Raw genomic sequence first — 57,671 nt, forward strand, 5'->3', positions numbered from 1 at the left:
AGAGCCGCTTAAAGCATTTCCGAATCTCAGCCCCACAACCGTTACAATGGGAATTAGGGCATTCATTAACGCATGTCTGGTGATGACCTGAAATTCCGTGGTTCCCTTGGCTCTTGCGGTCATAATGTAATCTTTTTTCAAGGTGTCCAGCATACTTGCCCTTGTAATCCTTAAAATAGTGGACGCCATATGGATTCCGATGGTCACGGACGGTAAAATCCAGTATTTCCACCCGTAGGAGCCGCTGGCTGGAAGCCATCGAAGCTGAAGGGAAAATACAAGAATGAATAAAATCGCCTGCCAGAACTGGGGCATGGATACGCCTAACAGGGCAATCAGTCTGGACAGGTTATCAATCAGCTTATTCTGATAAATAGCAGATAAAATTCCCAGAGGAATGGCAATCAAAAGTGCCACCAGGGTACTTAACAGAGCCAGTTTAATGGTCGTTGGAAAACGGGAGAGAATATCTCCTGTAACCGGGCGCCCGGTTACATAGGAAACACCCAGATCTCCTTTTAAGACATTTGAGATAAACCGAAGATACTGTTTTCCATAAGGCTGGTTCAGTCCCAGTTCATCCTGCATTTTTGCAATCTGCTCTTCCGTTGCCTCATCTCCAAGAATCATTCTCGCAGGATCTCCAGGTGTAAAGTAAAGCAGTGTAAAAATCAGCACTGAAACCCCAAAGAATACCACGACCATGGACAGAAGCCGTTTTGAAATATATTTTAACATTGCTGTCATAGCCTCCCTTTTTGCTATTGATCATATCTTTTTGGTACCGGACGGTTGGCTGCTTTGCGGAAATCATCAATATCTCCCTCAAATGCCTGGAAATCCGCCGGAACGTCCCGTTTCTCGCTTAAATAGGTAAGTGCCAGGGAACAATAAAGTGCCGTTCCATAAGGCAATCCTTCCTCATCAATATCAAAATCTGACTGATGTGCCGATGCCGTGATTCCTTTTTCTTCATTGCCAACTCCTATCCGTAAAAAAGAGGAAGGATAAAATGCCGACAGGGTCGAAAAACTTTCTGATCCCATACCAACCGGCACTTCCACCACATGGTCCTGAGCTACAACGTTCTCTGCAGCCTCTTTGGCAATGGCACTGTTGACAGGTTCGTTATAAACCGGAAAGCTGGGTCCGGTAAACTCCACAAATTCAGCCGTACAATCATAAACCTGACTGATTCCTTCAATGGTCTGACTCATCTTTTCTTTAAAGATCAGACCGGATTCCCGTTCATGAAACCGGACTGTTCCAAGAAAGGTCAGGCTGTCGGGAACGATGTTACGTTTTTCCCCGCTATGTACGCTTCCAATGTTATAGGTAATTGGACTGTTGGGGGATATATACTTCATTCGAAGGTCTTTCAGCGCATTACCAATTGCGAGAAAACAGTCAATGGGATTATTGGCTTTATCTGGTCTGGAACCATGCCCCTTTTTGCCATGAAGTCTGATCTCAAAGTTTACATTACCCGAATTGACAGTTCCAGTTCGAAGTCCTATGGTTCCTACGGGAAATGACGTATCTACATGAATGCCATAGCAGGCATCAATTTGAATCTTTTCCTTTTGTATTTCCTTCATTACATAATAAATGCAGTTCCCGCCTTCTTCCCCTCGCTCAAAGAGGAAATAAATCCGCCCCGCAAACTGGCTGGTCTTGTCTTTTAAAATCTTTACTGCACTGAGAAGCATCGCCGTATGAGCATCATGACCGCAGGCATGGGCAACTCCTGGAACTTGACTGACACAGGTCTTTTGATACCTGGTGTTATTCTCTGATTCCTGTATAGGCAGCGCGTCGCAGTCCGCCCGTAACAAAACGCTTTGCCCTTCTTCTGCCCCATCTAACCAGGCAAGCACTCCCCCATCCGGGATATTTCTGTAAGAAACCGTTTCTGCCTCAAGTTCCTTTATGATATAAGCGATGGTCTGAAATTCTCTGGAAGTCAACTCCGGGTGTTCGTGTAAGTGCCTTCTGATTTTCAGACTGTAAGAATACAGCCTTTTTGCTTCCTCAAGCCATAATAAATCTGACATCCGATACAGCTCCTTCCTTTATGTGCATTTTAGTTTCTCTTGGTTTTTGTTGGGTTTGATTCTTGTGTTATCATTTGGTGGTTGTGTTTGTTGGTTTCTGTATTATTTGGTGGTTGTGTCAGTTGGTTTCTGTGTTACCTGGTTTCTGTGTTAATTAGTTTTTGTGCTGACTGGTTTTGGCATTAAGAGGTTTTCGCTTTATCTTATTTCAGATACAACTGTTTTTTCCTAATTACATACCACTATTGTATGTTAATATGCAGAATAATAACATAAATGTTTTCTATCGTCAATCACCTATTTTTACATATTAATCCATGATATGTCAGATAGTTTATATACTATTATCATTTATTTAAACATCTAATAAAAACAAGTTTTAAAATCTGTATTATGAATAAAATTCGTCTTAATTCGACAAATCTTATGTGCTGCACTTAGTTAGAAACTATACCTGGCTATAAAATAATTATTATGTTCTTTCTATAATACGCAAAACATTTTGCCAAATTAAAAGAGCCAAATTCTTCATAAAACATAAAAATTTTCGCTCTTTTAAACTAATATATTTTTATATTTTTACTTATTTGTATATCAATGTTTGTTTTGTAAATCTACTTTTGCTTTTTCAATCTGATCTTGGAACCAGGCTTTATATTCACTTTCTTTAAAATTCTTCTTCCAATATTTTTGTTTCAAGCTCGCCATTTTCCCACATTGGAGACACAAAAAAGGGAACCTGTCTATATAAACAGATTCCCTTTTCATTATGATACTGCCGACTTAACCGACTTTTAATTTAAATTTTTTTGCTTCCTTCTCGGAATCAACCTTTTCTATCATAGCACCAAGGCCCTGAAGCTTCTCTTCAAAGCATTCATACCCTCTCTGGATATAACCAATCTCATCCACGACTGTATATCCATCTGCCGCCAGTCCTGCAATCACCAACGCAGCACCTGCACGCAGATCAGGAGCATTGACAAATGCACCGGTAAACGCACCAACTCCATCAATCACTGCCACATTCCCCTCTACCTTTATACTGGCTCCCATACGGGAAAGCTCATCCACATAGCGGAAACGGTTTTCGAAAATACTCTCGGTTACCACACTGGTTCCATTAGCTAAAGCTAGTGTAACCGCCATCTGCGGCTGCATATCCGTAGGAAAACCCGGATATGGAAGAGTCTTTATATCTGTATGCTTCTGGCTCGTCTTTCCAACCACACGAACCGCATCATCAAACTCTACAACTTCACATCCCATCTCCAGAAGCTTCGCAGAAATTGCTTCTAAATGCTTGGGAATAACATTCTTTACCATGATATCGCCACGGGTAATGGCTGCAGCACACATGAAAGTTCCTGCCTCAATCTGATCCGGAATAATCGAATACTCGGTTCCATGAAGCTTTCTTACACCACGGATGCGGATGGTATCTGTACCGGCTCCCTTGATATTGGCTCCCATACTGTTCAGGAAATTGGCAACGTCAACCACATGAGGTTCCTTTGCCACGTTTTCCAAAATAGTCTGTCCTTCTGCAAGGGTTGCCGCCATCATGACGTTAATGGTTGCACCAACACTGACCACATCCAGATAGATGTGGCTTGCCACCAAATCAATGGCATGGGCAATCACTGCCCCTCTTTCAATCTTCACCTCAGCACCAAGTGCACGGAAACCTTTTAAATGCTGGTCAATGGGTCTGCTTCCAATGTTACAGCCTCCCGGAAGTGGAACCTGGGCACTTTTATACTTTCCAAGCATTGCTCCAATAAAATAGTATGACGCCCTGATCTTACGAATATAATCATCATCAACCGAAACTTCCCGAATGGTTCCTCCATTGATGCGAACCGTATGTCTGTCAATCCGTTCAACGCCTGCACCAATCTCTTCAATCGCTTCTAATAAAACATTAATGTCGCGGACATCGGGTAAATTATCAATAAGAACGTCTTCATCTGTCATGATTGCTGCTGCCAGAATTCCTAAAGCGGCATTCTTTGCCCCGCCAATGGTGACTTCACCAACCAGGGGATTCCCGCCCTTCATAATATACTGCTCCATTTCACACCTCTGATTATCATGTCATATATTAAAAATATCTTACTTTTTTTTGATTAGCCTTTAATGATTATAACATATCTTGGGGATTTGTAAAGAGAACGCGCTTTCTTATTCCACAAATAGCCCGCAGACAAAGTCATTTCCCTGTCCTGCAAAGAGAACAGAGGCATCATTAATACCCATCTTCTGGCTTTCACCATTTTCCGGATTAAACAACGTCACATTATACTGATCATAACCAGATATGAGCAGATAGCCTCCCTGCCCTGTGTAAACCACAGCCGGACAGCCCTTTCCCACAAAATAGAGGATCTGATTCAGGCTGCATCCTCTTGCATCAATCATAAGAACACGCCCTCTTTTGTTTCTGGTTCCGTCAAAGTCTCTCAGGTTGTTTAAGAATTCGGCTCCAGTCTTTAGAGGATCCTTCATGTTCCGAATCGGCGGACGATTCACGCGGTTCCACAAGATCTCCTGGTTCTGATCCGTTACCACTCCCATTTTATCATAGGCAAGGGACAGTGCATCAGAAAAGTCTCTGCGGCTTCCAAGGAAATGTCCACCTCCGTAAGCGTAATAAAGAGGTTCCCGACTTTTCTGGCTGCTTTTTAACTCCACCACTTCTGTGGATTCATAAGCTACTTTCTTCGGAACCGTAACCCGTACCTCCTTGCTTTCAACCTCATGACCAAGCTGTACAAAATACATTTTTTTTCGATCTGGAGAAGCATAGAATCCAACGCCTTCTGACTCCCCATCTGTTAATTCCTGATTGCAGACAATGGTATCACGCTTGGAAACAGAATAGGAAGACTCCCCGCTCTTTACCACCTGTGACAGATGAATACGGCTGTCATCGACAGAAACATCAGAAATCTTTGTGTTTTCCTGTTCGTATTCTTTTACAATCCTGCCTGCCTGATCCATGATCTCAATCCGGCGCATGGGGACATCCATGATTCTTCCATTCTGAATCCACATATCTCCTGCCTGTGCAATTCCATAGACAAAATCATCTCCCACAAAGCCCAGAGGACGGTATAAATCTTTTTCTCCGCCTTTGACTTCCCTTTTTGCTCCTGTATCTAAGTCCATCAGATGAATAACGTCTGCACCATAGATCTGATCGCCCTCCTGCCAGGCAAAATGACGTTCTGTACCGCTGACTGCATATCCACCTTCCATCAAGGAATCCACTAAAACCATATACTCATTGCTATTTAAATCAATTCCATAAACAGAACGGTCTGCCATAAGATAAAGCATGCCATTGGTTCCCACATGGGCAAGCTGTTCCACATCTTCTTTCAGCATTTCAAAAGACAAAGTAACGGGTGTAAAGAACCGCTCTTCAATCGCATTATCCTGACTGCTGTACTGGTACAGGGCTATGCCCACATTTCCTTCATGAATTCCCCGGTTCATATATCCATACACAAGAAAATTCACATCGCCATTATCACTGACGGACAATATCTTAATGTCATGTTGGTTATAACCGCTTCGCAGTCCATCATCCGCTCCGCTGCGGAAAGAAAAAACCTTTACTCCATGTTGCCCCTTCTCGTCAAATGTCCATAGATCCCGGTTAACCACATACGCCCTCTGATTGCCTGATGCACTTTTCGCTGTGCGGACCTCTTTGGGATCTACAATTCCCAATACAACTCTTTTTCCCGAGAAAAGTTCCTTACTGCCGGAAAAAATCTGATTGGTATTCCGTTCAAAATCCATGAGGTAAATTCTACGGCTATCCCATTTCATGGTGAAAGTATCTTCCACCTCATAATATTCCTTCTGGTCTCCTTCTTCATCCCGTGAGATAAGGTATTCCAGTTCCACATTACACATAATTCCATTTAAGTCTTTCAGGGTTACACGGATATCTCCTACCGGTTTAACGGCTAGCCCGCCCCAGGTCAACTGGGAAAAACTTGACCGTATGGAAACATGGCTTAAAGAACTGTTGTCTTCGGAATCACTGGTTTCCAGATAAGTGGTAAGATCCCTCGCCTGATCATAATTAAATGTTTTATTGGTAAAATCCACGGCAAAGTCAATCATATCTTTGGCATTGGTACTTTCAGTCCAGAGAATTCTGGTGTAGTAAAGAACCTGTCCGCGATCTGATGTATCCAGTGTAAGAATCAAAAGGTACTCTTTATCCTTTGTCAGAAGATTCTGAATCGGAAGAGTGGCTGTCACAGAACTTTCTCCCTGATTCCACTGTTCAACCGTCGTTCGTTCCACCAGCCGCTCCAGATCAAGACTGCGCACTTCATAGGTAATTCCCTTTATTGCACCCTTATAATCGGATATTTCAATGTTCATGCTGCGGTCAGCAGGAAGTACGGTCAGAGCCTGTCTGGACACAGTCTGCTTCATATCCTGGGTGTATCCATGAAGCAGGTTCATCTTCCGTCCATACATATCAGCAGAGACAACGGGCAGAGATGCTTCCTCCATGGAGGTATATACCATAGCATCCTTTTTTTCCGTACTTCTTAAATTCCAAATAAAATAAACTGCGACTGTCGCAATAAAAACCGCAGATAAAATGACGATCTTTTTCATTAATCCATTCATGGCAGACTTCCTTTGTTTTTCCATTTTCTTTCCTTATTGTATACAAAAACAGGGAAAACTACAATGAAAACTTTATTAAACATTCATGAATCTACAGGAATCTACAAATGCAGGGGTGAGTGCGGTTATTTTATTATCTACGCTATTGGTCCCATAAATCTGTCGCCATTTAAATGTATCATACAATTCGACATTTCAGAAATCCACACTTCTGTTTCCCAGGCCAAGCTAGCAGAAAACATTTTAAACATACTTAAATTCTGAAATGCTATGACAAAAATTTTTCTGATATTATTCTTTTTGTCATTATTCTTAAACAAATCCTTTTCTATAGTATCCCGCACATACAAGCATTCCGAACCAGGTGCAAATCTTGGGGCAAATTCCCCAACAATTGCTTTTTGCAATTCGTTGTGCTTCTCCACCGAAAATATAAATTAGCTTGTTCCACAATATTATTAATCATTATTTCAACTTCTTAATTTGAAAATGTGTCCGAAAAGTTAAATACATCTCACAGATATCTCTATAACTACTACTAATTATATAAAAAGTAGTCACAATTCTCAATGAGAGTTGTGACCAGCTTTGAAATGTTTGAAAGTTATAATACTGAAAATGCTTTTGTACGCACATAATGATGTCTATATATTGTCAGGTTAAGGAACCAACATTTTAATGTTTTTCCAGTCCAAAGATATGTTTCTTTTTTTGAATTAATACCCAAACCTATATATCCTTTCATCTGTTATGTATAAGCTATTTGGAATATTACCGAAACCGGTCACTTAAGTAATTGTGTCAACTTAACAATACCTCACTCATAAATATAATATTATGTATTGCTAGTTATAATATTAATTCTGAATAACTTCCATAACACTACTGAGTATTCCATTGAATTTATTTATAACCTCTTTATGCCCGTTTGAAATCTTTAGTATAACATTTTCATTATCAAAAACTGACTCATATCCTATCATTACATTATTAATACTATACTTTTTCTGCATCATAATTAGTACATCTGTAACTTTTTTTAATTTAAGTTTTAATTCTTCACTACCACAATTACAAATATCATCTTCTTTAAAATTTAATATGATATCACCAAAATCTTCATCAAAAGACATAACCACCATAACATTATATAACTTTTCTCCTAGTGTTATTTCTCTTATAAAAACATTTCCGGTGTTTGGTATTGAAAAATAATTAACTAAACTATTAATTTCTTCATATTCTTTATCTCTTTGTTCTAATCTATTAAAGAAGTGAGAAGAAATTACTGCATCATTTTTTATGTTTAGTTCTTGCCTTATAATTAGATCAACATCCTTTTTATTTACATCCTGTAACATGATCTCTATATATTCCATAGTTATTCTCCTTATCTAATTCGATCTATGAAACCTTTAAAGAAACTATCTAAGTTTAACCTCACCCCTCTTCCATCTGACAACATTTTTTCCCAAAATTGAATACCTTCATCAGTAGTGAAAATTTCAAATTTTCCAGATCCATTAATTATATCATTCATATGCTTCAGAGCCTGCTTATTTATTTGATCTGCATTCCCACTCACTTTCCCCCATATTCCAGGATTTCGACCAGCGTGTTTTTGCAATGCATGACCTACAATAGTTTCACCACCTTTGCGAAGTTGTTGTGCAGTTTCGAGTGCTCTATTTATATTTGGCTGTCCTTCCGCCCCCGCAACAACTCTCATCTGCTGTGCCTGCACCAATTGCCGTGCCTGTGCGAATCCAGCTGCATATGCAAGAGCTGCTCCTCCGGTTATACCAATTGTTCCGCCAATTGCCGCACCTTTAAAAACTGCATTCCACGAAAATTTACCACTAAGGGCTGATGATATTCCACCGAAAAGTGCTCCCGCTACACCCCCAATAATTCCCGTAACAACTAAAAACGGAACATGTCCGGTCGGATCATTATAAAGAGTTGGATTATTGTGACAGTATGTATATTTATTTAGGCTTAGAGAATCATCAATACCCTTTCCATCAGGCATTTTACGGACCGTCTTATCAACGCTGTCCTCGGTTAAGAATCGACCGGTTTCAGCTCTATAATGCCTTGCTCGTAAATAATAGGTAAGGAAGATCTGTTTTTACAGAGATATCCTCACACACTCCTTTTTCTTGATATTATTATAAAACTATTTTAAAATTTCAAATAATATTGTCTTTCATTATTTTAATTGCATTTTCAGGATAGTAAATTTCTCGTCTTATTTTACTCCAAAAATAGGGTTGACCCATGGGGGCTAAAATGATGCTGGTTAAAGAGCCGGGCAAACGCTTCCCCGGCTCGGCTAACATCAGCCTGCAATGCGAGCTGAGAGCACTTTATAATCAGAGTCGAATTCTTGCAATTGGGGGCGAATTTGCACCGAATGCCCATTTATGCAAAAGAGTTACAGAATTATGAATAACTCCATTTAAACTAATATTGAACCAACGAATAAACAATCACTAAATCCTTTGAATTTACTTGTACAACAAAAAAACTAATTTCAACTTCTTATATAAAGAAACAGAAATTGACACGTTTTTTCAATATTTTATTTATTCTTCATACATAGTAATTGATAAACCTAGTTCCCCCATAATTTCTTGATTAACTTCAATCCGAATATTCCTAGAAGGAAGTATTTCCTTTAATCTTCTTGTCCAATTATAAATTAAGACATCTCCAAATTGCTTAAGCAGTATATCATTATTCATTGATGGTGTATCTTTGCCAAAAAAGAAATCCCCTAAGCTTCTACTATTAACATATCGCTCTATATCTCTTTTACAATAGTTAAACTGTTTTTCTAATCTTCTAATTTCCTCAATTGCGTCTTCTCCTCTTTCCTCGAACAAATCTCCCAAGAATATGTAGTCCTCTACCACTATTATATCCGGACATAGTACATAAGCAATTGATAGAAAATCTTCAATTGATGGACTATTCGAAGCATGGTTAAATAAACTCACCCCATTTTGTTCATAAAAAGATTTAAAAATCTCATTTTTTACAATTCCCGTATATAAATTTACTTTTTCCATTTTATCGCCACCCAAATATATTTTTTATTGAATCCGGCACATCACCTTTTAATTTTACATCCTTATAGAACTCCTGGCCTGTATTGGGATTTATATGAAGCTCAAATCCTTTAACTCTACTACTACTAATGTCATATATTAACTTTCCTTTGGAATCATATGTAAAAATATGTTCCCCATTTGCGGTTTTATAATAACTGTTTGGAGTACTAGTTAAAGGTCTATTACTACCAGATGTATTAACTTTAATTGTGCCATTATCTGTTAGTCCATTAAAGGTATTAGGATCTAATTCTGAAGCAGTTTTAACATTACGATCAAATTTTGCAACGTTCCCCGCCCCCGCAACAACTCTCATCTGCTGTGCCTGCACCAATTGCCGTGCCTGTGCGAATCCAGCTGCCCCAGCAGGTCCCACTGTTGTTACACCATATCCAAGACTTGATGCAACTGAACCCGTTGATGCTAATACGCTGCCAGTAACTCCATATGCCAGTGCTCCTCCTCCAGTCAGACCAATGGTCGCACCAATTGCAGCTCCTTTAGCAACTGAAGTCCATGAAAATCCACCTTGCATAGATGATGACACTGCACCTGCAATTGCTCCGGCAACTAAACCAGCTATAGCTGTTAAAACTAAAAGTGGAATATGACCACTAGGGTCAGTATAAAGTAATGGATTATTATGACAATAGGTATACTTATTTAAACTTAGCGGATCTGTGATTTCCTGTTCATTGGGCATTTTCCTTGTAACGCTTCCAACACTGTCCTCAGTAAGAAAACGACCAGATTCTGACCTATAGCTTCTTGCCCGGAGATAGTAAGTATTGGTATCTGAATCCAGGAATTCCCCACAATATCGAAACGGATTCCCATCATCCTTATTCTGGTTTCTCTCAAATCCAAAAGCATCGTACTCATAGGAAGCTCTGCACGTTCCGCTTTGACTCAACAGCGTGGTCACATCACCATGTTCATTAAATATAAAATAGTATACCACGCGATCTGTTTCACTGGCAATTAAATTGATTCCTCTTAAATAGGTTGTAATCTTGTTATCACTCTTCTGTTCTGCTGTTATATTGCTTTCATCCCAGTAATAAAGACTTGTTTTCCCTTGGTCTTCGGTTAGTTTTCTCACTTCTGTAGAGTGACGCAGTCCATCTCCCCTGTATTGGTATATAATTTCTTTGTCATCCTGATTTACACGGTTAAGCTGGTCAAATCCGTTATAATGTCTCCATTCATAAACGGTAGGAGTCTCCCTTTGATAGCTCCCCGATAATTTCACATTTCCGGGATAGTCCGGTGTTGGTGCAGTCTTCTCCCAGATACGGAAAATTTCATTTCCGTTATCATCATATCGGTACCGATGCGTTTCAGTGATTTTTCCCTGCTTTTTTATTTCTTTTTCCAACCGGTTGTTTAAACCATACTCATAACTGGTAACATGAACCAACTCACCCTTTGTTTTTCCTTGCACCATCATTTTAATGCGGTTGGAGTAGGAATCATAGGTGTAAATGGAGCGCTTCCAGCCAGAATAATCTTCTTCGGTCAGGCGACCCAGCCGATCATACTGGTACAATATATTAACTGGGGAAATGTCATCTTTGCTCGTCTTACTTACAATATTTCCATCCACATCATAGACATACTCCCAAGAAGATATCACAATTCCATTTCTCTTATTTTCTAATGATGTTATTTTATTTCCATGATTGTATTTATAATTAACTTCTATAGCCGACTGCGGATAAAATAGGGTCTTACGATTCCCTTTTTCATCATATTGGTACTCTGCCAGTATTTCCCCGGCAACATTTCCTTTCCTTACCTGTTTTAAACGGTATAAGTCGTCGTAGACATAATAGAGACTGATTTGCGGGGCGGTTTCTCCTTTTTTTATCAGTTGAAAGGACTGGCGGTTTCCATATATATCATAGGTATAATTTTTTTCTATTGTTCCAGGATCTACTTGGAGAACCATCTGCCCTTTATTATTGTAACGGTAATTTGTTTCCAGAAAAACGGTTTGTTCTCCTGCCACTGATTCACGGCTCACTTCACGAATTTTCTTACCGCTGCTGCCATAAAAATATTCCCGTTCACTAACTACCGTTCCGGCTGGAGTTGGTTTTTGTACGGTCTCTTTTAACAAATAATCCATGGCACCGTAATAATAAATGGTCCTATTCTTATTCCTGTCAGTTTTTACCTGCAATCTTCCTGTCTTATCATACTGATAGTATTCCGTATAACCGCATGAGTCTGTTATCTTAGTGACATTTCCAAAGCAGTCATAGGCATACTTGGTCACTTCCCGACCTTCTTTAGATGGAGTATCTCCTGTTCTTCTTAAAATGATCTGATCCAGCCCATCATAACGACAGACGGTTCTGATCCATTCCCCCTGACTTAGATACTGATAGGTATCGGTTAATCGGTTTCTTGCATCATATGTATGCTTAGTCTCCTGCCACCCGTCCTTTTGCGCTTTCTTTTCCGCAATTATATTTCCTGCTGCATCATAATAATATTTTATAATCTGGGTACGATGGTCAAATGGTGTATCAATTTGAATCAAACGTCCTGCCCTATCATATCGAAATTCAGTTTTATTTCCAACCTCATCCGTATAGAATCTTTTATTTCCCAACGCATCAAATTGAGTGTTGGTGACTCTTTCATGACCAGAATCTATCCATATGGATTTTACTGTACGACCTGCATAATCATACTCCCATCGTTCCACTCTATTTGAGGCATCAGCTCTCTGGATATTGTTTCCCGCATTGTCATATTCATAACTATAGATCCTTTCTCCGGCTAAAAACTTTTTCCGTACCCTTCCTTTCTGATCTTTATAAGATTCTGTGATGATATCCGGAGCGAAAATGTCTCCGACAACCCGTTTTCGTTCAGAAAAATATTTTTTACCATCCACCAGATCCGTACATACCTCATTGTATTCATAGTTCTCTTCGTATCCAACTTGGGGAATGGTATAGGATAATATTCTTCCAAAGGAATCATAAGTATAATTCTCAGTTTTTCTTATATGATCTATTGATGTTCCATTTCCATCATATGTGACTGCTTCTGTCAATTCTCTCCAGGAATTATAACGGTAGTCTTTCAATACAATATCATTTGAAACCGGTTCATCCGATTGGGTAAGACAGATTCTTTGAACCTGTCCGAATGGGGTATAATAAATTCGTCTTTTTTGGTTGTTCGCATCTGTTTTCGTTATATAGTTTAAGAAGTCATTATAATAAGTTTTGTTCAGTGACTGCTGACCTTCTACCGGAGGCAATGCCTCTTCCTCTACACGCCCTAATATGTCATAACGAATCGTACTAACCTGATTTCTAGAATCTTTTTTATAGATAAGCCGTCCCCAATTGTCATATTGAAATTCTTCCTTAATGGAATCACATGGTTTACCATCCATATCTATTATTCCGGTTTGTTCTTTTGATATAAAATTATGTGTATATTTGCTGACAGAACTGGAAGGTGAACTGTATTTGAAAATTATTTCCGTACAATTGTCTGACTGCTCCAGATCTCCACTGTCTGCAAGGAAGTACCTTTTTTCATTGGTCACGCAATATGGATTATTAGAATCCTTATACTCATATTTGGTTTTTTCTTTTAAAACTCCATTCTCATAAATCCGCCGATATTTTATTACACGATTTCCCAATTCTGTATGAAGTTCATTGGTTTCCCTGATCCGGTCAGAGCCATTTTTTCTTTCAGTCTCAAGAATGATACTATAATCCCCATAACTTGTATTGACCTCCTGGTTACAGGAAGGGTCATCTGGATATTCTTCCATGTATTGTATAATATCTGCCTTTTGATCAGAAGAATATTTCCATGAAGTTCTCTTCTCCAGAAACTTCTGCTCATCGTTCCTGTCAAATTCCTGCTCAACTGATGATACAATAAGTTTATTGTTATATTTATACACTCCTTTTGAAATAAGAGCATTTTGATGCCTGATCTCCTTTTTTAACAACTTTCCTTCCCGATCAAATTGATGATTTTCCAGAATATCCTGGTGATGTTTTACTTCCGCATACTCAATATATTCTCCATTTCCAGAATCGTAGGAAGTTCGGGATTCAAGCCTATATCTGTACTCTGCCAAATTATATTCAGTTCCATCAGAAGTATCCTTTTTTGTCGTCAGCGCAAAATGGGTAAGTATTCCACCAGCATCATTTACAATGCTGATTTTCTTGCCATAGATAAGTTGTGTAGATGCGTTATTTGGATATGTAATACTCTTTAAGAGCATAAATTTTCGTTCTTTATCTCCCGTATTATATCCCATTGTTTTTTTTGAAGCATAACGCATAATGCCGGTATACTCTTCCGGATTAAAGTAGCTGTACTGGGTCCTGTGACCTGCCGGATCTGTTACTCCAGTAAGCTTTAAGGGATCCGTATGATCAATGTGATAGGAAAATTCATTTGCTTTTCCAATCGTGCTTTCTGGCAATCTCCAAGTGAGACCATATTCTGTCTTTTCCAGACTGATTATACGTCCCCATGTATCCACTATCTCCATTCCACCCTGACTTTTCAGGTCATAACAAATTACATTTCCAAATTTATCCTGCCGAGAAACCAGAGTAAATCGCTGTGCATACTTTCCATCTCGTTCGTCAGCTATTTCACTTAAATTCTTAAAGTAATCTTTGTTTCCATTCTTATATTCAATTATGATATCATATTTTTTTATAACACCGACTGCATAGGGATGCTGAATCGTACCAGACCTGGTAATAACACGTACATCCTTTAAATTGTAACTTTCAAATCCATCTGAGGATTGTCTTATTTTTAAATTTCTTCCATCTTCAAGATGAAGAATATAGTCATAACCAATCGTTGGAAGTAAAAACGGTTTTATTTCTTTAATTGGCATTTCTATAGAAGAATAATAAACATACAGTACGGTTTCAATTGACGGCAAGACAAAGGACCAACCGTATCCCAATCCATATGTATTGACATAAAAGCTATTATTAATAGATCCAGTTTTTATTTTGTCCTTTTTGACAGTTGGAAACATATCTACTAAATTAGCACAGCCAGAGTCATAGCGTCTTGCGATGGATACGTCAAATCCATCTCTTCCAGGCAGCACAAAGTCCGTTGTCTCATATTGAACATCCCCTGTGCTTAGTTGAACATTTACCTTATTTGTTTCAAAGTAGGTATATGGAGATTGGGGGTACTGTTTTATGTCCGTAATTTCTCCCTCTTCTTTTGGTAATGCGGACTGATTAAGCTGTACTTCCCAAACCTTTGCCTGATTTTCGTCTTTTGAAAGACTATCCTCTATTTTTGTATCCGCTACTTCCCATTGATCATTATCAATGTAATTCTTTGTAGTTTTTTTATCGTCCATCTATTCCCTTCTTAACTTTAATATAGTGACACTGCTGCATTTCCTGTTTTTCTGGCAACAAATTCTACCAATGCAATGGGGCCGCTAAAACATTCATTCTCTTGTAACTGTCTGGTTGATTGGAACCATAAATTCCCTAAATTTTTAGAATATATTTTTAATTTTTCTTCTGGATAATTCCCCGGCTCCTTAACTTGCCTTGGGCTTTCTGCTGCAAGACTGATTAATTCCAGTAAATATGGATTATACCGAAGATTTATTCGTATTTTATACAGACTTTGAACTTCCTGAGCTCCCATCAAAACAATGTAATGCTCCCCGCTTCTTACCGGATATACCACTGCACTTCTACGGTAAAATATTGGTATAATAGGTACTTGTCCGGTTGACAAATACTCTGATACATCTCCTTTCGAATCATATGATCTAATACGATACGATGCATTTATTGATCCAATTGATATGTTATCTGTCATTCCCCGATGCTTTTCTACCTGTTTCTGCCCATCCAGTTCAAAAAAGCTCAGATTTTTTTCTTCCCATTCATTAAATGTCAGCCATCTGGAATCAATGCTCTCCCATGAGATACCAGGTAACGTCATCCGCTCTTCTTCAGCCCATGAATGTATTGAATTCTCCAAACTGTTCCATTCCTTATTAAACTCATCCAGCTCCAGCCAGGTACGTCCATGTTCCACATCAGGTTGTTCATTACCGGCTCCTTTAAATATCTCAAAGTTAATATCACAGTTCTCAAATTTCTGCCAGGTAAATGAATGTCCTTCAACTTCTTCCCAGTTTAACTGATTATAATCCAGACGTTCCCAGTGCTGACCTTTTCCTGTTCTGTTTTCTAATTGATACCAGGAATCATCACCCTTATCACGGCTATTCCATTGCTCATTGGTACTATCAAAATTATCCCAGGTGTATCCCGATTGGGCTTGTAAAAACGATTCATTAAATACTCGTTCTATTATATAATGTTTGTCTTCCTCTGTTGCTTCCCAACTGATCTGTGCCTGTTCTCCTTCGTGGAGAGTTGGGATATGTAGACATTCCGGTCGCTTCATAGATGTTTGGCACCTCCCTTCATTTTATATAAATAACCTTTGGTTATCGTTTATGATTGATTCACGTTCAAGTTTTTTGTGTGTTACATTGATAGCTGGTAGTGGTTATTACGTTTTTCTATTTGTTGGTGTTTAGTACCATTATTATGATGCAATATGTAAATAGTCATCCTTCTCTATAAATGGGCAAGAATGACTATTTATAATTTGACTTAAGTTAGATAAATAGCAATTTAACAGCTACAAACACGGGATTAAACAGTACAACCAATGCTCTCAATACTCGAGTTCCTTCCCGGATTGCTTTTCGGTGGGACGATGGCGGAGCCTTGCAGCTATATGTAGATGGCTATTACTTCGCCAGCTTAAAATTCATTGACAAATGATTATTTAAATGTCCAATCTGACCACGTCAATGTTGCATATTTGCGGTATGCTATCTGAACCGTACCAACAGCAAATTGTGCTCCAACCGGATTTCCGTTGTTGTTATCAAGAGTACCTACAATAAGACCCCAGCCAATATCAGGAGAAACGTTAGCAAAAGTCAAATATGGAATGACATTCCAACCAGAAAGATTAAAATAACTATTGGGATTATCAATGTAAGCTTCTGGAAGATATTTTATTTTCCCCAGCAATGTATCTCCTGTAGTCACGTTAGTTAAATTGCTATTTAACTTAGATATCTTCTCATCAACAAGAGCATTGCTTTTACCAAGATCCTCTTTTAAATTAGATACCTCCTCATTAATAATGCTGTTATCATTCACAAAATCCATTCTCACCGGTTTATCCGATGCTTCCCACATATTTAATCCTAATGATGTTTTATTTGTACTTGCCATATCAATTACCTCTTTCTTATTTTTTATTTTTAACTCTAAAACCATTTAATCTGCTGTTCTTGTGATAACTTAAAAATAACTCCTATTTACACATTTCCTTAATGGAAGAATGACTTCAGCAACGCCCCTTCATAAAAACAGTTCATGTTACTGCCATTGTTTTCGAACATATGTTCTGTTTGTCGACTCCTAGATTATATCCCCCTAAAACTCTCCTGTCAACCCTATTTTCGAACACACGTTCTTTTTTCTGGTTTTACAATATGCTTCACAACCTGGCACCCCCAATATAAAACTTCCCCCTCCCAATTTCCCCAACAATCATAAGCGCACTTTTTCCTTTGAGATATCCCATAAATTGTGATACACTCAGTTTAGGTGGAATGCTTACAAGCATATGAATATGGTCGGGCATTATATGACCTTCCAATATTTCTACACCTTTGTACCCACATAGCTGTTTCAGAATATCTCTGATACTCTCCTTGTACTGGTTGTAAATTATTTTTCTCCTGTACTTTGGTGTGAACACTATGTGATACTTACACATCCATTTGGTATGTGCTAAACTGTTTGCCTTATTGGCCATTAAAATCACCTTTCCTTTCGTTATAAACTGGCTTGAACAACCTTATTATAACGGAAAGGTGATTTTTTTGTATAACAAACACCGCGCACCCGCAAAGCGGGTGGTTTATATTTCGCACGCTTTGCGAGCTCAACAGGGTCACGACCCATAAAAAAACCGCCACACAACAGGTAAATCCTTACCTGTCGTGCAGCGGCTCACTTTCTTCCTACCTGCAACGCCCTGATCCGCACCTTCTCCGGTGCATTTCATTGAGAAGCAGAACAGAAATAATTTCATTTAACCATCCGTTATTCTTCGGTGGTCTTGATCCTGGCTTTTGTCCCCACGGTGGTCTGTGACCTGGCGGTGGTCCCCACTGGGGTGGTCTTGGTCCTGGTTTGTGTCCCGGAGGGTTCCAGGGCTGACCCCAGCCCGGCGGTCTGTGACCTGGCGGCGGACCCCAATAAGGGGGTTTTGGACCCGGAGGATTCCAGGGCTGACCCCAGCCTGGGGGTCTGTTGCCTGGCGGCGGACCCCAGTAAGGTCCGTTCTGTTTCTCCACCACTTCCTGAATCTCAGCCTCATCGTTATCCCATTCCGCGATTTCTTCCATCTGACCTTCTGACTCATTTCCTTCGTCACGAAGAGTTCCCACAACTGGTTCTTCTGTGAGGACACCATCACTGTAAATCTGACTGCATATGGAATCACACATCTGATTAATCATCAGGCGGTCCGGATATTCGTCGTACATCGGACTATTCTTATACTCCAGATGGTCACATGCAGAAACTACATATTCCTGCAGACGTTTCATATGTCCCGGGTACAATCCCTGCAAATATTCCAGATCCTGAACGACCAGATCATTCCTCGCCTGAGGACCTGGGGTGCGGTCCCTGTCACCGTAAAGCATATACGGTTCCAAAGGTCTTCCATTATTACCATAAGTATTATCCGGGTTTTTGGGCACGGCTGTTCTCACTCCCTGCTATAAGCTTATACATCATATAGTATGCGCAGCCATAACAAAAGGTGCAGACACCTTTTTACTATTTTTCGTCAAACAGCGGTGTCTGGTATACGCCCTTAGAAACCAAATCCTTTATTGAAGCAGCAACTGCCGGTTTGTCTTCTTTATAGGTCACACCGAACCATTTATCCTTTGTTTCAAGCACTTTGACTCTTGCATCACCAGACTGAACCAGACGGTCAATGATCTTTGGAAGCAGATACTCTGACTTCATATCATCTACTTTAAGTCCCCTTAAGAACTCTGGAAAGCCTTTGGAAAGTTCCTCTAAAAATTCCGGAGAAAGTCCCCACATATTCATGGATACATTCTGGGTCAGAGGAATCACCACCGGTTCTCCTGCTTCGTTACGCCCTTCTGCTCCTGCAGCAGTCTTTTTCAGTTCGTAAGTCTCTGTTACCTCCTGCAGCACGCCTTCTGCATCTACCTGACATACGCCTCTGGTTACGCCTCCATTTTCACTTAAGGTATTGCCCAGAATAAAACCGCCCATGCAGATATCGTAAGGCTTTGATTCCGGCTTCATGTCCTTTACCAGATAATCATGGATCTTCACAAAGCCTTCTTTTCCATAGTAATCATCTGCATTAATAACTACAAACGGGTCACGGATCACACCTTTGGCACATAAGATTGCCTGACCGGTTCCCCATGGTTTTGTCCTGCCTGCCGGTTTATGAAACCCTTCCGGAAGATCGTCCAGTTCCTGATACGCATAGGACACAGGAGCAATTTTTTCAATCCGCTTTCCGATAATCGTTTTAAAGTCTTCCTCTAAATCCCTGCGGATAATGAATACAATCTTATTGAAACCAGCTTCCAGCGCATCGTGGATTGAATAATCCATAATAATCTCTCCGCAAGGACCAACTGGCTCCAACTGTTTGATTCCTCCACCAAATCTGCTTCCAATACCAGCAGCCATAATCACTAATGACGTCTCTTTCATGAATATTTACTCCCTGTTTTGTTTTATCTGATTCATAGTATAGCATAAAAACAGCCTTTCCTCCACCTGGAAAGCCTTTTATGCTTTTGGAAAATGAAACCTTTCAAAACCTTTATGAATCAGGGGCTGGAGAAATGTCCCTGCCTTGATTCCAAAGATACCAATGATGAGTGCAACCGGATGAAAAACCTCCGAATACCGTTTTACTACCACAGCAACAATTGCAAGAAGAACCAGATAACGGCTCATGGAACTTGTAATGCTGAAAATGGTTGTGAATCTCTGGTTTCTGGTCTTTATGCAAAGCTTTAATACTGCCGCCATGGTTAAAAACATAACGAGAGACAGTATCATTCCAAGAAAAAGTCCTGCAAACACAGAAAATCCAGGTCTGATAAAACATGCCAGGATCATGGCTGCTGCTGTGAATACTACAATTCCTGCTGCAATTTCAAGGGTAATATGTTTGTCCTCTTTTATCATCGAAGTCTCTCCTGACTGACATCTGAAATTTTCTATTTATCTCCTTCCCATTATACCCGATAAAATTTATTTGTCTACCAAAAAGGGTCTGGCTCCCTCCGGTAATACGGAGAGCTCCAGACCCCTTTTTTCACATAGATTACAGTTCTTTTGTTGCAGGAAGAATTGTTTCAACTTCTGCATGAGGACGAGGAATTACATGTACAGAAACAAGTTCACCTACACGCTGAGCTGCTGCTGCACCTGCATCAGTTGCTGCCTTAACAGCACCTACATCTCCTCTTACCATAACAGTTACAAGACCGCCGCCAACAAATTCCTTGCCGATTAATGTAACGTTTGCTGCCTTTACCATAGCATCTGCTGCTTCAATGGATCCAACTAAACCTTTTGTCTCGATCATTCCTAATGCATCATATTTCATATCTTTAATCCTCCTGATTTATATAATAATTTTAATGGTTCCCTATTTAACAATGGTAACGCTTGCAGAGCCGCCAAGCCCCATGGCATTGGCTTCTTCTGTATCTAAGTGGCATTCCAGACTGGAAGTATCGGTTACCCGAATGGCAACATGGTCAAAGATTCCTCCCCGGATTCCTTCTGTCTTAATGCTTACTGTCTGTCCATCCTGCACTCCGAATCTCAGAGCATCGGAAGGACTCATGTGAATATGTCTCTGGGCAATGATTAGCCCTTCTTTTGTCTCTACAGAACCATTTGGTCCAACCAGTGTAATTCCTGGTGTTCCGGCTAATTCACCAGACATCTTAGGCTCTGCCTTTTTCCCAAGCTTAAAACCATCTGCTACTAAAATCTCCACCTGGGTCTGTTTTCTGACAGGTCCGAGAATACGAACCTTTTCTATGGCTCCTTTGGGACCGCATACCGTTACTGTTTCTTTGCATGCGTATTGTCCCGGCTGGGATAATTCCTTCATATTGGTCAGTTCATATCCTTTGCCAAACAAAGACTCTAAATCCTCCTGGGACAAATGCACATGGCGGTTGGAAACGCCTACTGGTATTTTGGAGTCATCCTTTTTGGAGTCTGATTGTACAGCTTCCATTAAAAGCTTTATTACTGCTTCGTATTTATCCATGATTATTCCTCTCCCAGTTGTAATTACTGACCTTTCATTGCCAGCACGATCTCTTTTACAAGAGCTGCCAGCTTTTCGTTATCATCACAGCCGGACTGGCATACCTGGGATGCTGCTGCCACAAAATCAGCCGGGCTGCATTCTGTTTTAGAAGTTTTGTCTTTCCATGTAAAGGTTGGATCAGTCTCTGCAATGGTCGCACAGTCTTTTAAGCCAAATGCAACCGTCTTAATATTGATTAAGTGCTTTGGACTTACATTCTCAGAAACAGAGCTTCCGCCGCAGGTTCCGCATCCTAATGTAAATGCAATCGGAAGTCCAGTGCTGATACCGGTTCCTCCCTGGCTGCCGCCTGTGTTTACAAGAATTCTGGAAGCAGGCTTTGCTGCAAATTTAAGAACCTTATCACGATCCTGGGTATGAATGCTCATGGTGTGACCAATGCCGTTCTGTAACAGACGGATGCTCAGTCCACATGCTTCTTCCCAATCCTTAACGGTATAGAAGCCAAGAACCGTTGTCAGCTTCTCATAGGATAACGGATAGCCTTCTCCAACGCCTTCCTGTTTTCCAATTAAGACTCTGGTTCCTTCCGGAATCTGGATTCCGGCTGCTGCTGCGATCACCTGAGGAGAACGTCCAACAAACTTTGCATTCATGCTGTGTCCATTTTTAAATAACAGATTGCAGACCTTGTCTGTCTCTTCTTTTGTCATAAAGTAACCGCCCTGGCTCTTTAACTCAGAAACAACTTCTGCATGGTTGCTTTCTTCACAGATAATGGACTGCTCAGATGCGCAGATTGTTCCATAGTCAAAGGTCTTGCTAGCCATGATTGTTTTCACTGCGTCTTTTACATTGGCTGTCTTTTCGATATAAGCCGGAGAATTTCCTGCGCCTACACCAATGGCTGGTTTTCCTGCACTGTAAGCAGCTTTTACCATTCCAGGACCGCCGGTTGCTATGATGATGGAAACTTCTTTTCCCTTCATCAGTTCATTGGTAGAACCCATGGAGGGCATGGATACACAGCCGATAATTCCTTCTGGTGCACCTGCTGCAATTGCTGCATCACGCATCACTTCTGCTGCTTTTAAAGTACACTTTGCAGCAGATGGGTGAGGAGAAAATACAATAGAATTTCCTGATTTAACAGCAATCATGGATTTGAAAAATACAGTGGAAGTAGGGTTTGTGGAAGGAACAATTCCCATAACCAGACCTACCGGCTCTGCAACCTCAATGGTTTTATTAACTGTATCCTCGGAAAGAATACCAGTCGTCTTCATGCCTTTGATCTGCTCATATAAAAGAGTAGAAGCCGCATGGTTTTTGTATGCCTTATCCATGACCTTACCAAATCCAGTCTCTTCTACTGCCATTTCAGCCAGACAAAGAGAATGTTCTTCTCCTGCTTTTGCCATACTTCTTAAAATAGCATCAATCTGTTCATCGGTAAATTTAGCAATCGCTTTTGCTGCTGCCTCTCCGCTTCTTGCCAAGTCCCTTGCTTCCTGGATGGAACGTAAATCATAATCAAAATTTTCCATGTTCCTGTTCTCCTTTTCTAAAAATCTCAATCATTTTGTCCATAAAACTTCCCGAATTCTTCCAGCAGCAGGGTTTTATTTGCCTTTGAAATCTCTCTTCCAGCTATGCTGAATTCCGGATATTCACGGGCAAGTGTTCTGAGTTCTGTTACCTTCATATCTTCAAGTATCTTCATGGTTTCTTCCAGTCCATCCTGTGTGATCCATACATCTACGGTTTCTCTCTTAATGGTATCCACCCCATCTGTTTCACAGGAAGGATCTTCCTCTGTTTCCGTTTCAGACTGTTCTGCCTGGATCTGCTCTATCTGGACCGGTACTGGCTCCTCTGCCGGCTCTTTGGAATGCTGTTCACCTACGACAGCCACAAGCTCCTCATGCGGTCTTGGAATCACATGGCGTGTAATAAGAACAGCGCCATCAATCCGCTCCACCGCTGCAGCTCCTGCATCCACGGCAGCTGTTACTGCCGCTACATCACCTGTCACCGTGACAGAGACCAGTCCTCCGCCGACTTTGGTCTTTTCTACCAGAGATACATCTGCTGCTTTTAACATGGCATCTGCCGCTTCAATTACCGCCAGCATGCCTTTTGTTTCTATAAAGCCAAGTGCCTGCATCTTTTACCTCCTTAGACCAGATCCGCCCAGTTCGCCGGATAAGTTGCATAGAATATTCTCGCTTTGTCCGGTGATCCCCAGATCACTTTTGATCCTGACGGTACAAAAAGAACATCTCCAGCTTTTGCTGTATAGGTCTTTCCGTCAATTGTCACCGTAAGCGTTCCCTCAATTACATAGTCAATCTCTTCATATGTCAGTTCCCATTCAAATTTTGAATGATCAATCACAAGAAATCCTGCACTGATATGAGACTCTTCTTTGCTTATCAGTTCCTGATAATATGCCTTTACAGACGGGTCACCGGTATCAAATACATCCATCTTTACAGAACTGCCCCGGACTACTTTTAAGCCATTTCCATGGGTTTCTGACTCATAAGGCTTTAAGACATCAGAAAGCATTCCCTTTTCCATCAGCATCTGAAGTACCTGATAGATCTTCTCACTGTCAATGTCTGCTCCTGCTAATGCTGGTGCTGCCTGAGGCTCTGGCTGACTGCAAAATGTGATTCCGTAAGAATCAGCGGCATCTCTGGCTGATGGAGTGATAATGCTTCCGCTTTCCACATAATAAGTCTGTTTGCCTTCTGCATGAAGTGCTTCCACATCTTTGGCGCAAATCAACTGCTTCATATGATCACTTCCCTTCTATATAAATTGACAATCCTCATCAATAATTCCAATTACTACCGCATCAATGGGAATCTCATCATCTCCAAGCATACGCCTGGCAGAAGATCCGGTAGAAACGATCACACGGTCTCCGATTCCAGCACTGATAATATCCGCTACAATCAGCCGTTCCCCTTCCCGTGTACCTCCAATGATCTCGGCAAGCATAAACTTGTATCCGCTTAAGGATTCCGCTTTTCTGGTTGCCCAGATATTGTCAATCAACCTTGCCGCTACCATTCCATTCCACCTCGCTTCTCCCGTTGCTTTATCTCTTCAAGTGCTGCTTCCACTGATGCCGTATCTCCAAATATCGCCAGCATAATCATATTCTGTGGGCAGCTTCCCCTGATATCTTCCACCGTTACGCCAACTGCCTTTTCTGCTACGTCAGCGGCACAGACCATCTCAATAATTCTTCCCTGGATCAGTCCTACTGCATCTACCTGCCCGATGGGGGCTGAGTTGCCGGAGCCTTTCCTCCGGTTCAAAATATCAAGAGTTCCTTTTGACGGTGATTTAATAATCCGGTATTCCATTTGTCCACTTCCTTTATGCCATTTCCTCCTGCGTACAGGAAAATGCGATTCCGAGAGGAGTTACAAACATTGGGTTTTCAGGTTTTCTTGTCCTGATCCCCGTCTGTTTCTCAATAATGTTTTCAATTCCAGTCAGACAGCAGGTTCCACCTACTAAATAGATTTCATCTACGTCATGACCTTTTATGTGCTGGTTTATGATGGAAGCCACTTTCTCAACCACCGGTTTTAAAACCGGAAGCAGTTCTTTGTGGTGTTCTTCTTTTCTCTTATAGAGTTCCGCTTCTGGGAATGTCAGACCATATGCGCCAGACACCACCAGGGAGAAATGAGTACCTCCGGTTGGTTCATCTGCGATATACACCACTTTTCCATCCTTTAAGATGGTAATTCCTGTGGTTCCGCCGCCGATGTCCACAACTGCTCCATTTTCAATCTGTAACACGGCATTGGCAGCTGTAGGCTCATCAAGAAGAGCTGTAATCTCAAAACCTGCTCCCTGTACCACGTTTTTGATGGCTCCGCCGTCCAGACCATCGGTGCCCGGTGGAATTGCTGCTGCTGCATAAAGCAGCTCTGTATGAAGCTTCTCCTCCAGTTCTGCCTTTAGCTCACGGACAATGCGGATGGCACCGATATAGTCCACTACCATTCCGTCACGAACCACATCTGCATACCGGTAAGCACCGGCTACCGGCTTATAATTTTCATCAAGCACGGCAATTACTACACATGCGGTTCCCAAATCGACTCCAGTATAGTAAACAGAGGAATTGCCCGTTACAGGTTTTTTCACCACTGCTTCAAACTGGCTGACCAGCTCATTGCAGCTATCAAATGTTATTTCCTTTTTTGACATGTCTTTCCTCCATATTCCATACAAATCATCTGCGATAAACGATTAATCACGGGATAAAACCGCTTATCTCCTGTTTCTGCTGCCAACTCCCTGGTGCAACAGCGCAGCCGGTGGAGCAAAACAATCTCTGCACCTTTTTCCGACTGGGCATGAAAACCAGTGATCTCAAAACAATCTTCAAAGGGTTCATGAAGATTTTCTTTATCAAAACCCGTACAATCCTGAAACAGAGATTCCTGACCAGAGCTCTCTTTTCCCACAAAAGAAAGTCTCCGCTCCAGATCAAAGACCTGCTCTGCCAACAGCACATCCCGCTTCATGAAAACAAGTCCTGCCTCCAAAAACTGTGCCTGAAGAGTTTTCCTCTTCCACAGAAACAGATCACTTTGTGTCTCTTTTTTGTCCGGTTCCTTTTTATCTATCTCTTCTTTTTTTAATTCTGTCCCGGGGTTTTTGCGTTTTACCGCCACCAGACCATCTTGAAAGGCAATCTTTTTATCCACCAGAAACTGCCTTGCCCCTGGCGTTAATCTGACACCCTCCGAAAGGTCATAAACAGTAAAGGGTTCTTTTTTAAATAAAATCCTTAAATCGTCTTCTGTAATGAATTTCATTAAAATCCCCCCTTACATAATTTGCGGTAAATCACTGCAATCTCTTCTGCAGACGGCACTCTTGGATTGGTTTTCGTACAGTTATCATGAAGTGCCTTTTCTGCCATTTCCTCAACAGCCTGTAAAAATTCGTCTCTGTCAACTTTTAAATCTGTGATCTGCTGCGGTATTTTGATTTTATTCATTAAATTCTTAATATGGCGCACCAGACCATGTACGGTTGCTTTTTCTGTTCCCGCTGCAATACCAAGCATGTTGGCAATCTCTATATAACGGCCGCAGGCTTCATAATTACCGGCCTCTTCTAAACCGGCATTATAGCTGATTACATGAGGAAGCAGGATTGCGTTGCTTCTTCCATGGGGTATATGAAACTTCGCCCCCAGTGCATGAGCCATACTATGGCAAAGCCCTAAAGACGCTCCGTTAAAAGCAACCCCTGCCAGACAGGATGCATTGTGCATATGGGTTCTTGCTTCCAGATCGCTGCCTTCTTCTACGGTCTTTGCTAAATACTTCCAGACCAGTCTGACTGCTTTTTCTGCACAGGCATCTGTAAAATCACCAGAATCCGTTGATACATAAGCTTCCAGCGCATGGGTCAAAACGTCCATCCCGGTATCCGCTGTAATATGAGGCGGAACCGATACCGTAAAACGGGGATCTAAAAATGCCACATCCGGCACCATACTGTCCGAACGAAGCGGGTATTTTGCCTGCGCCTGAGGATCTGATATTACGGAAAAATTAGTCACTTCACTGCCCGTACCGCTGGTTGTCGGAACTGCAATCAGAAACAGTCTCTCTTTTCCCATATGGCTATAGATCTGACTGGCTGCCTTTGCGGTGTCAATGGCGGACCCGCCGCCAAGTGCGATCACCGCATCCGGCTCAAAACACTGCATTCTGCCAATTGCCTTTGAAACCACATCAATGGTTGGATCGGGAACTACTTCTGAAAACACTTCAAAGCTGCTTCCTTTTTCAGCCAGTAAATCTGTGATCATATTCACTTTTCCTGACTGAGCCATAAAAGGATCACAGATGATATATGCTTTTTCTACAGGAAGCTCCTTAATCTTATCAAGACAGGAGGACCCCATATAAACTTTTGTGTTCATTACAAATTGCTCCACGCTACATTTCCCTCCTTTCCTTATATTTGCCCTGCATTATGGGCATATAGGTATACTTTTTAGTGTTTCCTTATGTTTGCCCTTAGGTAGGTTTTATCTGTGTGATTCAATTGCTTTTGTCAGTTCAGAGATTCCAGTCTGGTTTCTGAGATTTATATGGCAATAGGGCTGTATCACACCTGTTTTTTCTAACTGCCGGATACACCATTCATCATTGTCCGGATTCTCACCGCTTCTGGTTATGACTCCAATTACCGGAACCCGGAATACTTTTGCAAATCCTGGCGGATAGTTTTCCCGCAGAGACGACTGGCTGACTAACATAAGTATATGGGAAGCCTCCTGGGCTGCTGCAATGATATGCTTATGCATCCACGGACTTTCCAGATAAGCACCTGGAACATCCAGAGTTCTTTTCCCATATACCATGTTCTGGGTTTTCCTCGCCGGTCCGTCAATGCCGTTAAGGACATTGGCAAGTGAGGTCTTACCGCTGCCATCCGGTCCTATGATCATGAGTCTCTTCTTTCTCATGTCTTCGTAATGGGAGGCACGGTATAGCCAAGGATCCGTTTCAATGTATCACATACTGCGGTTAAAGCAGTTTCCACACTCTCTACGTCGCCTGCAATAATAACAGAACCGGTAAACCGGTCTAAAAATCCCACCTCCACATCCGCCGCCTTTGCCGCAATATCTGCGGCAATGATGGACGTTTCATAGGGAGACAATGTGAGAATTCCTATTGCACCAAGCTCATCAATACCCAGACAATCGTAGACTTCCCCAATGGGAGAGGCGATTACATGAGCGATAGTCACCTGTTTTCCAGGAACAGACTCTTCTATGACACGCTGCATCTCTGCCACGACGTATTCCCCTTTCTTAGTGCTTTACTACAGTAACCGGAAATTGATATTCTTTCATCCAGCCCTCAATCCGGTCTAAATCCTCTGCACTTAAACTGGGATCGCCTTCAATTGGGTACTCTTTATCAAGCTGTTTATATTTATTGACGCCCAGCTTATGGTATGGAAGCAAATCAATTCCCTTAAAATTCTTACAATCACGGAACGGCATCAAAAAGCTGATTACCGCATCAATCTCTTCTTTACTTTCATTGATTCCTTTTAACATAGGCATACGCACCTTTACATTATACCGGCGGTGAAGCAGTTCCCTGATATTCGTAAGAATCTGTTCATTGCTTACACCCACAAGCTCGTTGTGTCTCACCGGGTCCATATGTTTTATGTCAAACAGGAACAAGTCTACATATTCTGCAATCTTTAAAATGGTTTCCGTCTTCGTATAACCGCAGGTTTCAATTGCCGTATTGATTCCTTCCTGCTTGCATGCCATCAGAAGGTTTAAGGCAGCTTCCGGCTGAGCGGTGACTTCGCCGCCTCCAAGGGTTACCCCTCCGCCTGAGATATCATAAAACGCCTCATCCTCCTGAACAATCTTTAGCAGTTCAGAGATGGTCTTTACCTCCCCGGCAATGCTCAGTGCACTGTTGGGGCAGGCATTTTTGCATTTCATACAGCCAATACAGTCTTTTTCCCGCAGGATTTCATGCTTACCGGTCTCCTTGGATATCACATGGATTCCCACTGGGCATACGTTTACGCATGCCCCGCAGTCTGCACAGGAATTTCGTTTATACATGACCTGGAATTTTCGTTCAAGCCCTTCCGGGTTGGCACACCATTTACACCGGAGCGGGCATCCTTTAAAAAACACCAGGGTTCTGATACCCGGCCCGTCATACATATTGTACTTCTGCACATTAAAGATCAGTGCCTTACGTTCAATCTCTCCTGTATTTCCATGGTCCATTGTGATTAATCTCCATCTTTTATTAGAAATGTGTCAGCATGGTTCTGCTTATGATTTCATCCTGTACATCTTTGCATAATTCAACGAAGAACGCACTGTAACCTGCAACACGGACGATTAAGTCGCGGTACTGTTCCGGATGCTTCTGAGCTTCGATGAGGGTGTTGTTATCCAGATAGTTAAACTGCATCTCCCCGTTTCCAAACATACATGCGGTACGCAAAAGGGTGATCAGACTCTCCTCTCCTTCCGGAGTATCAAGAAGTCCAGCCATGATCTTAAAGTTATGTACCATACCGATGTTCATGCTGTCATTGGACAGTTTGGATACGGACTTGATAATTGCAGTAGGTCCCTTATAATCAGCACCCTGAGTTGGACTGATACCATCGGAAAGAGGCAGCCAGGCATGTCGTCCATTGGCAGATGCACCTGTCAGCTGACCGAACGGGGTGTTGTTGGAAATGGATAAGGTACCATGGCTTAATACAGAATACAATGTTTTGTGTTTTCTGTGTTCATGCTCTGTGAAATCAACCAGATCAGCAGCAATATTATCTGCATAATCATCATCATTTCCGTATTTTGGTGCGTTGAGGCAATCGGTACGGAGCTGGTCAAATCCAACAAAATCAGCCTTTAAAGCTTCATTTAACTGCTGTAATGTATATTTCTTTTCATCGAATACAAGTTTCTTGATTGCCGCCATGGAATCTGCATAAGTAGCCAGCCCTGACCATACAACACCAGGTCCGAAGTTATACATTGCTCCGCCTGCGGAAACATCTTTTCCCTTTTCCATACAGCCTTCATACATAATGGACATAAGAGGCTTTGGTGCCAGATCTCTATGAACACGCTGAGAAATTACAGTCGCTACATCAGTCCATTTAGTAATGTATTTAATCTCTTCTTTTACTGCTGCTTCAAATTCTTCATAAGTCTTAAACTGGCTTAAATCTCCCATATCCGGGCAGACCTGTTTGCCATACCACAATGGAACACCATGATTTAATACAAGCTCAATACAGATGGGCCACTGGGTATAAGCCGTTGATGTCCACTGGTACAGACGACCGGATTTCTGAGGTTCAACACAGCCCATCAGACAGTAATCACGGGCATCTTCGATGGAAACACCTTTTGCAAGCATCATCTTAATGTGGGCATCATCAAAGTGACACGCCGGGAATCCCATACCGGAACGGACAACGTCTACAATCTTCTTTAAGTACTTCTTCGGAGACTTGTTATGGATACGGCATGCAAGGGATGGCTGGTAAATCTTCACATGACGAACGGCATCCATTAACAGATAAGTTAAATCATTGGTTGCATCATGTCCCTTACGGGTCACACCGCCGACACACATATTAACGAATGGCTGATAACCTGCAAAGAACTTGGAACCGCCTTCACTGGTAATCCACATCATCTCAGACATCTTAATCAGCATACAGCCGGAAAGTTCAAATGCCTGGAAATCATTCATACGGCCGGATTCGATATCAGCCTTATAAAATGGATACATATACTGATCCACACGTCCAATGGACATACCGGTCTGGTTCTCTTCTACAACAAGTAAAGACTCGATGGTCCATACTGCCTGGATTGCTTCCCAGTAAGTTCTTGGTTTATGAGCCGGAACATGGGCATTGACTTCGGCAATCTTATACAGTTCTTCTTTACGCTTTGGGTTGGTCTCTTTTTCTGCAAGTTCCTTTGCATAATCAGAAAGTCTCTTTGCGTAAATCATAACGCCTTCTGTGGTATCAATAATGGATTTATAGAAATAAATCTTCTCAATATCTTCCGGGTTCTCATAGTGAAGCTCTTTTAAATGATCCTTTGCTTCCTGCTGGATATCCAGCATACCCTTCTGCATTAAAATAACATCATAACCCGGGTTGGAATCTCCACCGCCGTTGATGGCATGATAGGAGCAATCGGATACAAAAGATTCTCCAGATAATTCCCATACGCCTGCTTCCCGGTACTGATCCTCACAGTATTCATCTACAGACTTTCCTGACCAGTAAGGGAACAGCTCTTCTCTCATGATCCTTTTGTCTTCTTCTGATATGTAGAATGGATCCTGAGGACGTTCTCCGATGGTATCAATCTCGTCCATCATCCATCTCCATGCAATATCAGGAGAGAATGCACCGGCACGGGGAGCACCGTTTGGCGCACCTACAATCAGCTCATTATCCTGAATAACAAGAGGTGCTGTCTCGCAGCAATAACGGAAACATTTTGCACGAAGCATGATCTTTGGCATACCTGGGTTCTCTTTTGCAATTTTTGTAATTGCCTGAGCACGGTATGTGGTGATAGATGGCTTGTGTGTCATGTATACATCTTTCAATTTCTGAAGTCTTGAGGTGATGCCGTCAGGTATTTGAACCCCTTCATCAAAGCTTATAGCAGCAGCTTTTGGTGCAGACTCCTTTTTATTGATCTCATCAGAAACAGTCTCAAACATCTTCATCAGGGAAGCTCTTTCTTCCGGTGACATGTTCTTGGTTGCTTCTACAAATTTATTAGAAAATTCACGAATATCCAATACAAATTCCCTCTCTTTCTCTTATTTTCCGTCCAATTCCTTTGACAGTGCTTCTAAGATCTGCTTTAACAAAGCCTTCGCATCCTCTGTCTTTGAATCATCTTTTAAAGGCAGGGACTGTTCTGTCTTTATCTGCTCTGTCCGTTTCAGGAATTCATCCGCTCTGCGGACTCCATAGGATGCCCTGCGGACATATATGAAGTTCATGGGAGAAACATTATCTGCCGTCATTCCTGCTCCGGATGTAATACTTCCTAACGTCATTGCCGGAAACAGATTTGTGGTGGCGCCCATACTTCCAAGGGTGGCTGGAGTGTTCACAAGGACCCTTCCAACCGGTTTTTTCAGTGCAAACTGACGGATTATCTCTTCGTCCGTGGAATGAATGACCAGGGTGTGTCCATGGCTTTCGTTCACCAGAAGGTTCATGCACTTTTCACAGGCATACATCCAGTCAGGCTCTATGTAATAGGCAAGTACCGGGCAGAGAAGCTCTTTTGCAAAGGGATTCCTGTCAGAGATGTACTTCTGTTCAGAAACCAGAACCGTGGCAGATTCCGGAACTTCAAATCCCGCCCGTTTTGCCAGTTCATATGCAGGTCTTCCCATTACCTCTGTATCCGCTTTTCCACTTTCCAGGCAAAGAAGGTCAATCAGAAGCTCCTCTTCCCTCTCGTTCATGAAGTAGGCACCGTTTTGTAGCATCTCTGCTTTTACTTCTGCAGCAATCACGCTCTCAACCACCATATACTGCTCTGCAGCAGAAACGATTCCATAGTCAAACGTCCGGCTGGTAATAATATCTTTTACTGCCTGTTTTATATTGGCAGACCGTTCAATAAATACCGGTCCGTTGCCCGTTCCGCCATAGATGTAGGGCTTTCCGCTTTCCGCTGCTTTCCGGCACAATTCCGGGACTCCGGTATTAACAATCATGGCTGCGGCAGGATGATGGATCAGCTCCATGGCACCAGCTTCTGTTACCGTCTTTAAATAGCCGATAGCACCTTCCGGAAGACCACATGACTTTGCAGCCTCCTGCAGACGGCTTAAAAGCTTTCCGGTCACTTTTTTCGCTCTGTCATGAGGTGCAATTACAATAGGATTACCGGATTTTACAGCAAGAAGTACATTATATATAGCTGTAGAAACGGGGCTTACCGAAGGAGTCAGCGCTACAATCACACCGACTGGAACTCCGATCTCCATAATCTTTAACTGAGAATCTTCGCGTAAAACACCAACGCACTTCATGTCTTTTAACTGCTTTGGAAGAGTCTCACAGATAAATGTATTCTTCACATATTTATCCTGAAAACGTCCATATCCTGTTTCATCAGCAGACATGACCGCCAGCTCCTCTGCCAGTTCTCTGGCAGCGGCAGCAAGGACGCCTAAGATATCATCAAGCTTTTCCTGGGGGAAGGTAAGCATGCTTTCTCTGGCTTCTCGTGCGCTTTCCATTAAAATCCTTGCCTCCTGTATGGAGAGCAGGTCTTTATCTATAAAACTCATTTCCATTACTCCCTTCATTCGGGATGCCTTTTATTCCTCTGCTAAAGCTGTTGGGATCGCATATCTCTTTACGATTTTCTCAAGATGGGGGTGGGGTCTTGGGATCACCACAGAGCTATATACTTCTGCTCCCATATTATGAACAGCCTTAACGCCCGCCTCTACTGCAGTCTTGCAGGCTCCCACATCGCCCTGAACCAGGACTGAGATATAACCGGAAGCTACGTTCTCATATCCAACCAGTTCCACTTCTGCCGCCTTACACATTGCATCAGCCGCTTCCAGTACGAATACCAAACCAAATGTTTCAATAGCGCCTATGGCTTCATATCTTTCCATATACTGTTTTCCTCTCCTTATGCGTCAATATCATGTACTGATACAATGTCGCCAACCTCTCTGATTGGTCTTGGCATAACATTCTTTGCTGTCAGCTTACCGATGGCTGCAGCAGCTTCTGCACCTGCTTCTACAGAAGCACGGACAGCCGCAACATCACCTTTTACCATAATGGTAACTAATGTAGAACCTATATTCTCATAGGAAATCAACTCTACATCTGCCGCTTTTAACATCTTGTCGGCAGCTTCCAGTGCCGGAACCAGTCCGACGGTTTCCACGAGCCCTAAAGCTTCCTCTCCGTAATATCTCACTGTGTAAACCTCCTCGCCTTTATTTGTGGCGGTATTTTTTATCTACATATTTATCAACAGCGCTTTTTCCTTCATCGTTGATCTGATAGCACATGCGCAGTTCTCCGTTCTGATCCAGATCGTGACCGCTTAAATCCACTAAGCCGTTTGCTTCCAGGGACATCACATGATCGGTATAACGTGCTTTTGTAAACTGACGTTCGTTGCCGTAAAGAGGTTTCAATGCCTCCATGATCTGGTCTACGTCCGCATTCTTCACTCCATACAGATAGTTTAATACTGCTGTTCTTGCCGGTAATAACATACCTTTATTCCCCTTTCTTAAAGAAATCAAGCGGATTCATGGTTACCAGAATCGCACCCAATACAATGACCACAGAACCGATTACAATGGTAGGGGTTACTGCCTGTCCCAAGAAAAGGATACAGAGGAAAACGCCCCAGAACGCATAGGTAACATTTAAAGACATACCTACCGCACAACCGACTGTAGAGTTGCTCTTATACCAGCATACAAATGATACTGCCGCACTTAAGCCTGCTAATCCCAGCCAGATAACAGGAATACCTGATAACAGGGTTCCTCCTAAAAGACCAAGACCTCCAACGATAGGAAGAATTACAAATAAATCTACGATACCGGAAATGAGCTGACGCAGGTTAACCGCTACATCGGTATCAATCATGGCACCGCCATAGGTAGAGCATACGCCTTCCAGCGCCCAGCTGATTGCCGCAATAAAAGCACAGATAATTCCCAGTGTAAAGTTGGGACTGCCTTCTGGTTTTGCCCAGTTAATAATAACCGCTCCGGCTACACATACCAGCATACCTGTCATAACTCTCTTTGTGATCTTCTGCTTTAAGAAAATTCTTGCAAAAATCGCTCCGAACAGGCTGCATAATGCGGAAATCGGAATCGCATAAGCTCCTGCCATGGCAAGACCTACCAGGTAAGCACCATTGGCAATAGGACCGCCAAGTAAAGAACCAAGTACAATCATTTTACCAGGGAATGTGTTAAGACATCTTCCCATCTCACGGATCCGGCCGCTTCTGGCATTGTATATGGTAAGCCAGATACCAGCAAAAAGGTCGTTTAAACCAGAACATACATATGGTCCGGCAAGCAGCCCTGCAGCACCTGCAAGAGGAGCGTAACGTCCGGCTATCAGAACAAGAACCGTATAAATTCCATAAGTAAGTCCGGATACTGCACCAGTTGTCATGCCTGTCACTCTGAACTTTTTGTTAACGGCTGCCATCTTCTGATCCGCTGACGCGGCTGTCATTCCTTGGTTATTCATTACTTCGTCTCCTTGGTTGCTTTCGGAAGAATTGTCTCAACCTCTGCATGAGGACGAGGAATTACATGTACAGATACCAGTTCTCCAACTCTCTGTGCTGCCGCTGCGCCTGCATCTGTTGCTGCCTTTACCGCACCGACATCACCTCTTACCATAACAGTAACAAGTCCGCCGCCGACAAATTCTTTTCCCATCAGGGTAACGTTTGCTGCTTTCACCATTGCATCTGCAGCTTCAATTGAGCCGATCAGGCCCTTTGTTTCGATCATTCCTAACGCATCATATTTCATAACTTATTCCTCCTTTTTACCGAACAGTTCAAGTGGGTTCACGGAAACTAATATTGCACCGATAATGATGATAATAGAGCCAATGACAATTGTGGGGGTTACCGGTTGCTTTATAAACAGAATGCAGAAAAGAACACCCCAGAAAGCATAAGTAATATTTAAGGACATTCCTATGGCACAGCCTACTGTACTATTGGCTTTATACCAGCACAGATAGGAAACTGCCGCACAGAAACCGGAGAGTACCAGCCATGCAACCGGTGGTGCTGATTGCAGGGTATTTCCTAAGAGTCCCATACCGCCGATAATCGGCAGAACCACAAACAGATCTACAATACCGGATAACAACTGACGGATATTGATCAGTACATCAGAATCCAGCACTGCACTGCCGTAAGCTGCAAATACTCCTTCCAGCGCCCAGCCAATGGCTGCAACGAAAGCAAATATAATTCCCAGTGTAAAATTGCTGCTTCCTTCTGGTTTTACCCAGTTAATGATAATGGCTCCAATTACACAGATAAACATACCGGTACCTACTCTTGGTACGATCTTCTGTTTTAGAATAATTCTTGAGAAAAATGCTCCAAATAGTATGTACATTGCGGAAATTGGAATCGCATATGCTCCCGCCAGGTTAAGTCCTAAAAGGTAAGCGCCGCTGGCGATGGGACCTCCTACAAAAGAACCCAGCAATGAAATCTTTCCAGGGAAAAGCTTAAGGCTTCTTCCCAGCTCCCTGATACGGCCTGTCTTAAAGTTATAAGCAGTAAGCCATAGTCCTGCGAACAAATCGTTAAGCCCTGACGTTACATAAGCAAGAATAAGCGCGCCTGTAAGTCCTGGAATAAGATCTGAGGCTCCCTCCAGCGGTTTGTAAAAACCGGCTATTAATACGAAGGTTGTGTACAAACCATACGTAAGTCCGGATATGATACCCACTGTAATACCAATTCTTCTGAATCTCTTTCGTGTTTCTGTCATGTTTAATTTCCTCCCCCACTTGAATGATGCACAAAAAATGCACTTATTCTGTTTCTCTTTCTTTCTCTACGTTCAGCTGAAAACGTTTAGAAAACACCCTTTCCAGTTAATGTTACCAATTCAAATATGGTTCCAGGTGTTTTTCTATACATTTAGTATAAGACTTACCCCTAGGGGGAATGTCAACCAATTTCTGCTTTTTTCGTAACCAAAAATTGGAAAGCAGACAAATCCCGCCTGAAATATGCCTGATTTATGTAAAATACAGACTTAATCGCCATATAAGTCTGTAAAATAAAAAACACTGACACAGAATCAATGACGAATTCTGTGTCAGAGAGATCACGTTCTGAATATGGGAACATTAACCTCAGTAACAAATTCTTCCGGATTCCTGGTGGTCCAGTAATCCACCACATAACGCTCGTAGCTTTCCTTTGCACACTGATAGCCTTTTTTCCCTGCCCAGTCTTTAATCTTCTTATATTCTTCATCAATCGTCTCAAGCTTACCGATATGATAGACCGACGCTGCCATAAAGCCACCGTACTTGCGGCGGTTAATACATTCCCTGCAGGGATGGATTGCCTCCTGCATAATGGTCGCCCGCTTACACGTTCCCTCCATCTTATCCTCAAAGGACTGGAATTTTAAAATTACCGCTCCGGTAATCTCATTCTCTGCATGTTCCAGGTGATTGGTCCATTCAATATTAATAATGGACTCCATATAATTGTAATCAAAATCCTGTTCCAGGCTGCAATAGGTCGTCTCGGGTATATACTTGACCGCAACATCATGTACATCATTCTCCCGTACCATCTTGGCTTCCTGAATCAGTTCGTACCAGTCCTTCACCGCTATGAAGCTGTTATGAATCTGCTGTTCCTGATAACGAAGCTGATCAATCTTATTCCTGAAATTCTGTTCCAGATAATAGTATGTATTCCCTTCTACTAATCCCTGCATCTCTTCCAGTTTAAACCCCATCTGCTTGTAGTACTTGACCACCGGAACCGTTAAGAGTGTCTCCTTGTTATAATACCGGTAACTGTTCTCCTTACAGATCATATCCGGAGAGATAATACCGATCTTATCATAAAAGCGCAAGGCCTTGGTGGAAATATTGCAGATCTTACTAACTTCCCCAATTGAAAATAATTTTTTTCTTTCCATTTGATCCCCCATAATCATCGTTGTCCTTACATTATCAGGTTCATCTGCCTCTTCTTACACGCCCCTTGTGAATTGCTTAACTAAGTATAACCCCTCCCGTATAGGGGAAGGTCAACCCGGTTATAGTAGTATTCTAATATATATTGTCGAATTTGAAAAGCTTAAAAAACTGTAAAAAAATAACCACAGGTTATTTCTTCTGAAAATAACCTGTGGCATCTCATACTTTTTACTTCAACTTCTCAATCATATCCAGTATTTCTTTTTTAGATTTCACTCCTACAGAAGTTGCTGCAAGCTTTCCATCTTTAAAAAATCCTACGGTTGGAATACTCATGACCTTAAACTTACCTGCCAGATCCTGATTCTCATCTACATCAACCTTTCCTACCTTTAAGTCCGGAAGATTCTCGGATGCTATCTCATCAATGATAGGAGCAAACATCTTACAGGGACCGCACCAGGTTGCCCAAAAGTCCACCAGTACAATGCCCTTGCTGTTTTCTACTTCCGCTTCAAAATTCTGTTGTGATAATGTTAAAACTGACATATCTATTCCTCCTTTTTCGTCTAAAATGATCTTACATAAAAGTGTAACCAGTTCATCTTAGTAGTTTTATCAATATTATATGTATTATCCTGATTCTTACTTGAAATAATAAAAAACTGTAACTTTTGTAAATCCAGCTTTCTTACTGTTATTATAAAAGTTACAGTTCCATTTGTCAATAGATATTTTTTTCTTTCAAATCAAATCCAAGAATCTTTACTTTTTCAAGAAAACGGTTTTTCGCATGCAGGATTCCATCCTGTCCCGGATCTCCACCGGCGGGGTCTAACTGATTCTGTGCCATTGCGCTGGCTGGTATCCTTCCGCCCTGATATCCGCCGCTTAATTCCAGATCCAGGTCAAATTTTTCGTTTCTACTTGTTATATTTAATCTGGATATCTGGAAAGAACGTTTTCCTTTTTCACCATTTCCAAAATTCAGTTTCGTATCCAGAGTAAACGCTCTTCCATCACAATCTGCATTCCCCTTTAAGGAAAGACCGCCATGATCCTCTAACAGCATGGCAAGATCTAAAAGACCTTCCACGTGGACTTCCGACAGATTGCTGCTCTTATCAATAACAAACGTAATCTTCTGAAACTGCCCTGGAGTTTTTCTCTCTTTCAGCATCTCTCCCCACATCTTCATCCCTTTTAAAGGACCTTCCAGAAGGTATCCGCCGATTTCGCCCAGATAGGCATCAAATTCCTCTGATGCAACCTCTGCTTCTATCATAACAGCAGAGCCTTTTCTTCCCGAAAAGTGTATGGAACTCTGACTGATCAGCTTAATGGTATCTTTCTCTATGGTTTTTATCCGGTCATGTATCTGACTCTTCTTCTGAGGAGTCACAGTAAATCCTACGGTATTTTCTAAAGAGTCCTGCGATGCCTGGGCAGATGCTTCGGTAATGCCTGGGATATGAAATACTACATGATCCTGATCTGCGGTGTAGGTGATTCCCTCCCGGATAGAACCGAGGAAATAGACATTTAACGCACCTGATGCAAGGGTATTATCATGGTTGCGCTGCTCGCTAAAGGAGATTCCAAGCCCTCCGGGCAGAAGCAGGACAGAATGCCCATTCCATCTCACTTCATCCGCCACCAGTTTTAAGCTGTCCTCATATCCTTCCCCTTCTCCTTCGTCCTGCTGCCATAACTTCATCACTTTTGTTTTCGTCTCCAGCGCAGAACGGGTCAGATAAAATTTCGCACGATATACGGGCATTTTGTACCAGATAACCAGGAGAACAGCAGCCAGAATCACAAGTGCCGCTCCCACTTTTATTCTTCTGTTTTTTTTAGAAGATCCCTGTTTCGCTAAGTTTTTCTTCAAAGAATTCATTTAGTTCAAGCACCTTCTTTCGCAATACAATTCCAACCAACAGGGAGATAGGAATAAAGACTGTAACAATTCCTAAGTATCTCCAGTAATCATTCTGATAAAGTCCGCCAACACATTCCCTCATGGCATTGATCAGATGGGTAAACGGGAGCAGAGGGTTCACCATCTGGAAAAATCTTGGTGTCACCTGAATTGGGAACGTTCCGCCGGAACCAGCCACCTGGATTACCATAAATACGATGGAAATCGCTTTTCCCACGTCACCAAAGGACACGGTCAGAGAATAAATAATACTGTTAAATATCACACTTGCTACAATTGCCGCCAGCACGAATTTGCCGGGGTGGATACACTGAATCCTTAACAGATACAGATCTCCCAGAGCAACAATGAGTGCCTGTGCAATTCCAAAGAGCAGGAACGTCATATATCTGCCCAGATAAGTCTCATAAAGTTCCATCCCAACCGCACGTTTTTCTTCCACCTTGCATTTTAACAGTGCCACTAAAAGCATACCGCCAACCCAGATTGCAAGAACGGAATAAAATGGAGCCATGGCAGAACCATAAGTCTCAACGGGGTAGAGCTTGTTGGTCACCATATCCGTCGGTGTCTTCATGAATTCACTGAACCTCTCGGGATCATTCTTCATGATGTCCATAATTTTATTAAGCTGCTTATTGTCTGCGACCTTGTTGACATCTTCAATCATGTCGTCGATCCGTTCCTGGCCTCTTGCAATCAGACTCTTTGCACTGTCCAGAGATTCAATCAGACTCTGGGAAGAGGTGGTGACACTGGATAATGTGCCGTCTACCTGCCCAACCATTCCTCCCACACTATCTAAGGCTCCTGATGTGGCACCAAGCATGTCATAGGTTTTATCGACGCTGTCCTTGAGAGGAACTTCCACTTTTCCATTATAGAAATTCAGGACATCAGAAACATTATTATAAAGTCCGTCCAGGGAGTTACCGATATCTTCTTCCATGTCATCAGGCAGATGCTTTGTCTGGCGCACAGTCTTCTCTGCGGCTGCCAGCTTGTTAATTACCTCCTGCTGCTGTTTTGCCAGAGCGGCAAGACGCTGCTGGAGAACCCCTGCATCTGCAATTGGCTTAGGCAGAATCTTATTGATGGTGCCAATAACCTTGCCAAGGGAATTCATCTGTTCCAATCCGCCCTGCAAAAGGCGCTGCATGGTTTTTAAAGAATCAGCCGCCGCATCAGCGGAAGAATCTGTCAGTTTCTCTACAGAACGGAAGGTGTCATAAACGGTTTCTTCAATATCCATAATGTGATCAAGAGTATCCCCAAGTCCATCCGTAAGAATATCAGAGAATCCTCTGGACGCATCAATCAGCTCTTTTGCACTATCCGCAGTCTGACCACCGGATTCCACTAATCTATCCACATCAGGAAGGGTCCCTTTTACTCCGTCATTTAATGAGTTTACCGTCTTTAAAGTAGATTGAAGCATGGTTATGGTGTCTGTTAACTGGTCTAAATCCTTCCTTGCATCAGAAAGAGCATCAACCGCATCATTTCTTCTGGTTTCTTTATCCGTTCCCCAGTCCTCCGAATAGTTATTCAATACCTTGCCAAGGACCTTTGAGGTGGTATTGATAAATGTCTCATTGATCTGCTGCTGGACAGTCTCAACACCCTTATCCGTAATTTTTGTAGCAATGGCATTCTTTTTCTCGTTTACATAATATTGGAGAACCGGGCGTTCAATATCGGTGGTAAGAACACTGGATATCTTCTGGCTGAAATCCTCTGGTACCACAACGGCTGCATAATACCTGCCGGATTCCACTCCGTCCATGGCATCAGAACTGTCCACAAACTGCCAGCCGATCTTATCGTTCTTTCTCAGTTCATCTGTAATCATCTCACCGATGTTAATGGAGGAGTCATCAATATCTGTGTCAAATATACTGTCGATGGAAGCACCTTTATCCTGGTTCACCACCGCAACCTTAAGCCCCTTTGTGTTCGAATAAGGGTCCCAGCTTGCCGCAATATTAAACCAGGCATACAGAGAGGGAATCAGAATAAGTCCCAAAGCAATCAAAATTGCAACAGGATTCGACGTAATATGCTTCAGATCATCAAAAAAGATCTTCCATATATTTTTAACATGTATCATAGCAACCTCCTTGGTATTCTATTTTGGAATTATGGATTTATGTAATTCCGTATTATAGTATTATCCATTCTTAAATGCAATGCCTGAATCCGTTAAAATAATAACTGCCGCAATGAGAAAGAGACAGCATGAACTGTCTCATAATGGATTCTAACGCAATAAATTATAGTATACCACAGTTGATTTGTTTCTGTAAATACTCAACCCCTTTACTCCAGGGTAAGCAGAAGTGCCATTTTAAACCGGCCGTTCGCTTTCACACTGTGAAGACCATTCTTTTCAAAACGGAAATTCTCCCCTTCGCTTATGGGGTAACTGGTTCCTTCATAGACAATTTCCGCCTTACCTTCCAGTGCAAAGAATAGCGCATCTCCAGGTGCCTTATGTTCGGAAAGCCTGCAGCCATCATCAAAGGAAAGAATCATAAACTTCATACCGCTCCCGGCTGCCAGGTCCACATTAACAATACTCCCCTCCTCATAGTCTATCAGATTCTTTAATTGAAATACCTCATTTGCTTTTAAGATTTCGTTCATTTTACTTTTCCTCTCTAATAAAATTTCTGTATATACAAATCCCTCTTCTGTGGAATTCACTCCACATAAGGTTCCTTCCTGCAAAAAAATAATATCCTGTGACTTCATCTGCAGTTTGCAATTCCCATCTGTCCCAATATCAAACATGCCTGTTCCCCAGGCTCCAATATAGATAACCGGATTGCTATAAGCTTCCGGGCTTATATCCGTGCCGCTTCCCAGGGAAAAGTGATGCACTGCAGATGTTTTCCCCATTTTCGCATTTGTAGAAATTGTCATGCCTGCTTTTGGTACATGTTTTTTTGAAATAGAATATACTCCTGTCTCCAATATAGTCCTCCCATTCATGTTCAGTCACGCCTAAGTTCATAACAATCCATATAGGATAAATCCATTCCTTCCGGAATCGCTGCAAACGTGGACTTATAGTATGCTTCCTTATCCTTTACCGAAGCGCTGAATATATAGTTATATCCCAGATCAAACAGATATTCCGGTGAAATCTCTGCGCTGGGTCCATAAATCCCTCTGATTTCTGCATGTTTGCAGGTATCCAGGATGTCCTTATAGGTGTTATTTACAATGGTACAGCCAGTCATTACCACAATATCCAGACTTTCAAGCACTTCTTTATGCAAAAGGGCATTTTCTCCAAGATGCCAATGAATATTTTCCGGATATACGTTTGTCTCATTTCCAATTTTATAATTCAAAATTCCTTTCGGGTCCCGGAAATCAAAGGCATGAAATTCTTTACATTTTCCAAGAAAAACTTCATTATACAGTCCATATCCAATGATTCCAACCTTCTTATCTTTTACATCGTAGTCAAATTTACGTCCTTCTGTTCTGATGATCCTTCTGTCTTTCAGACGTTCTGTGGAGTTAAACGGCTTGCTTAGCAGATTGCATAAACAGGCTGCAATGGTCCGAAGCTCAGGATCAGCCTTCTTAATCAGTTCATAAACACAATCGTCTGCCGGTCTGCCAATGAAGGACTTTAATATTTTCTCATATTCCTCAAAACTCTTTTCCTGTCCTACCCGCAATGACATGGATAACCGGTCATTGGTGTCAGATACCATAAACCACCGGTATCCCATTACAAATTCTTTTACTACGGGCACAGGCTCTTCATATGTTTCATAGTTTTTCTGTATTATTTCCAGGGCTGCGCTTAAATCCTTCATAATTCTCTCCTTTGCCATCTGTAATTGAAATTGGGACAACACTCTTTACCGTTCGTCCGCTGTGTTGAAATTGGTTCACTGCAACATTTACATGAAATGCTTTTGAGATATTTTCTTCGTTCAGAATATCCTCTGTCCGTCCGTATACATATTCTCCGGTGCTGTTGAGCATAAGTGTTTCATCAGAAACAGAAATTGCATTGGTGGGATAATGGGTATTCATAATGGCACAGATCCCGTCCTCATGCGCCATGCGTTCAATCAGATCCAGTACCAGTATCTGATTATGGAAATCAAGACCCGTCTCCGGTTCATCAAGAATAATAAGGTCTGGTCTGTTGATTAAGGCCTTTGCAATAAGTACCATCTGCAGTTCGCCTCCGCTCATACGGTTACAGTCCTTGTCTGCCAGTCTTTCTATTCCAATCTCCTTCATGATTTCTTCTGCCATCCCGATCTCTTTCATACCCGGCTGTTCAAAAACACCAAGATGGGCACTGCGCCCAAGAACAACCATCTCAAGACCTGTGATTGAAAATGCAAATCCATGAGACTGGGGAATATAGGAAACCTTTGACCACAGCTTCCTGGAGTTCATATTCTTTATATCTTCTCCATATAAAAAACTTTTCCCCTCCCCCCAGTCTAAAAGTCCTACCATACACTTTAAAAGCGTTGTTTTTCCGACTCCATTGGGACCAAGCACAGATAGAATCCTGCCCTTATTTAACTGAAAGCTGATATTTTTTATTATCTTTTGCTGATGCGGATAGCCGAAGCTTCCATTCTGTACTTCAAGAATCAATGTAAACTCCCCCTATTCCTTTTTAACAATGAGATAAATACCGGCGCTCCAATAATTGCGGTAAGAATGGACAGCGGAAGTTCAATTACACTGATGCTTCTGGAAAATGTATCAATCAGAATCATGAAACTGGCACCAATGCTGATTCCGACCGGAACCACATAGCGGTTGTTGCTTCCTACCAGCATTCTGGAACAGTGGGGAATCAAAAGTCCGATCCACCCAACCTGTCCGCACATGGAAACACAGGAAGCAGTTATGACAGTTGCTGCCAGTACAAAAACCAGACGGGTTTTCTTTAAATCCATTCCGCTCGCTCTTGCCTCATCGCTGCTTAAGGACAATATATTTAATTTCCATCTCATCAGATAGATAACTGCAATCCCGGCAAGAATCAGCGGAGAGCCTACCAGGATTTTTTTATAGGAGGCACTTGTAAAGCTTCCCATGAGCCAATAGGTAATGGCAGGCAGTTTGTCCAGGGGATCTGCTGTATATTTTAATAAAGAACCAAAGGCATTAAACAATGCGGATATAATCACTCCCGCCAGTACCAGAAATACCACGGACTGTCCATTTCTGTCTTTTGCCAGCATCATTGTAATCCAAACGGATAACAGTCCAAAAGCCAGTGCAAGCAACTGGGTCTCCATAATTCCCATGGACATAATAATAGCAATGATGGCTCCTACACAGGTTCCGCTTGTAACCCCCAGTACGTCTGGAGTTGCAAGTGGATTGGAAAAAAGTGACTGAAACGCATTTCCCGCACAGGTAAGACCGGCACCAACAATGATTGCCATTAAGATTCTTGGCAATCTTAAATTTATAACAATGGAATAATTCTGGCTCTGCTTATCCCCTTTTGCTGCATCCGCTAACGTATGAATTACGTCTGTGACAGAAAGATTCATTCTTCCTATGCACAAGCTTATGAGGGCAGCGCCAACTGGTAATACAATCATTACCAGTATAGCAGCAGCCGTGAATTTATTATGTCTGACCCAAACTGTATTTTTCATTGCAATTGGAGCATTCCCTTCATCTCTTCTTCGGTGATCTCATAGCCGTAAAAGTTCTTGTAATAATCACGGATTACGGTTTCCAGAGGGTAGTCTTGAAATTCTTCCGGATACGTCTGATAAGCAAGCCATGCTAACACAAGAGGTGCATCAGGATTGGGGGTAAACCAGTTCCACATCCCCAGTGTTGTGTTGTATACACGCTGGTTTTTTACTGCCTGGATTGTTGAAAAATCTACGCCTTCCACTTGATTGCCGATCACATCCTGCCTGTTTAACTTTAAAAGACCAGGGCCATTTAAAAATAACACCTGTGGATTCCATTCATAGATTTGTTCAAAACTAACCTGTGCAAATCCTTTTGTTTCTTCTGCCACATTCATAACTCCCAGGTGCTGCAGCCAGTAATCACCAAATACCCCTTTGCCTGCTACCTGAGGAACACCATCAATCAGCTTAAATAAAATCATTGTACTTGGGCGCTTATCCTCAGGAATCTTCTCTATTCTGGTTTCCACCTCTGCAACAATTTTATCTCCTGCTTCAATAAAGTCATCCATCTTCCCCTTCTCGCCAAATACCTCTTCAAGAAGTTTGAGCCACTCTTTATACCGCTTAATCGGATCTGCCGGGGAATCTGTGCCTACTGTGGCAAATCCTATGGCTGGAATTCCGCTGGAAGCTAATATCTCTGCATGTTCTTTATTACCTGCATTATAGAAAATCACATCTGGTTTCAGCTTAATGATTTCCTCAATATTTAAGTCTGACTGCGCATAGACGGTACTTGATGAATCAAGAAGTTCCGGCGCAATGTTTTTTAAGGCTGTCTCTGAAATAGTTTCCTTAAAGGAACCGCTGTACCCCACAATATGAGGAGCTGAACCTTCAAAATATGACATGTAGGTTGATAAAATGGGAATCTGGTCTATTACAATCCGTTCGATCTTATCCGGAACTTCCACACGATTCCCACCATGATCCACTACAATATGGGTTCCTGCCTGTCCGCTGTCTGTTTGAGAACCGGTTTCCTTTCCTGCTGTAACGGTCTCTTGTGCCGCAGTCTCAGGCACTGATTGAGCCGTTGTATCTTGATTGCTGCCTGGGGCACATGCAGTTAATAACAAGATTGATGCGAATAAAAGTGAAGTCGTTTTAAATCCCAATTTCATAATATCCTCCTTTTGTTGTTAGTTGTAACTAACTTGTATATAAGTTTATACAAAAAAAAGGATTAATTCCATTGCAACCGCAACGAAATAAATCCTTTTATTGATATTTATTTACTATAAATACGTTTTTTCTGAAATCTATAAATCCTTCTTTTTTCATTTTCCCCAGTTCTCTTGATAAAGCACTTCTCTCAACCCCAAGATAGTCTGCCATCTCCTGCCTGTTCATAGGAAGAAGACACTGATCCCCTTCCATGGGCGTATCTTTTAACAGTGCCCAGATCTTATCACGGACAGAGCGCCTGCTCATTATATGAATCCTTTTATTCTGTTCAAGATTGGCAACAGCGGTCTGTCTGAGCAGATTGGCTGTTACCAGTGAGGCATAACTGCATCGTATGGCTTCCTGGCTAAATAGCTTTGACATCTTTAGAAACAGAATCTTTGTCTTTTTACTTGCAATGACTGTCACAAGGGAAGGCTGGTCTGTGAGACAGGAATGGGAACAGCCAAAGGAGTCCGAAGGAACAGCCACCTTGATACTTGAATCATCTCCGATTATTCCTGGTACAATCAGTTCCACCTTTCCCTCCAAAACAATACCGGCATTGGAGATCATATCCCCATACTGATATATAATCTCTCCCTTGCCATACAGTCTGGTATGCCCCTCCAGACAAAAGAGGACACGTTTTATGGTCTCATCATCCGCCGATTGAAACAGCTCAGATTTTTTTAGAATTTCATAATATTCTTCCATTTGTCCTCCTTGTAAGTCTGGTGAGCGACCGTAAGTTAGTTATATCTAACTTTATAATATTTTGTTTTAATTGTCAAATAAATTCAGACTCTGGCTTTTACAGTCCGATGTGCGTTAAAGAAGTTTGTTTCCAGATAGAGGAAAAGATTATGACAGATACAAAATAGCCGGAACCCTTTGTAAAATCAAGGTTCCGGCTACCTAATAATAAGAGCGCGAGACGGGACTCGAACCCGCGACCCCGACCTTGGCAAGGTCGTACTCCACCAACTGAGCCACTCGCGCATAACTGACGCTTTCTTACGTCATTTATGACATCAAAATTATAACATGCGAAACCGGAAAATGCAAGATAAAAAATCACTTTTTGCACCTCCCGGCTACGCATGGTACTTCAATTTTGTTTCAACCAGAAAGTCGACTCCCAACCCGTCCGCTTCCCGTCTGACCTCCGCCTTCTCATGGTCAAAAAGATCCGTATATTTGGACACCAGAGGACGTTCCTTATTCACCAGACGGTTTAAATGGTGGTTCAAAATACTGGTAAGACGTTCAGAATCTTTGGCAAGAATGGCGTCGAGCATCTCTCTATGCTGTTTTACAACGCCCTGCTCAATGCCGATATCCGCCATATAAAGCAACCGGATTCTGTGGTAATGACCAGAATTTGCCTCTAAAATATCATTGCAATACCCTTTATTCGCTCCATCATAAAAAATAGAATGAAAATAGTTGTCCTCAGCAAGAAATGCCCGGATATCTCCGGTCTTCTCTAACTCTTCCTGTCTTTCCAAAGACATCTCCAACGCGGTAATTGCCTTTAAGTTGCACACCGCCATAAATTCCAGCATCACATTCTTTTCCACACAGGTTCTCATAAATCGTTCATTTCTTACTTTTTCATAGTCGATCTTAGATATCATGGTTCCCCGCTGTGGTAAAAATGTGATAAGCCCTTCCTTGGAAAGGCTTATTAACGCATCCCTTACCGGAGTCCTGCCAACCTGATAGGACTCACTGATGTCCTTAATGCTGAAAATCATTCCAGGGCGCAGCTTTAAATCCAGTATATCCGCCCGCAAAACATCGTAAATAGGTTCTACCTGGCTGTTGTCTGTCTCGCCCATCATGCCTCCTGCTAAAAGCTCATTACTTCTCTGTACATATTCAGAGCCTCATCTGGACTATAATTATAATACAAAAGTATGTCTAACGCAAATGGTGAATATGGAAAACTGTTGATTTTCTTAGAAAAGTACATTCCACCGATTTCTGACAAAGCTCTTATTGTTGATTTATTCTCAAATCCAAGGAATTTCCATAAGATAATGGTCTCATCTCTTGTATAGATTTTCTCTTTTTCCTCTTCCAGATAGTGAAAGATTTCATGAGCAAGAATCAGCCCTTCTATCTCCTTTTTTGTGATCAGATCTGATAATCCATCCTGCTTCATCGCTTTTTCAATCGGTTCTGTCATAATTTCAATGTGGCTGGGTGGAGTAAAAAGGGCAAATAACACTCTGTCTGCTATCTGCCCTCTGTCAACAAAATCCACCTTTAATTTCAGTTTTTCTGCCATCTCCCACGGGTCGCTGGTTCCAAGAAGACGGACTGCTTCCACAGCCATCTCTTCGCCGCAGGCAATGGATTTTTGAATCATTATTTCCTTTTGGGCTTTGTCAATTTTGTTGCGGAGAAGATCTCTGGAGAATGCGTACATTCCCCAGGACTGATCCGTCACTTGAAACAATTGCTGTGCCATACTCTGCAGTTTTATATTCTCCATATTGTTCTCCAGACAGGTTAGCTCTGTTTTCTGTTGGCAGCTACCACTAACACTTCTTCGTCGGCATCCAGTGCTGATACTTCCAGATCCACCAACAATTCAAGCTGTTCAAAATCTACTGCTGAAAAATCCATAACGCGGGCGCCCATACACAGATAATAGTCTGGTCTGATTATTAAATCTGTCTGGTACACAGCCATATCTTCCCAAAGCTTTTTCAGTGCATCATTGCAGCCTTCTGCTGTGGTTTTCAGGCACATGCCTCTTCCCCGCTGAACTTTAATAAATCCCTTTTTGTCAATAATGCGGACCGCTCCTGCCGTATTCTGATCAGGCTGATCCCCATATATATAGAAATAACTGGAACTTTCCAGAAGTTTTGCATCTTCATCTTTGATTCTCATATCCTCTGCTGCCAGATGGCGGGCTTCGGATTCATCACATTCTTTCAAAAGATCTGCTGTCTTTACTTCCGTTGATCCGGTTGCAATGGCAGTTACTTTTGAGGTCTGGGGATCAATCTCAATATGAATCTCCACGGATTCTGCAGTTGCACCTGATTCAATCGCTTTATTCAGAGCCTCATTTTTAATGGCTTTAATATCTTCTTTGGAAGGAGAAGGAATAATACGCTCTACCACATCACGAACCATGGAAAGGGCAACACCGATGGAGGAAATAACTTCTGCATTCTCTGGAATGGAATACTTAACTCCCATCTTTTCGCTGAAATAGATAATCAGGGAAGCAGCTCCCCCGCCAACGCCTACCAGGGATATCTGATCTTTCTCCAGTCTGTATTTCTCTGCCAATTCTAAGATCACCGGTTCAATCTTTAAATAAGCCTTTTCCATAATCTGCTTTGCAATATCTTCCGGAGTGGTATTGCAATAATCCGCAAGTGCCTGCATTGCTTTTCTGGCTGATTCCACGTTACCATATGAGAAATGTTCTTTCTTTACAAGTCCCAGGACATTTGCCGCACAAGAGTTGGTAATGGTAACGGCTGATCCATCTTCCAGGCGGATGCGTACATAATCATCTGGATCACCTGGCTTTGGAGAGAAGAATTCTACTTTTGGTCCTTTGATCTTATCGGTATCTGTAAAGACAGAATAATCAAGACCTGCAATATGGGCAGACCGGGGACCTACATCCACAATTCCCTGTTTGTTGGCACGGACCATAGAACCTCCTGCCACACCCAGTACCCTTACATCAAGGGAAGAAATATAAGTGGGATGACCGCCAACAATGGAATAGTCAATAGCCGGACGGCCATTTTTAATAACACCGATATTGGTGGTGGTTCCTCCAACTTCAAAATAAACACCATTGGAAGCTCTAAGATACATCAGGGATCCCATAACAGAAGCCGCCGGACCGGAAAGCATGGTGAGAACCGGACGTTTCTTCATCTCTGTAATCTCCATAACACCGCCGTCCCCTCTCATGATCATAAGAGGAACAAATACTCCTGCTTCTCTTACAGAATCTTCTGTAGAGGTTGCAGTATCAAGCATCTTAGGCAGAATGGAAGCATTAATGGCTGCTGTTCTGGTTCTCCTTGTCAGGCCATAAAGTTTTGTAATATCCGATGCCATCGTAGTGGGAATTCCCTTTTCACTGGCAACTTCATAAACTTCCTGCTCCGGACCGCCGTCATCTACCCCAAACGCCATGGAGGAAACAAAAACCTGTGCTCCTGCCTGCTTCATGGTATCAATGGTACTCTCAACCAGAGAGCGGTTCATCTTTTTCACATTAATAAACTCGTTAACAATATTTATCTTCTTCTGGTTTCCCAGATCAATATCCGCAATCTTTGTCTGTCTCTTTGCCAGAAAGCCTTCAAATCCGCCCTTTGCCATACCGATGACGCCTACCGTAGCTACATCCCCTTCAATCAGGGCATTGGTCGCCTGAGTGGTGGAATGGGCAACGAATACAACATCATCCGGGCTGATATTATTTTCTTTTAAACAGTTTTCAAATGATGCAACAACTCCTGCTGCTACACCTCTGGGATCATCATGTGTTGTCTTCACCGAAGATTTCCCAATGATTTCGTGGGTGGCGTTGTCGATTGCAACTGCTTTTGTATGGGTGCCTCCCACATCGATGCCCATTCTTACTGATCTTTTCATATTAAGAATTCTCCTCTCTTGCTTTGATCCCTTTTAGAAAAGAAACTGGCGGATGCCCACCAGTTTCTGACTATTTACATTAATCCGCCGTAGAGAACAAATACTGCGATACAGCAGATGATACCGATAATCCAGCCAGTCGGTATGGACATCTTCATATAATCCTTTGTAGAAACTTTGGTATATCCAAATCCCCATGCAACCCAGGACTGGGTAATATCCAAATGCTGAGGTGCAATGGTTGTAATGGCGAACAGAGGGAATAAAAATGCAATTGGCGCATTGGGAATTGCTGCGACCACAACTGCCAGGATTGCTGTTCCAGAACCAACCAGGTTTAACGGTCCGCGGAAGAATCCGAGTGGTGTAAGGACTGCAAAGGTAATTGCCAGTAAAATGGCAGTCTTAGGAATGAATCCACCAAGGATTGCGGTAAAGTAAGGTGCTGCATAAGTTGCTGCATTGTTAAACATTGCCAGTGTAAGCAAAAATCCAACCATTGGAGCTACATCAATGGAACCATCTGTAAAGAGTTTTGCGAAAAGACGGCAGATCTCTGAATAGGTTCCTTTCATCTTACCAGTTGTAATTAAAGCATAAATACCGGATAAACAGAATCCGAGAATGATGGGAATCTTAAATACTACAACGCCGATTACAGGGAGAATAACGGAAATCCAGGAAATTGCCGGAGCATTGTCACTGGTATTGGAAGCCGTTGCTGCCCATGCGTGAGACGTTTTCTTATTCATGGAAAGATTGGCTACTGTAAGTACTACAACCAGGGCAACAACCATGCAGATAATACCAATTTTAAAATAATCATTATAGGTATAAGCTTCTGCTGCCGGATTAAAACCTGCATAAATGGTCTGATACTGTTTGAAGTTTACAATATTGCCGAAAATTCCTGCCATGATGGAACCCATGAAGCTGAACATGGCAATTGGTGCCGGGATTCCAAGTGAGAGAAGAATCGGAAGTACAATGACCGCAATTGAGATTACCGGTCCGATTCCTGTCATGGACATGAAGATAACGGCTGTAACCACGCATAACAGTCCCATGGTAATTCTTGGCTTATCACCGCCCAGCTCTACTACCTTACGGATCAAGGTTGCTGCGATTCCGGTATCAACCAGAACTCTTCCAAAGAATGCGCCGAAGAATACATTAACCAGAATTGATTTTGCGTAGCCTGCCGGACCTTCTGCATATACATAGGTCAGGACATCAATTATGGACTTGCCCTCCATGTTGGCATTTGGTGAAAATGAATTTCCCACCAGAGCGAGTACGGTCCAGAATGTAGCCATGATCGCAAAACCCACCATAAGATTCAGACCTTTTACACAGTACCAAACCATGCCAAGGAATGACAAAATCATAATAATACCGATGATTACATTGATGTTCATACGAACCCTCCTTAAATAAAGTGTTTAAATAGTAACCCGCAGAAGATATGGGGTATCTTCCGCCTCCCCTGCAGAGAGCTGATGCTCGCTGCTGATACTAATATATTAGTACTAAAATATCAGTCTGTATATGGGGATAATCCCAGTTTTTGCCCCTTATTTTTGTCGATTATTAACAAAATATAAGAGTTATATAAAACTAATTAATGTATTATTAACACTGGGCTAACAAGAAATGATTCCTTATTTCCTTATTGATATATCAGTTTACATGATATGCTTCTTATTTATTTTACCCATATTCCAGGGTTCTACTATTTCTTTTTTATTTTTTCTCAAAATAGAAAAGCCTGTCCTACGAATTGAGACAGGCAGTATGATTCCAGTTGTATTTTAAATGTCTGATGCAGCAATGAAACAATTATCTTCCAGACAGATCCTTAAAATCCTGTCTTCCTTCTGAAAGAGCTACCACCTGCTCCCATATAGATTCATTTACGGAAACGCCCTCTTTTAAACTCTGCTCTCTGGCTTCAGCCGTCCGTTCTCCAGGACAGGTTACTCTTCCTCCCTCTTTTTCAGGGTGGCTTGCATCCGCCGCTTCTACTCTCCGGTTCAGCATATCCTGGATCTCTTCTTTCGTTCCAAACAGATAAGGATCATAAGCAATAAAGATCTGACAACAGCCAGTGCAGCTTCCCTGACCAGCTTCATCGAGATCACTTCCGCTGTTGCCGTTTGCCATAAGCGCCGCTGCCAGATCCAGGGCAATCGCCATTCCGCTTCCTTTCCAGTATCCGGCTGGCAGAATGCGCATGGTTTCCTCAATCGCTCCCGGATCATCGGTTAGATTCCCCTCCTGATCAAAGCCACCTGGGTAAGGTAGTTTCTTACCTGCCAGACGGTAAACTCCCAGTTTACCATAAGCATACTGGCTCATTGCCATGTCAAGCACAACCGGTCCGTCTTCTCTTGGAATGGCAATGCAGAAAGGATTGTTTCCCACACCAGGTTCATCGCTTCCCCAAAGGGGCATACAGCTTTCTGTATTAATCCAGCTCATTCCCATAAATCCTGCCTCTGCCATACGCCAGGCATAAGTTCCCCCTCTCATCCAGTGAGTGGTATTCTTAAGGGAAACACAACCGATTCCATGTTCCTTCGCCAGTTCCATGGCACGGTCTGCGCAAAAAATTGCATTGGTAATCCCAATTCCCAGATTACCGTCATAATTTTCAACAGCCCCCTTCGCTTTTACCAGTTCCGGCTTCCCCTCAGGGTTAATCCAGCCCTTGTTCACATATTCCAGAAAACGGGGAACACGGTTCAGTCCATGGCTTTCCACCCCATCTGCATTGGATTGAGTATGAACCGTGGCACACACCTCTGCCTGTTCCTCGGAAAGACCATTCTTTAAAAGTGCTTTTTTTACCGTTTCCTTTACGGTGTCATATGGGATTCTCAAACTCATCATCTCTCCTTTTCAAGTCCTTATTAAATGCCAAAGAATTCCAGACGCAGCGCATCTGGTTTTAACATACCATATCCAACTATCATAATCAACTATGTATTATCTATATACCCTTATATCTTTATACACTTTTCACAACATTCGCCTTATAAGGAAGTTTAAGAAACTTCTCTGTCAAACAAAAAGGCCCCGGAAGCATAAAGCCGCCGGGGACCAGACTCATTATTTTTTCGGATAAAATCCGGAAGGAGTATCATTTAAATTGATTAAAATATTTTTCACCTGGCTGTAGTGCTCCAGCATAACTTTATGGGTCTCTCTGCCGATTCCAGAAGTCTTATATCCTCCAAACGGCGCACCCTCCGGAATGCTGTTATAAGTATTCACCCACATACGTCCGGTTTCTACAGCTCTTGCAACCCTGATGGCACGGTTAATATCTCTGGTCCAAACTGCTCCGCCAAGTCCAAACTCACTGTCGTTTGCCATTTTAATCACTTCATCTTCTGTCTTAAACTTAATGATACTTGCAACCGGTCCAAAGATCTCTTCCTGAGCCACTCTCATGTCATTGGTCACATTGCCAAGCAAGGTGGGTTTCATAAATGCGCCTTTTTCCAGTCCGCCTTCTGTCACCTTTTCTCCACCGCATAAAACGGTTGCACCCTCAGATTTTGCTATGTCCACATAGCTTAAAATCTTCCTTAACTGACCATTGCTGATCTGGCTTCCCATCTGTGTATCATCTTCCCAGGGAAGACCTACCTTTACCTGATTAAACCGCTTTACTGCCTCTTCCACAAACTTGTCATAAATACTTTCCTGGACAAAAACTCTGGAACCGGCACAGCATACCTGCCCCTGATTAAACAGGATTCCAAGCTGAACGCCGTCCATAGCCATCTCCCAGTCACAGTCTTCAAAGAAGATATTCGCAGACTTTCCGCCTAATTCCAGAGTTGCAGGAATCAGTTTTTCTGCGGCTGCCATCGCTACGTTTTTACCAATCTCCGTGGAACCGGTAAATGCGAGCTTGCGGAATCCGTCATGCTCCAGCATATACTGACCAGACTTGGAACCAGCTCCGGTAATGACATTGAACACCCCTGCCGGAATTACATCCTGAACCAGTCTGGCAAGTTCCAGAACGCTTAAAGGAGTGGAGCTGGAAGTCTTAAATACGGTACAGCATCCGCTTGCAAGAACAGGTGCCAGTTTCCAGGATGCCATTAAGATCGGGAAGTTCCATGGCACAATCTGACCGACAACACCAATTGGTTCTCTTAAAATAAGGCTTAAGGAGTTTCCTTCCAGTAAATTCGCACTGCCCTCATCTGCAAGAATACAACCGGCAAAATACCGGAAATGCTGGGCAGCCAAAGGAACGTCAATGGTTCTGGTCTCACGGATCGGCTTTCCATTATCAAGAGATTCTACCATTGCCAGATGTTCTCTGTTATCATCAATGATATCAGCAATCTTATTCAGAATTGCAGCTCTGTCTTTTACGGCTACATGTTTCCATGTTTCAAATGCCTTCCAGGCTTCCTTCACGGCTTCATCCACGTCTTCCCTGGTTGCCTCTGCACATTCTGCAAGAAGTGCGCCGTCAGAAGGAGATGTGGTTGGAAATGTTTTTCCATCGGAAGCATCCTTCCACTTTCCTCCTATAAATAAACCATATTTCTTTTGAAGTTCTATGTTCACCATATTGTGTTCTCCTTTTTTAATAGAATTTATATGTGCATTCAATCCATCGGGATTGGTTTGTGTCTATACTCTTGATTATATGCGGGAGATCGAATCTGTCAATTTAAATATTTTTTTCACATTATATTGACAATTATTTATCCCATTCTGTCTGTTTCTTCACAACCATAGGATTCATATCTAAAATTTCTTCCTCATTTTTTCAGCAAAAAGGCAATTTCTTCCCAAAATATAGTCGAAATACCAGTTCTAAAACCCATTAATTCAGTATACTAATCGGTTATCATTTTTCCTTGTCAAACCTTTGACAAAAAAATCTTATAAGCAAAGATAAAAGGAAATATCTTGAGATTTTTCCGTTATAGTTTTCACAAACTTTCCTTTTTTCAACTCTGATCACCTGGTATTTTCCTGTCTCCTGGTTTCTTTCCTGGTTTGCCTCAAAATCTTTTCTCTTATTTCGCTTAATTTATCAATTACAGCTTAAGTTGTGAAATTATTAGCATGCCATTTTCATATGACCTGACAGCAATGGCAACATGGTGTTTTCTCTTCTTCGCTACTTGTCTGCTTCCAGAAGATTGTCCGTAATCAGATCCACCAGTGCACTGGAAGACATAATATCGGTGTACCATGTGATGGATGTATCCAGACTTCCAAGCCGTCCTTTTTGAATGGCAGGAATGGACTTCCAGACAGGACTTGACTGTAAGGAATTGCTGACTTCTCCCAGAGATATCATATAATCTCCGCAGAAAGGTTCCAGCACTTCCAGGGAAATATTCCCCCAATACTGGTCTTTGTCAATGATTTCAGTCTGAATCTTTTGAGGAACCTTTAATCCCATCTCATGATAAGCTACAACACCTGCAGCATGTTTTGCTCCCGCTATATAATTTCCTTCATCAGAGAACTGTCCGATGGTAACCGTTGCTTCTGATAGCCCAGCATCTTTAATTGATTCTTTTGCTTTTGATAGTTTATCGTTATAATTATTTAAAACCGTCTCTGCCTCTTCCTGCTTATTTAATACATCTCCAATGAACCTTACCCTGTCGTGGGTAGTCATCTCTCCGTAAGGAACGTAGATGGTCGGTGCAACCTTTGACAGGTCTTCATAGGAATTCTTTGAAAATGACAGGATAATCAGATCCGGTTCCAGTGCCATAATTTCTTCGGCTTCCATATCCCAGCTATTGATGTTGAGAGATTCTGTGATTTTATCTGCAAATGCAGTCCTCGAACCTCCCTCTTCTGCTTTCGCCACTGCCAGAGGTGTTACCCCAAGAGCAACGACGTCGCCAATTACATAATCTACAACTACCCGTTTCGGGTTAGCAGGCACTTCTACGTCTCCCATGACAGTCTGAATCGTTCTGGTTCCTTCTTCCAACGGCTGTTCTCCTTTTGTTTCTTCTGTCTGATTGGCAACCGCCGTTGTTGGTGAACCAGTGGTGCTTCCAGTATTAACCGGCGCCCCACTGCAGGCAGTCATCATTAACATCAGAGAGGAAGCGGCTGCAATCACCGCTTTGCTTCTTATTTTCTTAAACATTTCGATTGCTCCTTTTTCTTTGAGTTGGTCAAGACTAACCAGACCACCTTCATTATAAGAAAAAGAAGACTTCTTTTGAAGCACTCCATCTCTCATACCGGTATACAAATTCTCTCTATATGCACTGGGGGACATCCCTGTTTTTTTCTTAACCAGACGGTATAATCCCTGTTCATCCAGCAAACCGCAGCGTATTCCGATTTCCCGAAGAGAGGCGCTGGTCGTCTCAAGAAGAATCAGCGCAGCGTCAAGCCTTCTCTGAATCAGATATTCCTGGGGACTGCTTCCTGTCTTCTGCTTAAAGCTCCTGTGAAAATGGCTATAGCTGATTCCAAGCATCTGGCAAAGTTCCTGTATGGAAATGTCTTCCCCGTAATGTTCCTCCAGATACCGGACTGCCACTAAAATAGTATCCGGTTTCAAAACCTGAACATTCCC

53 protein-coding genes and 1 tRNA gene (2 of these 54 running past the window's edge) are annotated in these 57,671 nt (G+C 42.1%); all 54 read right to left on the minus strand.

The window, feature by feature from the left end; all coding sequences use genetic code 11:
* Nucleotides 1-738 carry the 5' portion of a nickel ABC transporter permease gene (nikB, locus tag FAY33_RS07190; RefSeq protein ID WP_143320234.1) on the minus strand. Its footprint begins 195 nt before the window's first position, so the window shows 738 of its 933 coding nt (coding positions 1-738); the start codon lies at nt 736-738; the stop codon falls past the left edge of the window.
* 23 nt (nt 739-761) lie between these two features.
* Nucleotides 762-2,054: a M20 family metallopeptidase gene (locus FAY33_RS07195; RefSeq protein ID WP_143320236.1), complete on the minus strand. Its 1,293-nt coding sequence runs from the start codon at nt 2,052-2,054 to the stop codon at nt 762-764.
* 783 nt (nt 2,055-2,837) lie between these two features.
* Nucleotides 2,838-4,130 carry a UDP-N-acetylglucosamine 1-carboxyvinyltransferase gene (locus FAY33_RS07200; RefSeq protein ID WP_143320238.1) on the minus strand — a complete coding sequence of 431 codons (1,293 nt, stop codon included), beginning with the start codon at nt 4,128-4,130 and terminating at the stop codon, nt 2,838-2,840.
* A gap of 108 nt (nt 4,131-4,238) precedes the next feature.
* Nucleotides 4,239-6,716 (minus strand): hypothetical protein, encoded by a 2,478-nt coding sequence (locus tag FAY33_RS07205; RefSeq protein WP_143320240.1) that lies wholly within the window; start codon nt 6,714-6,716, stop codon nt 4,239-4,241.
* Nucleotides 6,717-6,853: 137 nt separating this feature from the next.
* Nucleotides 6,854-7,141, minus strand: a complete 288-nt coding sequence (locus FAY33_RS07210) for a BsuBI/PstI family type II restriction endonuclease (RefSeq protein WP_279231839.1) — start codon at nt 7,139-7,141, stop codon at nt 6,854-6,856.
* 432 nt (nt 7,142-7,573) lie between these two features.
* On the minus strand, nt 7,574-8,095 hold the full coding sequence (locus tag FAY33_RS07215) for a hypothetical protein (protein ID WP_143320244.1): 522 nt from the start codon (nt 8,093-8,095) through the stop codon (nt 7,574-7,576).
* 11 nt (nt 8,096-8,106) lie between these two features.
* The gene (locus FAY33_RS19765; protein WP_207706009.1) at nt 8,107-8,841 is read right to left on the minus strand and encodes an RHS repeat-associated core domain-containing protein; all 735 of its coding nucleotides are present in this window, start codon (nt 8,839-8,841) and stop codon (nt 8,107-8,109) included.
* A gap of 463 nt (nt 8,842-9,304) precedes the next feature.
* Nucleotides 9,305-9,790: a hypothetical protein gene (locus FAY33_RS07225; RefSeq protein WP_143320248.1), complete on the minus strand. Its 486-nt coding sequence runs from the start codon at nt 9,788-9,790 to the stop codon at nt 9,305-9,307.
* A 1-nt stretch (nt 9,791) separates the two neighbouring features.
* Complete coding sequence (locus FAY33_RS07230; protein ID WP_143320250.1) at nt 9,792-15,224, minus strand: RHS repeat-associated core domain-containing protein; 5,433 nt, start codon at nt 15,222-15,224, stop codon at nt 9,792-9,794.
* Nucleotides 15,225-15,241: 17 nt separating this feature from the next.
* Nucleotides 15,242-16,297, minus strand: a complete 1,056-nt coding sequence (locus FAY33_RS07235; RefSeq protein ID WP_143320252.1) for a hypothetical protein — start codon at nt 16,295-16,297, stop codon at nt 15,242-15,244.
* 386 nt (nt 16,298-16,683) lie between these two features.
* Nucleotides 16,684-17,190, minus strand: a complete 507-nt coding sequence (locus FAY33_RS07240) for a hypothetical protein (RefSeq protein WP_143320254.1) — start codon at nt 17,188-17,190, stop codon at nt 16,684-16,686.
* Between the two features lie 223 nt (nt 17,191-17,413).
* Nucleotides 17,414-17,734, minus strand: a complete 321-nt coding sequence (gene tnpA, locus FAY33_RS07245) for an IS200/IS605 family transposase (RefSeq protein ID WP_279231840.1) — start codon at nt 17,732-17,734, stop codon at nt 17,414-17,416.
* Nucleotides 17,735-17,942: 208 nt separating this feature from the next.
* Nucleotides 17,943-18,689 (minus strand): hypothetical protein, encoded by a 747-nt coding sequence (locus tag FAY33_RS20050; RefSeq protein WP_279231842.1) that lies wholly within the window; start codon nt 18,687-18,689, stop codon nt 17,943-17,945.
* A 79-nt stretch (nt 18,690-18,768) separates the two neighbouring features.
* Complete coding sequence (locus FAY33_RS07255) at nt 18,769-19,698, minus strand: sugar phosphate nucleotidyltransferase (protein WP_143320255.1); 930 nt, start codon at nt 19,696-19,698, stop codon at nt 18,769-18,771.
* A gap of 78 nt (nt 19,699-19,776) precedes the next feature.
* A complete protein-coding gene (locus tag FAY33_RS07260; protein WP_143320257.1) occupies nt 19,777-20,181 on the minus strand; it encodes an ATP synthase subunit I in 405 nt (134 codons plus the stop codon).
* Between the two features lie 139 nt (nt 20,182-20,320).
* The gene (eutM, locus tag FAY33_RS07265; RefSeq protein ID WP_143320259.1) at nt 20,321-20,605 is read right to left on the minus strand and encodes an ethanolamine utilization microcompartment protein EutM; all 285 of its coding nucleotides are present in this window, start codon (nt 20,603-20,605) and stop codon (nt 20,321-20,323) included.
* A gap of 42 nt (nt 20,606-20,647) precedes the next feature.
* The gene (locus tag FAY33_RS07270) at nt 20,648-21,283 is read right to left on the minus strand and encodes a phosphate propanoyltransferase (RefSeq protein WP_143320261.1); all 636 of its coding nucleotides are present in this window, start codon (nt 21,281-21,283) and stop codon (nt 20,648-20,650) included.
* A gap of 23 nt (nt 21,284-21,306) precedes the next feature.
* Complete coding sequence (locus tag FAY33_RS07275) at nt 21,307-22,833, minus strand: acetaldehyde dehydrogenase (acetylating) (protein WP_143320263.1); 1,527 nt, start codon at nt 22,831-22,833, stop codon at nt 21,307-21,309.
* A gap of 26 nt (nt 22,834-22,859) precedes the next feature.
* Nucleotides 22,860-23,453, minus strand: coding sequence for a BMC domain-containing protein (locus FAY33_RS07280; protein WP_143320265.1), 594 nt, complete (start codon nt 23,451-23,453; stop codon nt 22,860-22,862).
* 11 nt (nt 23,454-23,464) lie between these two features.
* Nucleotides 23,465-24,088: a cupin domain-containing protein gene (locus FAY33_RS07285; protein WP_143320267.1), complete on the minus strand. Its 624-nt coding sequence runs from the start codon at nt 24,086-24,088 to the stop codon at nt 23,465-23,467.
* 15 nt (nt 24,089-24,103) lie between these two features.
* A complete protein-coding gene (locus FAY33_RS07290; protein ID WP_143320269.1) occupies nt 24,104-24,367 on the minus strand; it encodes a EutN/CcmL family microcompartment protein in 264 nt (87 codons plus the stop codon).
* Nucleotides 24,361-24,666 (minus strand): BMC domain-containing protein, encoded by a 306-nt coding sequence (locus FAY33_RS07295; protein WP_143320270.1) that lies wholly within the window; start codon nt 24,664-24,666, stop codon nt 24,361-24,363. The genes FAY33_RS07290 and FAY33_RS07295 overlap by 7 nt, the downstream gene beginning before the upstream one ends.
* A gap of 13 nt (nt 24,667-24,679) precedes the next feature.
* Nucleotides 24,680-25,525 (minus strand): ethanolamine utilization protein EutJ, encoded by an 846-nt coding sequence (eutJ, locus tag FAY33_RS07300; RefSeq protein ID WP_143320272.1) that lies wholly within the window; start codon nt 25,523-25,525, stop codon nt 24,680-24,682.
* Complete coding sequence (locus tag FAY33_RS07305; protein WP_143320274.1) at nt 25,507-26,139, minus strand: hypothetical protein; 633 nt, start codon at nt 26,137-26,139, stop codon at nt 25,507-25,509. Before FAY33_RS07305 ends, eutJ begins: the two co-directional genes overlap by 19 nt.
* The gene (locus FAY33_RS07310; protein WP_143320276.1) at nt 26,139-27,275 is read right to left on the minus strand and encodes a 1-propanol dehydrogenase PduQ; all 1,137 of its coding nucleotides are present in this window, start codon (nt 27,273-27,275) and stop codon (nt 26,139-26,141) included. Before FAY33_RS07310 ends, FAY33_RS07305 begins: the two co-directional genes overlap by 1 nt.
* Nucleotides 27,276-27,368: 93 nt before the next feature.
* Nucleotides 27,369-27,791, minus strand: coding sequence for a EutP/PduV family microcompartment system protein (locus FAY33_RS07315; protein ID WP_347562665.1), 423 nt, complete (start codon nt 27,789-27,791; stop codon nt 27,369-27,371).
* A gap of 14 nt (nt 27,792-27,805) precedes the next feature.
* Nucleotides 27,806-28,135, minus strand: coding sequence for a BMC domain-containing protein (locus tag FAY33_RS07320; RefSeq protein ID WP_143320558.1), 330 nt, complete (start codon nt 28,133-28,135; stop codon nt 27,806-27,808).
* A 25-nt stretch (nt 28,136-28,160) separates the two neighbouring features.
* Entirely contained in the window at nt 28,161-29,114 is a 954-nt protein-coding gene (gene cutD, locus FAY33_RS07325; RefSeq protein WP_143320280.1) for a choline TMA-lyase-activating enzyme, read from the minus strand.
* 22 nt (nt 29,115-29,136) lie between these two features.
* Nucleotides 29,137-31,683, minus strand: coding sequence for a choline trimethylamine-lyase (gene cutC / locus FAY33_RS07330; protein WP_143320282.1), 2,547 nt, complete (start codon nt 31,681-31,683; stop codon nt 29,137-29,139).
* Between the two features lie 21 nt (nt 31,684-31,704).
* Nucleotides 31,705-33,198 carry an aldehyde dehydrogenase family protein gene (locus FAY33_RS07335; protein WP_143320284.1) on the minus strand — a complete coding sequence of 498 codons (1,494 nt, stop codon included), beginning with the start codon at nt 33,196-33,198 and terminating at the stop codon, nt 31,705-31,707.
* Nucleotides 33,199-33,228: 30 nt separating this feature from the next.
* On the minus strand, nt 33,229-33,537 hold the full coding sequence (locus FAY33_RS07340) for a BMC domain-containing protein (protein WP_143320286.1): 309 nt from the start codon (nt 33,535-33,537) through the stop codon (nt 33,229-33,231).
* Nucleotides 33,538-33,554: 17 nt separating this feature from the next.
* Nucleotides 33,555-33,851, minus strand: a complete 297-nt coding sequence (locus FAY33_RS07345) for a BMC domain-containing protein (protein WP_143320288.1) — start codon at nt 33,849-33,851, stop codon at nt 33,555-33,557.
* Between the two features lie 19 nt (nt 33,852-33,870).
* Nucleotides 33,871-34,155 carry a helix-turn-helix transcriptional regulator gene (locus tag FAY33_RS07350; RefSeq protein WP_143320290.1) on the minus strand — a complete coding sequence of 95 codons (285 nt, stop codon included), beginning with the start codon at nt 34,153-34,155 and terminating at the stop codon, nt 33,871-33,873.
* A gap of 4 nt (nt 34,156-34,159) precedes the next feature.
* Nucleotides 34,160-35,158, minus strand: coding sequence for a DMT family transporter (locus FAY33_RS07355; protein ID WP_143320292.1), 999 nt, complete (start codon nt 35,156-35,158; stop codon nt 34,160-34,162).
* A complete protein-coding gene (gene eutM, locus FAY33_RS07360; protein ID WP_143320293.1) occupies nt 35,158-35,448 on the minus strand; it encodes an ethanolamine utilization microcompartment protein EutM in 291 nt (96 codons plus the stop codon). Before eutM (FAY33_RS07360) ends, FAY33_RS07355 begins: the two co-directional genes overlap by 1 nt.
* A gap of 3 nt (nt 35,449-35,451) precedes the next feature.
* Nucleotides 35,452-36,432 carry a DMT family transporter gene (locus FAY33_RS07365; protein ID WP_143320295.1) on the minus strand — a complete coding sequence of 327 codons (981 nt, stop codon included), beginning with the start codon at nt 36,430-36,432 and terminating at the stop codon, nt 35,452-35,454.
* A gap of 342 nt (nt 36,433-36,774) precedes the next feature.
* Nucleotides 36,775-37,608, minus strand: coding sequence for a MerR family transcriptional regulator (locus tag FAY33_RS07370; RefSeq protein ID WP_143320297.1), 834 nt, complete (start codon nt 37,606-37,608; stop codon nt 36,775-36,777).
* 229 nt (nt 37,609-37,837) lie between these two features.
* On the minus strand, nt 37,838-38,158 hold the full coding sequence (gene trxA / locus FAY33_RS07375; RefSeq protein WP_143320299.1) for a thioredoxin: 321 nt from the start codon (nt 38,156-38,158) through the stop codon (nt 37,838-37,840).
* Nucleotides 38,159-38,333: 175 nt separating this feature from the next.
* Nucleotides 38,334-39,506, minus strand: a complete 1,173-nt coding sequence (locus FAY33_RS07380; RefSeq protein ID WP_143320301.1) for a hypothetical protein — start codon at nt 39,504-39,506, stop codon at nt 38,334-38,336.
* Entirely contained in the window at nt 39,463-41,658 is a 2,196-nt protein-coding gene (locus tag FAY33_RS07385; RefSeq protein ID WP_143320303.1) for a YhgE/Pip domain-containing protein, read from the minus strand. The genes FAY33_RS07380 and FAY33_RS07385 overlap by 44 nt, the downstream gene beginning before the upstream one ends.
* Before the next feature lie 209 nt (nt 41,659-41,867).
* Nucleotides 41,868-42,524 (minus strand): cupin domain-containing protein, encoded by a 657-nt coding sequence (locus FAY33_RS07390; RefSeq protein ID WP_243126644.1) that lies wholly within the window; start codon nt 42,522-42,524, stop codon nt 41,868-41,870.
* Between the two features lie 20 nt (nt 42,525-42,544).
* Nucleotides 42,545-43,384, minus strand: coding sequence for a DUF364 domain-containing protein (locus FAY33_RS07395; protein ID WP_143320305.1), 840 nt, complete (start codon nt 43,382-43,384; stop codon nt 42,545-42,547).
* Nucleotides 43,338-44,189 (minus strand): ABC transporter ATP-binding protein, encoded by an 852-nt coding sequence (locus FAY33_RS07400; protein ID WP_143320307.1) that lies wholly within the window; start codon nt 44,187-44,189, stop codon nt 43,338-43,340. Before FAY33_RS07400 ends, FAY33_RS07395 begins: the two co-directional genes overlap by 47 nt.
* Nucleotides 44,186-45,211, minus strand: a complete 1,026-nt coding sequence (locus FAY33_RS07405) for an iron ABC transporter permease (protein WP_143320309.1) — start codon at nt 45,209-45,211, stop codon at nt 44,186-44,188. Before FAY33_RS07405 ends, FAY33_RS07400 begins: the two co-directional genes overlap by 4 nt.
* Entirely contained in the window at nt 45,208-46,386 is a 1,179-nt protein-coding gene (locus tag FAY33_RS07410) for an ABC transporter substrate-binding protein (protein WP_143320311.1), read from the minus strand. Before FAY33_RS07410 ends, FAY33_RS07405 begins: the two co-directional genes overlap by 4 nt.
* 97 nt (nt 46,387-46,483) lie before the next feature.
* Complete coding sequence (locus tag FAY33_RS07415; protein WP_143320313.1) at nt 46,484-47,146, minus strand: Crp/Fnr family transcriptional regulator; 663 nt, start codon at nt 47,144-47,146, stop codon at nt 46,484-46,486.
* A gap of 212 nt (nt 47,147-47,358) precedes the next feature.
* A tRNA-Gly gene (locus FAY33_RS07420) sits at nt 47,359-47,431 on the minus strand.
* A gap of 95 nt (nt 47,432-47,526) precedes the next feature.
* Nucleotides 47,527-48,276 (minus strand): GntR family transcriptional regulator, encoded by a 750-nt coding sequence (locus tag FAY33_RS07425; protein WP_243126645.1) that lies wholly within the window; start codon nt 48,274-48,276, stop codon nt 47,527-47,529.
* 8 nt (nt 48,277-48,284) lie between these two features.
* Nucleotides 48,285-48,932 (minus strand): hypothetical protein, encoded by a 648-nt coding sequence (locus tag FAY33_RS07430; RefSeq protein WP_143320315.1) that lies wholly within the window; start codon nt 48,930-48,932, stop codon nt 48,285-48,287.
* A gap of 17 nt (nt 48,933-48,949) precedes the next feature.
* On the minus strand, nt 48,950-51,079 hold the full coding sequence (locus FAY33_RS07435) for a hydantoinase/oxoprolinase family protein (protein WP_143320317.1): 2,130 nt from the start codon (nt 51,077-51,079) through the stop codon (nt 48,950-48,952).
* A gap of 74 nt (nt 51,080-51,153) precedes the next feature.
* Nucleotides 51,154-52,497 carry a citrate transporter gene (locus FAY33_RS07440; RefSeq protein WP_143320319.1) on the minus strand — a complete coding sequence of 448 codons (1,344 nt, stop codon included), beginning with the start codon at nt 52,495-52,497 and terminating at the stop codon, nt 51,154-51,156.
* 421 nt (nt 52,498-52,918) lie between these two features.
* Nucleotides 52,919-53,968, minus strand: a complete 1,050-nt coding sequence (yiaK, locus tag FAY33_RS07445) for a 3-dehydro-L-gulonate 2-dehydrogenase (RefSeq protein WP_143320564.1) — start codon at nt 53,966-53,968, stop codon at nt 52,919-52,921.
* A gap of 222 nt (nt 53,969-54,190) precedes the next feature.
* Nucleotides 54,191-55,678, minus strand: coding sequence for an aldehyde dehydrogenase family protein (locus FAY33_RS07450; RefSeq protein WP_143320321.1), 1,488 nt, complete (start codon nt 55,676-55,678; stop codon nt 54,191-54,193).
* Nucleotides 55,679-56,237: 559 nt separating this feature from the next.
* Nucleotides 56,238-57,671 carry the 3' portion of an AraC family transcriptional regulator gene (locus tag FAY33_RS07455; RefSeq protein ID WP_143320323.1) on the minus strand. 531 nt of this gene lie beyond the right edge of the window, so the window shows 1,434 of its 1,965 coding nt (coding positions 532-1,965); its start codon lies off the right edge, out of view — the gene reads right to left on this strand; its stop codon occupies nt 56,238-56,240.

It is taken from the genome of Clostridium sp. HBUAS56010, assembly GCF_007115105.1.
GTDB lineage: Bacteria > Bacillota > Clostridia > Lachnospirales > Lachnospiraceae > Lacrimispora.

Coding starts and splice junctions, on each gene's coding strand:
- yiaK (WP_143320564.1), bottom strand. CDS start 53,968: ATGAGTTTGAGAATCCCATATGACACCGTAAAGGAAACGGTAAAAAAA.
- cutD (WP_143320280.1), bottom strand. CDS start 29,114: ATGGACCATGGAAATACAGGAGAGATTGAACGTAAGGCACTGATCTTT.
- FAY33_RS07270 (WP_143320261.1), bottom strand. CDS start 21,283: ATGGATAAATACGAAGCAGTAATAAAGCTTTTAATGGAAGCTGTACAA.
- FAY33_RS07355 (WP_143320292.1), bottom strand. CDS start 35,158: ATGAATAACCAAGGAATGACAGCCGCGTCAGCGGATCAGAAGATGGCA.
- FAY33_RS07395 (WP_143320305.1), bottom strand. CDS start 43,384: ATGAAGGATTTAAGCGCAGCCCTGGAAATAATACAGAAAAACTATGAA.
- FAY33_RS07230 (WP_143320250.1), bottom strand. CDS start 15,224: ATGGACGATAAAAAAACTACAAAGAATTACATTGATAATGATCAATGG.
- FAY33_RS07235 (WP_143320252.1), bottom strand. CDS start 16,297: ATGAAGCGACCGGAATGTCTACATATCCCAACTCTCCACGAAGGAGAA.
- FAY33_RS07405 (WP_143320309.1), bottom strand. CDS start 45,211: ATGAAAAATACAGTTTGGGTCAGACATAATAAATTCACGGCTGCTGCT.
- FAY33_RS07215 (WP_143320244.1), bottom strand. CDS start 8,095: ATGGAATATATAGAGATCATGTTACAGGATGTAAATAAAAAGGATGTT.
- eutM (WP_143320293.1), bottom strand. CDS start 35,448: ATGAAATATGATGCGTTAGGAATGATCGAAACAAAGGGCCTGATCGGC.
- FAY33_RS07410 (WP_143320311.1), bottom strand. CDS start 46,386: ATGAAATTGGGATTTAAAACGACTTCACTTTTATTCGCATCAATCTTG.
- FAY33_RS07260 (WP_143320257.1), bottom strand. CDS start 20,181: ATGATAAAAGAGGACAAACATATTACCCTTGAAATTGCAGCAGGAATT.
- FAY33_RS07415 (WP_143320313.1), bottom strand. CDS start 47,146: ATGGAAGAATATTATGAAATTCTAAAAAAATCTGAGCTGTTTCAATCG.
- FAY33_RS07340 (WP_143320286.1), bottom strand. CDS start 33,537: ATGGAAAGATATGAAGCCATAGGCGCTATTGAAACATTTGGTTTGGTA.
- FAY33_RS07195 (WP_143320236.1), bottom strand. CDS start 2,054: ATGTCAGATTTATTATGGCTTGAGGAAGCAAAAAGGCTGTATTCTTAC.
- FAY33_RS07240 (WP_143320254.1), bottom strand. CDS start 17,190: ATGGTTTTAGAGTTAAAAATAAAAAATAAGAAAGAGGTAATTGATATG.
- FAY33_RS07380 (WP_143320301.1), bottom strand. CDS start 39,506: ATGAATTCTTTGAAGAAAAACTTAGCGAAACAGGGATCTTCTAAAAAA.
- tnpA (WP_279231840.1), bottom strand. CDS start 17,734: ATGGCCAATAAGGCAAACAGTTTAGCACATACCAAATGGATGTGTAAG.
- FAY33_RS07275 (WP_143320263.1), bottom strand. CDS start 22,833: ATGGAAAATTTTGATTATGATTTACGTTCCATCCAGGAAGCAAGGGAC.
- FAY33_RS07370 (WP_143320297.1), bottom strand. CDS start 37,608: ATGGAAAGAAAAAAATTATTTTCAATTGGGGAAGTTAGTAAGATCTGC.
- FAY33_RS07350 (WP_143320290.1), bottom strand. CDS start 34,155: ATGTTATTACCGGCAAGAACAGCAGTATTAAACTATCTGTATGGAGTG.
- FAY33_RS07290 (WP_143320269.1), bottom strand. CDS start 24,367: ATGGTAGCGGCAAGGTTGATTGACAATATCTGGGCAACCAGAAAAGCG.
- FAY33_RS07450 (WP_143320321.1), bottom strand. CDS start 55,678: ATGGTGAACATAGAACTTCAAAAGAAATATGGTTTATTTATAGGAGGA.
- FAY33_RS07255 (WP_143320255.1), bottom strand. CDS start 19,698: ATGAAAGAGACGTCATTAGTGATTATGGCTGCTGGTATTGGAAGCAGA.
- FAY33_RS07200 (WP_143320238.1), bottom strand. CDS start 4,130: ATGGAGCAGTATATTATGAAGGGCGGGAATCCCCTGGTTGGTGAAGTC.
- FAY33_RS07425 (WP_243126645.1), bottom strand. CDS start 48,276: ATGATGGGCGAGACAGACAACAGCCAGGTAGAACCTATTTACGATGTT.
- FAY33_RS07305 (WP_143320274.1), bottom strand. CDS start 26,139: ATGAAATTCATTACAGAAGACGATTTAAGGATTTTATTTAAAAAAGAA.
- eutM (WP_143320259.1), bottom strand. CDS start 20,605: ATGAAATATGATGCATTAGGAATGATCGAGACAAAAGGTTTAGTTGGA.
- FAY33_RS07285 (WP_143320267.1), bottom strand. CDS start 24,088: ATGAAGCAGTTGATTTGCGCCAAAGATGTGGAAGCACTTCATGCAGAA.
- FAY33_RS07280 (WP_143320265.1), bottom strand. CDS start 23,453: ATGCAGGCACTTGGCTTTATAGAAACAAAAGGCATGCTGGCGGTAATT.
- FAY33_RS07385 (WP_143320303.1), bottom strand. CDS start 41,658: ATGATACATGTTAAAAATATATGGAAGATCTTTTTTGATGATCTGAAG.
- FAY33_RS07435 (WP_143320317.1), bottom strand. CDS start 51,079: ATGAAAAGATCAGTAAGAATGGGCATCGATGTGGGAGGCACCCATACA.
- FAY33_RS07430 (WP_143320315.1), bottom strand. CDS start 48,932: ATGGAGAATATAAAACTGCAGAGTATGGCACAGCAATTGTTTCAAGTG.
- FAY33_RS07335 (WP_143320284.1), bottom strand. CDS start 33,198: ATGAGTTTTATAGATAAAGACCTGCTCTCCATACAGGAGGCAAGGATT.
- FAY33_RS07315 (WP_347562665.1), bottom strand. CDS start 27,791: ATGATCATAGGACCGGATGGCAGCGGTAAGACCTCACTTGCCAATGTC.
- FAY33_RS07440 (WP_143320319.1), bottom strand. CDS start 52,497: ATGAACATCAATGTAATCATCGGTATTATTATGATTTTGTCATTCCTT.
- FAY33_RS07320 (WP_143320558.1), bottom strand. CDS start 28,135: ATGCAGCGTGTCATAGAAGAGTCTGTTCCTGGAAAACAGGTGACTATC.
- eutJ (WP_143320272.1), bottom strand. CDS start 25,525: ATGTCAAAAAAGGAAATAACATTTGATAGCTGCAATGAGCTGGTCAGC.
- FAY33_RS07365 (WP_143320295.1), bottom strand. CDS start 36,432: ATGACAGAAACACGAAAGAGATTCAGAAGAATTGGTATTACAGTGGGT.
- FAY33_RS07295 (WP_143320270.1), bottom strand. CDS start 24,666: ATGGAATACCGGATTATTAAATCACCGTCAAAAGGAACTCTTGATATT.
- trxA (WP_143320299.1), bottom strand. CDS start 38,158: ATGTCAGTTTTAACATTATCACAACAGAATTTTGAAGCGGAAGTAGAA.
- FAY33_RS07205 (WP_143320240.1), bottom strand. CDS start 6,716: ATGAATGGATTAATGAAAAAGATCGTCATTTTATCTGCGGTTTTTATT.
- FAY33_RS07225 (WP_143320248.1), bottom strand. CDS start 9,790: ATGGAAAAAGTAAATTTATATACGGGAATTGTAAAAAATGAGATTTTT.